42 protein-coding genes, 2 rRNA genes and 1 other RNA gene (2 of these 45 only partly in view) are annotated in these 57,671 nt (G+C 72.2%); 14 read left to right on the top strand and 31 right to left on the bottom strand.

Annotated features, from left to right (window positions below):
* The 5 genes from K4G22_RS19395 to K4G22_RS19375 form a co-directional block, all read right to left on the bottom strand.
* Nucleotides 1–1,704 carry the 5' portion of a HelD family protein gene (locus tag K4G22_RS19395; RefSeq protein ID WP_228081552.1) on the bottom strand. Its footprint begins 633 nt before the window's first position, so only the first 1,704 of its 2,337 coding nucleotides appear in the window; the start codon lies at nt 1,702–1,704; its stop codon lies beyond the left edge, outside the window.
* Nucleotides 1,705–1,798: 94 nt separating this feature from the next.
* Nucleotides 1,799–2,956, bottom strand: a complete 1,158-nt coding sequence (locus tag K4G22_RS19390) for a uroporphyrinogen-III synthase (protein WP_228081551.1) — start codon at nt 2,954–2,956, stop codon at nt 1,799–1,801.
* Nucleotides 2,957–3,093: 137 nt separating this feature from the next.
* The gene (locus K4G22_RS19385; RefSeq protein ID WP_228081550.1) at nt 3,094–4,491 is read right to left on the bottom strand and encodes a nitrate/nitrite transporter; all 1,398 of its coding nucleotides are present in this window, start codon (nt 4,489–4,491) and stop codon (nt 3,094–3,096) included.
* Between the two features lie 150 nt (nt 4,492–4,641).
* Nucleotides 4,642–5,646: a DUF1015 family protein gene (locus tag K4G22_RS19380; protein WP_228081549.1), complete on the bottom strand. Its 1,005-nt coding sequence runs from the start codon at nt 5,644–5,646 to the stop codon at nt 4,642–4,644.
* A 16-nt stretch (nt 5,647–5,662) separates the two neighbouring features.
* On the bottom strand, nt 5,663–6,913 hold the full coding sequence (locus K4G22_RS19375) for an ATP-grasp domain-containing protein (RefSeq protein ID WP_228081548.1): 1,251 nt from the start codon (nt 6,911–6,913) through the stop codon (nt 5,663–5,665).
* 371 nt (nt 6,914–7,284) lie between these two features.
* On the opposite strand from K4G22_RS19375, the gene K4G22_RS19370 reads away from it, so the two are divergent.
* Both K4G22_RS19370 and K4G22_RS19365 read left to right on the top strand, forming a co-directional pair.
* Nucleotides 7,285–8,214 carry a helix-turn-helix domain-containing protein gene (locus K4G22_RS19370; RefSeq protein ID WP_228081547.1) on the top strand — a complete coding sequence of 310 codons (930 nt, stop codon included), beginning with the start codon at nt 7,285–7,287 and terminating at the stop codon, nt 8,212–8,214.
* A 182-nt stretch (nt 8,215–8,396) separates the two neighbouring features.
* Nucleotides 8,397–9,389 carry a helix-turn-helix domain-containing protein gene (locus K4G22_RS19365; protein ID WP_228081546.1) on the top strand — a complete coding sequence of 331 codons (993 nt, stop codon included), beginning with the start codon at nt 8,397–8,399 and terminating at the stop codon, nt 9,387–9,389.
* Nucleotides 9,390–9,414: 25 nt separating this feature from the next.
* On the opposite strand, the gene K4G22_RS19360 is transcribed toward K4G22_RS19365, so the two are convergent.
* The 7 genes from K4G22_RS19360 to ftsE all read right to left on the bottom strand — a co-directional run bounded on the left by K4G22_RS19360 (nt 9,415) and on the right by ftsE (nt 16,646).
* Nucleotides 9,415–10,392, bottom strand: a complete 978-nt coding sequence (locus tag K4G22_RS19360; protein ID WP_228081545.1) for a LysR family transcriptional regulator — start codon at nt 10,390–10,392, stop codon at nt 9,415–9,417.
* A gap of 233 nt (nt 10,393–10,625) precedes the next feature.
* Nucleotides 10,626–12,554: a penicillin-binding transpeptidase domain-containing protein gene (locus K4G22_RS19355; RefSeq protein WP_228081544.1), complete on the bottom strand. Its 1,929-nt coding sequence runs from the start codon at nt 12,552–12,554 to the stop codon at nt 10,626–10,628.
* Between the two features lie 199 nt (nt 12,555–12,753).
* Nucleotides 12,754–13,122: a transfer-messenger RNA gene (gene ssrA / locus K4G22_RS19350) on the bottom strand.
* 119 nt (nt 13,123–13,241) lie between these two features.
* Nucleotides 13,242–13,721 (bottom strand): SsrA-binding protein SmpB, encoded by a 480-nt coding sequence (smpB, locus tag K4G22_RS19345; protein WP_228081543.1) that lies wholly within the window; start codon nt 13,719–13,721, stop codon nt 13,242–13,244.
* Nucleotides 13,722–13,790: 69 nt separating this feature from the next.
* Nucleotides 13,791–14,948, bottom strand: a complete 1,158-nt coding sequence (locus K4G22_RS19340) for a S41 family peptidase (RefSeq protein WP_228081542.1) — start codon at nt 14,946–14,948, stop codon at nt 13,791–13,793.
* Between the two features lie 78 nt (nt 14,949–15,026).
* Complete coding sequence (ftsX, locus tag K4G22_RS19335) at nt 15,027–15,935, bottom strand: permease-like cell division protein FtsX (protein ID WP_228081541.1); 909 nt, start codon at nt 15,933–15,935, stop codon at nt 15,027–15,029.
* Between the two features lie 21 nt (nt 15,936–15,956).
* Complete coding sequence (gene ftsE / locus K4G22_RS19330) at nt 15,957–16,646, bottom strand: cell division ATP-binding protein FtsE (protein WP_228081540.1); 690 nt, start codon at nt 16,644–16,646, stop codon at nt 15,957–15,959.
* A 268-nt stretch (nt 16,647–16,914) separates the two neighbouring features.
* Between ftsE and K4G22_RS19325 the strand changes: the two genes are divergently transcribed.
* Entirely contained in the window at nt 16,915–17,109 is a 195-nt protein-coding gene (locus K4G22_RS19325; RefSeq protein ID WP_228081539.1) for a hypothetical protein, read from the top strand.
* A 103-nt stretch (nt 17,110–17,212) separates the two neighbouring features.
* Here the strand turns inward: K4G22_RS19325 and K4G22_RS19320 are convergent, their stop codons facing one another.
* From K4G22_RS19320 to K4G22_RS19305, 4 genes are all read right to left on the bottom strand, one after another.
* Nucleotides 17,213–17,926, bottom strand: a complete 714-nt coding sequence (locus tag K4G22_RS19320) for an LPXTG cell wall anchor domain-containing protein (RefSeq protein WP_228081538.1) — start codon at nt 17,924–17,926, stop codon at nt 17,213–17,215.
* A 232-nt stretch (nt 17,927–18,158) separates the two neighbouring features.
* Nucleotides 18,159–19,265, bottom strand: coding sequence for a peptide chain release factor 2 (gene prfB, locus K4G22_RS19315; protein ID WP_228081537.1), 1,107 nt, complete (start codon nt 19,263–19,265; stop codon nt 18,159–18,161).
* 101 nt (nt 19,266–19,366) lie between these two features.
* Nucleotides 19,367–20,641, bottom strand: coding sequence for a serine/threonine-protein kinase (locus K4G22_RS19310; RefSeq protein ID WP_228081536.1), 1,275 nt, complete (start codon nt 20,639–20,641; stop codon nt 19,367–19,369).
* A 204-nt stretch (nt 20,642–20,845) separates the two neighbouring features.
* On the bottom strand, nt 20,846–22,576 hold the full coding sequence (locus tag K4G22_RS19305; protein WP_228081535.1) for a serine/threonine-protein kinase: 1,731 nt from the start codon (nt 22,574–22,576) through the stop codon (nt 20,846–20,848).
* A 560-nt stretch (nt 22,577–23,136) separates the two neighbouring features.
* Between K4G22_RS19305 and K4G22_RS19300 the strand changes: the two genes are divergently transcribed.
* The 4 genes from K4G22_RS19300 to K4G22_RS19285 all read left to right on the top strand — a co-directional run bounded on the left by K4G22_RS19300 (nt 23,137) and on the right by K4G22_RS19285 (nt 29,778).
* Nucleotides 23,137–25,800 (top strand): FHA domain-containing protein, encoded by a 2,664-nt coding sequence (locus tag K4G22_RS19300; RefSeq protein WP_425336722.1) that lies wholly within the window; start codon nt 23,137–23,139, stop codon nt 25,798–25,800.
* Between the two features lie 365 nt (nt 25,801–26,165).
* On the top strand, nt 26,166–27,536 hold the full coding sequence (locus tag K4G22_RS19295) for an ABC transporter substrate-binding protein (protein WP_228081534.1): 1,371 nt from the start codon (nt 26,166–26,168) through the stop codon (nt 27,534–27,536).
* Between the two features lie 20 nt (nt 27,537–27,556).
* On the top strand, nt 27,557–28,855 hold the full coding sequence (locus K4G22_RS19290; RefSeq protein WP_228081533.1) for a carbohydrate ABC transporter permease: 1,299 nt from the start codon (nt 27,557–27,559) through the stop codon (nt 28,853–28,855).
* Nucleotides 28,856–28,866: 11 nt separating this feature from the next.
* Complete coding sequence (locus tag K4G22_RS19285) at nt 28,867–29,778, top strand: carbohydrate ABC transporter permease (protein ID WP_228081532.1); 912 nt, start codon at nt 28,867–28,869, stop codon at nt 29,776–29,778.
* Nucleotides 29,779–29,879: 101 nt separating this feature from the next.
* Here the strand turns inward: K4G22_RS19285 and K4G22_RS19280 are convergent, their stop codons facing one another.
* The 5 genes from K4G22_RS19280 to K4G22_RS19260 form a co-directional block, all read right to left on the bottom strand.
* Complete coding sequence (locus K4G22_RS19280) at nt 29,880–30,761, bottom strand: class I SAM-dependent methyltransferase (RefSeq protein ID WP_228081531.1); 882 nt, start codon at nt 30,759–30,761, stop codon at nt 29,880–29,882.
* 1 nt (nt 30,762) lies between these two features.
* The gene (locus K4G22_RS19275) at nt 30,763–31,620 is read right to left on the bottom strand and encodes a glycosyltransferase (protein ID WP_228081530.1); all 858 of its coding nucleotides are present in this window, start codon (nt 31,618–31,620) and stop codon (nt 30,763–30,765) included.
* A 220-nt stretch (nt 31,621–31,840) separates the two neighbouring features.
* Nucleotides 31,841–36,796 (bottom strand): NAD-glutamate dehydrogenase, encoded by a 4,956-nt coding sequence (locus K4G22_RS19270; RefSeq protein ID WP_228081529.1) that lies wholly within the window; start codon nt 36,794–36,796, stop codon nt 31,841–31,843.
* A gap of 259 nt (nt 36,797–37,055) precedes the next feature.
* On the bottom strand, nt 37,056–37,751 hold the full coding sequence (locus tag K4G22_RS19265; protein WP_228081528.1) for an HAD family hydrolase: 696 nt from the start codon (nt 37,749–37,751) through the stop codon (nt 37,056–37,058).
* A 57-nt stretch (nt 37,752–37,808) separates the two neighbouring features.
* On the bottom strand, nt 37,809–38,312 hold the full coding sequence (locus K4G22_RS19260) for a DUF6912 family protein (protein WP_228081527.1): 504 nt from the start codon (nt 38,310–38,312) through the stop codon (nt 37,809–37,811).
* 186 nt (nt 38,313–38,498) lie between these two features.
* On the opposite strand from K4G22_RS19260, the gene K4G22_RS19255 reads away from it, so the two are divergent.
* The gene (locus K4G22_RS19255) at nt 38,499–38,915 is read left to right on the top strand and encodes an Rv3235 family protein (RefSeq protein ID WP_228081526.1); all 417 of its coding nucleotides are present in this window, start codon (nt 38,499–38,501) and stop codon (nt 38,913–38,915) included.
* A gap of 82 nt (nt 38,916–38,997) precedes the next feature.
* Here the strand turns inward: K4G22_RS19255 and secA are convergent, their stop codons facing one another.
* Entirely contained in the window at nt 38,998–41,859 is a 2,862-nt protein-coding gene (gene secA, locus K4G22_RS19250; protein ID WP_228081525.1) for a preprotein translocase subunit SecA, read from the bottom strand.
* Between the two features lie 130 nt (nt 41,860–41,989).
* Here secA and K4G22_RS19245 point away from each other — a divergent pair, with 130 nt between their 5' ends.
* Nucleotides 41,990–43,204, top strand: coding sequence for a winged helix-turn-helix domain-containing protein (locus K4G22_RS19245; protein ID WP_228081524.1), 1,215 nt, complete (start codon nt 41,990–41,992; stop codon nt 43,202–43,204).
* A 40-nt stretch (nt 43,205–43,244) separates the two neighbouring features.
* Here K4G22_RS19245 and K4G22_RS19240 read toward each other — a convergent pair whose 3' ends face one another.
* From K4G22_RS19240 to mtnA, 7 genes are all read right to left on the bottom strand, one after another.
* Complete coding sequence (locus K4G22_RS19240) at nt 43,245–43,988, bottom strand: response regulator (RefSeq protein ID WP_425336721.1); 744 nt, start codon at nt 43,986–43,988, stop codon at nt 43,245–43,247.
* 120 nt (nt 43,989–44,108) lie between these two features.
* Nucleotides 44,109–44,795, bottom strand: coding sequence for a ribosome hibernation-promoting factor, HPF/YfiA family (hpf, locus tag K4G22_RS19235; RefSeq protein ID WP_228081523.1), 687 nt, complete (start codon nt 44,793–44,795; stop codon nt 44,109–44,111).
* A 302-nt stretch (nt 44,796–45,097) separates the two neighbouring features.
* Complete coding sequence (locus K4G22_RS19230; protein WP_228081522.1) at nt 45,098–45,808, bottom strand: phosphoribosyltransferase family protein; 711 nt, start codon at nt 45,806–45,808, stop codon at nt 45,098–45,100.
* Nucleotides 45,809–45,924: 116 nt separating this feature from the next.
* Nucleotides 45,925–47,757, bottom strand: coding sequence for an LpqB family beta-propeller domain-containing protein (locus tag K4G22_RS19225; protein WP_228081521.1), 1,833 nt, complete (start codon nt 47,755–47,757; stop codon nt 45,925–45,927).
* The gene (gene mtrB, locus K4G22_RS19220; protein ID WP_322785157.1) at nt 47,747–49,468 is read right to left on the bottom strand and encodes an MtrAB system histidine kinase MtrB; all 1,722 of its coding nucleotides are present in this window, start codon (nt 49,466–49,468) and stop codon (nt 47,747–47,749) included. Before mtrB ends, K4G22_RS19225 begins: the two co-directional genes overlap by 11 nt.
* Nucleotides 49,469–49,638: 170 nt before the next feature.
* Nucleotides 49,639–50,316: a two-component system response regulator MtrA gene (gene mtrA / locus K4G22_RS19215; protein ID WP_062203694.1), complete on the bottom strand. Its 678-nt coding sequence runs from the start codon at nt 50,314–50,316 to the stop codon at nt 49,639–49,641.
* Complete coding sequence (gene mtnA, locus K4G22_RS19210) at nt 50,313–51,407, bottom strand: S-methyl-5-thioribose-1-phosphate isomerase (protein ID WP_228081520.1); 1,095 nt, start codon at nt 51,405–51,407, stop codon at nt 50,313–50,315. The genes mtrA and mtnA overlap by 4 nt, the downstream gene beginning before the upstream one ends.
* Nucleotides 51,408–51,565: 158 nt before the next feature.
* Here mtnA and K4G22_RS19205 point away from each other — a divergent pair, with 158 nt between their 5' ends.
* The 5 genes from K4G22_RS19205 to K4G22_RS19185 are packed head-to-tail and all read left to right on the top strand — an operon-like array spanning nt 51,566 to nt 56,936.
* Nucleotides 51,566–52,735, top strand: a complete 1,170-nt coding sequence (locus tag K4G22_RS19205) for a hypothetical protein (RefSeq protein ID WP_228081519.1) — start codon at nt 51,566–51,568, stop codon at nt 52,733–52,735.
* 4 nt (nt 52,736–52,739) lie between these two features.
* The gene (locus K4G22_RS19200; RefSeq protein WP_228081518.1) at nt 52,740–53,405 is read left to right on the top strand and encodes a DUF4129 domain-containing protein; all 666 of its coding nucleotides are present in this window, start codon (nt 52,740–52,742) and stop codon (nt 53,403–53,405) included.
* Nucleotides 53,402–54,667 carry a DUF4350 domain-containing protein gene (locus K4G22_RS19195; RefSeq protein WP_228081517.1) on the top strand — a complete coding sequence of 422 codons (1,266 nt, stop codon included), beginning with the start codon at nt 53,402–53,404 and terminating at the stop codon, nt 54,665–54,667. The genes K4G22_RS19200 and K4G22_RS19195 overlap by 4 nt, the downstream gene beginning before the upstream one ends.
* Nucleotides 54,664–55,629, top strand: coding sequence for an AAA family ATPase (locus tag K4G22_RS19190; protein WP_228081516.1), 966 nt, complete (start codon nt 54,664–54,666; stop codon nt 55,627–55,629). Before K4G22_RS19195 ends, K4G22_RS19190 begins: the two co-directional genes overlap by 4 nt.
* Nucleotides 55,629–56,936 (top strand): DUF58 domain-containing protein, encoded by a 1,308-nt coding sequence (locus K4G22_RS19185; RefSeq protein ID WP_228081515.1) that lies wholly within the window; start codon nt 55,629–55,631, stop codon nt 56,934–56,936. Before K4G22_RS19190 ends, K4G22_RS19185 begins: the two co-directional genes overlap by 1 nt.
* A gap of 148 nt (nt 56,937–57,084) precedes the next feature.
* Here K4G22_RS19185 and rrf read toward each other — a convergent pair.
* Both rrf and K4G22_RS19175 read right to left on the bottom strand, forming a co-directional pair.
* Nucleotides 57,085–57,201: ribosomal RNA gene (gene rrf, locus K4G22_RS19180) — 5S ribosomal RNA — on the bottom strand.
* Nucleotides 57,202–57,256: 55 nt separating this feature from the next.
* Nucleotides 57,257–57,671 (bottom strand): 23S ribosomal RNA (locus K4G22_RS19175) (it continues 2,698 nt past the right edge of the window).

The raw sequence follows: 57,671 nt of genomic DNA, 5'->3' as shown, positions 1-57,671 counted from the left end.
CCGCCACTGCATCGGGGTGAGGTCCTGGGCCTCGTCCACGATCACATGGGTGTAGTCCGCGCGTTCCTCGTCGTCGCGGGCCGCCCTGGCGCCCCGTTGCGCACGCCCCCCGGCCCGCTCCGCGCGCTCCGCGTGGGTGGTCAACTCGGCGACGCCGCTGAGCGCCTCAAGCGCGTCCAGCCCCCCGGCGCCCTCGCGCGCCGGCGCCGGCCTGGCGGGGGTGCCCAGCAGGGCGCGCAACTCGTCGAGCAGCGCCACGTCATGCGCCGAGAGCCCCGCGCGCTCCGGGGTGATCCGGCGCAGCGAACGGGCGACGAGGCGCACCTCGCGGGGGCGCAGCAGCCGCCTGGCCCAGCGGGAGAGCCGCTGCTCGTCGGCCATCGACCGCAGCACGTCGAGCGGCGTGACCTCGGGCCACCAGGCGGCGAGGAAGTCGAGGAACACGTCCTCGGTGCCGATGTCGTCGGCGAACGCCTGCCTGGTCTCGGCCGCCAACTCCGGGTCCTGGAAACGGGTCGCCGCCCCCGAGCACTCCCAGAGCGCGTCCAGCAGCAGCCGGCGGGCGCGGGGCCGCAGCAGGTTGACGGGGGCCGTGCCGCCGAGCACCTGCCGGCGGACCTGGTCGAGACGTCCGGCGTCCAGCTCGACCCGGCGGCCGAAGGCGACCACCCGCAGCGTCTCCGGCGCGCCCGGCGCCTCCACGGCGCCGCGCGCCGCGCGGGCCAGCACCCGCGCCATCACGGCGGAGCCCTTGACGGCGGCGACCCGCTGCTCGTCGTAGGAGTCCGCCTCGAAGCCGTCCACCAGCGAGCCCAGCGCGCGGATGGCGACCTGTCCCTCCTCGCCCAGCGCCGGCAGCACGCCCTCGGTGTAGGAGACCAGCAGCGGCGTGGGGCTGACCACCAGGATGCCGCCGGCGTAGCGGCGTCGGTCCTGGTAGAGCAGGTAGGCGGCGCGGTGCAGGGCCACCGCCGTCTTGCCGGTGCCGGGGCCGCCGGTGACCTCGGTGACCTTGCCCGCCGGGGCACGGATCACCTCGTCCTGCTCGGCCTGGATCGAGGCGACGATGTCCGTCATCCGGTGGCCGCGCTCCCGGCCGAGGGCGGCCATCAGCGCGCCGTCGCCGACCACGGGCAGCTCCTCGCCGGCGAGCAGCGCGCGCAGCCCGGGGCGGAGCAGATCGTCCTCCACGCCGAGCACCCGGCGCCCCCGGCTGCGGATCACCCGGCGGCGCACCACCCGCCCCGGGCGCAGCGGGGTGGCGCGGTAGAACGGCGCGGCGGCCGGCGCGCGCCAGTCGATGACGAGGGGGACGTACTCCGCGTCCAGCACGCCGAGCCGGCCGATGTGCAGGGTCTCGGCGATGTCGGCGATCTGCTCGCCCGCCTCCTCGCGTACCGCGTCGTCGGCCGGCTCGACGGAGGTGGAGGCGCCGTCCGGGCCTCGCACCCCGTCCTTGCCGGCGAGCAGGTCGATCCGGCCGAAGAGGAAGTCCTCGAACTCCCGGTTGAGCCGCGAGAGGTGGAGCCCGGCCTGGAAGACCTGGGCGTCGCGTTCGGCGAGCGCTCCCGGGGTGCCGACCTGGACTCGGCTGGCGGCGTCCGCCATCAGGTACTCGGCTTCGTGGATCTTCTCCGTGAGCCGTCCGTACACGGCGTCGAGATGCCGTTGCTCGTCCCGGATCTCCCGGTCCCGCGCGTCCAACGTTCCGGCCCCCTTCTGCTGCTGTGCAGGGCAGCCGTCAACCGTACGCGAAGTTGGCGGCGTCGACAGCCGCCGTGACACGTCCGGGTGCTGGTCAGTCGCCGTACTTGGGTGCTTCGAGCGTCGGGTCGAGGGCCAGCCGGTAGCCGCGTTTGACCACGGTCTGGATCACCGATGGCGCGCCGAGCGCGGTGCGCAGCCGGGCCATCGCCGTCTCCACGGCGTGCTCGTCGCGCCCGGCGCCCGGAAGCGCGCGCAGCAGATCGGGCCGCGCGACAACCCACCCCGGCCTGCGCGCCAGGGCGCGCAGCAGGGCCATGCCCGCCGGCGGCACCGGTCGGAGCGCGCCGTCCAACACCACCGCGCGCCCCCGGATCTCCAGCCGGTGCCCGGCCACCGGCAGCGCCTCGGCCCTGGCCGGCAGCTCCGCGCAGAGCAGCTGCACCAGCGGTCCGAGGCGGAAGCGTTCCGGTGCCCTGGTCGGCACGTCGTGCGTCCGCAGCGGCAGCGCGGTGACCGGGCCCACGCAGGCGGCCAGCACGCCGCGCTTGAAGGCGTCCAACAGCGGTTCCAGCAGGGCTCGTTCCTCGGCGCGGCGGAGCAGCGAAGCGGCGGCGGGGGCCGAGGTGAAGGTGACGGCGTCAAGCCCGCCCGCGATCACGGTTTCGATCATCCGGTCGACGGGTGTGATGTCGGCCGGCGGCATCCAGCGGTAGACCGGCACGTCGACCACCTCGGCGCCCGCCGCGCGCAGCGCCTCCATGAAGCCGGGCAGCGGCTCGCCGTGCAGTTGGAGCGCGATGCGGCGGCCCGACACGTCCTGGTCCAGCAGGCGTTGGAGGACCTCGGCCATCGACTCGGACGCCGGTGACCAGCTCTCCGTCAGCCCAGCGGCCCGGATCGCGCCGCGCACCTTGGGGCCGCGCGCCAGCACCTCGGCGGTGGCGAGGGTGGCCAGCAGCTGCTCGCCCACCCCCCAGCCGTCGGCCGCCTCCACCCAGCCGCGGAAGCCGATGGCGGTGGTCGCCACCACCAGGTCGGGCGCGTGCTCGATCAACCGCTTGGTGGCGTCGAGCAGTTGGTCGTCGTCGGCGAGGGGCACGATGCGCAGCGCCGGAGCGTGCACCACCTCGGCCCCGCGCCGCCGCAACAGCGCGCCCAACTCCTCGGCGCGCCTGGCCGCCGTGACGCCGACGGTGAAGCCATCCAGCGGGCGGACGGGGTTTTCCTGGTGCTGCTGTTCCTGCGGCATCGGCCTGACCGTTCCACCTGTGATCGATAGCGTGCGGCTGACCCTGCCAATCTGCCATGACGGGCCAGGTTCCCCTGGGTTACCCCGGTGTTACGCCCGACCCGCGTGGATCGCGAGGGTCGGGCGGTGCGCCGGGCTCACACCCCCACGTAGGCGGGCTCCTCGCTGGACCGACTCCCGGCGGCGACCCGGCCGCCGGCCGACGCCCCCGACCGGCCGCCGCCGCGCAGGTATACGGCCCAGGTGACGACGGAACACGCGGCGTAGAAGGCGAGAAACGCGGTGAACGCGCTCGCGCCCGAGCCGGTGGCGAGGAAGGACTGCCGGAAGGCGAGGTTGATGCCGAGGCCGCCCAGCGCGCCCACCGCGCCGATCAGGCCGATCGCGGCGCCGGAGAGCCGGCGCCCGTAGGCCGCCGCCGCGTCCCCGGTCAGGCCGAGGGACCTGGCCTTGGCCTGGTAGATCCCCGGAATCATCTTGTACGTCGATCCGTTGCCGACGCCGCTGAGCACGAAGAGCGCGGTGAAGCCGACGAGGAAGACGGGCAGCGACTCGGCCCGCGAGGCCGCGATCACCACGCCGGTGGCCACCGCCATGCCGACGAAGGTGGCCAGGGTGATCCGCGCGCCGCCGAACCGGTCGGCCGCCAGACCGCCGATCGGCCGCACCAACGAGCCGAGCAGCGGCCCGACGAAGGTGATCGAGGCGGCCTGCAACGGGGTCCGGTCGAACTGGTTCTGGAGCACCAGGCCGAACGCGAAGCTGTAGCCGATGAAGGAGCCGAAGGTGCCGATGTACAGGAACGACATGATCCAGGTGTGCGCGTCCCGGACCGATTCGCGGGCGGCCCCGGTGTCGTTGGTGACCGGCGCGAGATTGTCCATGTAGCGCCAGGCCAGCACCGTGGCCAGCACGATCAGCGGCGCGTACACGGCGAGCAGCACCCGGGGGCTGCCGTCCCCGACGACCGCGATCACCAGCAGGCCGACCAGCTGGATCACGGGCACCCCGATGTTGCCGCCGCCCGCGTTCAGGCCCAGCGCCCAGCCCTTCTTACGCAGCGGGAAGAACGCGTTGATGTTGGTCATCGAGGACGCGAAGTTGCCCCCGCCGACGCCGGTGAGGACGGCGACCCACAGGAACGTGCTGTACGAGGTGCCTGGCTCCATCACCACCCACGCCGCGACGGTCGGCAGCAGCAGCAACGAGGCGGAGACCACCGTCCAGTTGCGCCCGCCGAACCGCGCGACGGCGAACGTGTAGGGCACCCGGACCACCGCGCCCACCAGGGTCGCCACCGAGACCAGGAAGAACTTCCCCGCCGCGTCGATGCCGTACTCGTCGCCCATGAAGAGCACCAGCACCGACCACAGCGTCCAGATGGAGAAGCCGATGTGCTCGGAGAGGATGGAGAACGCCAGGTTCCGGCGGGCGATCGGCTCGCCCCTGGTGCGCCAGAAGTGCTCGTCCTCGGGATCCCACTCCTCGATCCAACGCCCACCACGGCGGGCGGACTTCGGTTGGGTGACTGTCATGGCGCCTCCAGCGACATCCGGGTCCGGTGGGTCGTACCGCCGAAGTTAGGAACGCCGCGCTTCCGGGCTGTTGGCGGGAGGTGACGTGGACGAAACCTCGGTCTCACCCGGCGGCCCGACCCCACGTGAGAACACCGGGGGCCGCCCGGCTCAGCCGGGACGGTCCAGCGGGCCGCCGCTGACCGGCGAAGGACCCAGATGGGTGCTCTTCGGCGGCATCCCGGCGCCGCTGGCGGCGCCCGCCCAGATCTGGTCCCAGGTGGGCGGCGGCAGGATCAGCCCCACCTCGTCGGACGCCGGGTACTGGCTGGTGTAGCGGGGTATCGGCATCAGCTGCTGGTCCTCGCAGAGCGCCGGGATCAGCACATGGTCGCTGATCGCCGCCGGCAGCTCGACCCACTCGGCCGGCAGCGCGCGCAGCCGGCCGGCGAGGGCGACCGGTGAGATCTCCGACAGGCCCCAGATCCGCCCGTGCCCGGTCAGCAGGTAGGTGCCCGGGAGGGGCACCGGCCGCTGGGCGGGCGGCAGTTCACGCACCCGGGCGATCCGGGCGGCGGAGCGCACCGCCCGGTCCAGGTCGAGCCCCGGCACCACGCGGTGGGTGGCCGACAGCGTCAACGGGTACTGCCGGTAGTCGACGACCAGGGCCAGCAGCCGGTCCCCCACCGCGCCCGGATGCGCGCGGTACAGCCGGCGCGCGGCCTCAAGCCGGTGGTGGCCGTCGGCCAGCAGCAGCGGGGGCAGCGGGGGCGGATCGAGCGCCCAGGACGCGTCGCACACCCAGAGCCGCTGCACGCCGCCCTCCGGGGTGCCCAACTCCTCGTCGGCCGGCCGGCGCACGGTCTCCTCGACGCAGACGCGGAAGGCGCCCAGGCTGGGCGCGGCCAACAGCAGCGGATCGACGCTGCCGCCGCGCTCCTTGAGCAGCCTGGCCTGGAGCCGGACGGCGGACTCGCCCACCTGCTGATGGCGCAGGACGTGCCCGCTCTCCACCCCCAGTAGGCTCAACGCGCCGATCACACCCCGCTGTTCCACGGCTCCCACCGCGTCCATCCGCTCCAGCACGTAGTAGCTGGCACGGTCGAAGGGACGTGCGAGAACACCGTGGAAGGGGAGCAGCAGATCCGCGCGCGGGGCCGGGCTGCTCGGCGGCACCAGCGGGCGGGACAGCTCAGGCAGCAGAGTGCTCCTCCTCGCTTGCGGACACGGGCACCACGATCGGCCGCAGGGTGTCCTGTGCCTTTCTGAGCACGGCTTCCAGCGCCTGGGGCCCGTCGCTGACCGCGGTGACGCAGCCATGTCCGGCGACCCGGCTGGTGGTCTCCGGAACATGGCCGCCCAGGGGGACGGAGATCTCGACCCCGGTCACCCCGGGCAGCGCCAACGCCTCGCTGACGCCCTCCACTGCCGCCAACACCCCTGGCGGCAGACGCAGTTGACGGATGCCCGCATAGCGGCGCGGCGGTTGGCTGGCCGGCTGGGGCAGATCGAGCGCGGTGGCGATGGCGAGGGCCGCGAGGTCGGGGCCCTCGGCCAGCAACAGCAGGTCGCTGATCCAGTCCTCACCGGGGTGGGCGTGCGACTCGATCAGGCGTGGCCCCGCCTTGGTGAGGATCACCTCGGTCTGGGAGGGGCCGCTGCGGTGCCCCGCGGTGTTGAGGGTGGCCACCACCAACTGGTGGATCTGCTGAGTCGTTTCCTCATCCAGTTCCGCCGGCAGGTCGTAGCCCGTCTCGGTGCCCTCCGGTATGCCGGAGGTGTACTTCCTGGACACCGCCAGGATCGTGTGCGTGCCGGCCCTGGAGTGGGCCTCCACGCTGAACTCGGGGCCTTCCAGGAACTCCTCGACGATCAGGGCGGGCTCGGCCGCCAGTCCGGCGGCCAGGAGCGCCGCGTCCGCCGCGTCACGCAGCAGATGGACGCCCTGGCCGCCGAACCCGGTGCGTGGCTTGGCCACACAGGGAAAGCCCACACGCGCGGCGGCGGCTTCCAGGTGTGCGGCGCGGTCGCACTGCTCGAACCGGACGGGGGCACCGGTGAGCTGGTTGACCTTGCCACGCAGGGCCGCCTTGTCCGTGAGGTACGCGACGGCCGCATGGGGATTGCCAGGAAAACGCAGCACCTCGTTGGCCCTGGCCGCCGCGAGCGCGCTGGCCTCGGCGAACCCGAAGACGGAGATCCTGGCGGGAAGGTTCGCGAGATGGCCGATGGACATCATCAACCGCGAGTGGTCGGACCACTCCACGGTCATGGCCTCGTCGGCCAGTTCCACGGCCTCCCGGACATCGGGGCTCGAAAGGTCCGGCGCGAGGACCAGGCTGCGAGCACCGACAGCGCTGGCGGCCTCGACCACGGATCGCCGCGGGCTGAGCAGCACCGCCATCGGCGCCGGTGGCTTGGTCATGCCGCCCTCGCTGCTCACGCGGACCCTCCGAGAGCCCCGATCAGGCCCAGATGTTGAGAGTGGAGATGGCCTGGGTCGAACTGGATTCCGAGGCGGAGCCCTGAGCGACGGCTACTCCTCCGGACACAGCCACGGCCAAAAGGGCTGCGCTAAGGGCGAGAGCAAACTTCTTCACGGGTTCCCTCTTCCGTGTCCACATAGACGAACATGAGTGGCATGCTGGCGCAATCATGCTCACGAGCATTCACGGAGAAGTCGATAGAGTCACTGTGGCATCATCTCGCCTGTCAAGTTGACGCCAAGGGGCTGGCCGACGTCGTTCGAGGAAGAAGAGCGTGCACGAATCCGGCGAAATAGACGCAGCGGCGACCCGAGTCTACCGGCTGCGCGTGATCCATCCCACAGATTCCGTGGGTCAGATCGCGACCCGCGCCGGATTGACCGAGGACGAGGTCGCCTCGTCCGAGGAACGCCTCTTCACACTTGGCCTGTTGCGCACCTCGCCCAGCGGCGGCCGGGTGGCCATCAGCCCGGAGAGCGCGGCCGACGCCCTGTTGGCGCCGCTCGAACAGGACATCCTCCAGCGGCGGATCGCGATGGCCGCGACCAGGGCCAGGCTGCACGCGCTCTCCGGCGACTACCTGGAGGCGCGCTCGATGCGCTCGGCCAAGAGCAGCATCGAGGTCGTCGAGGGCATCGAGAACATCCGCGCCGTCATCGACGACCTGGCCCGCACCTGCACCGAGACCCTCGACGCCCTCGTCCCGGGCGGCGGCCAGCCGGAGGGCGCCATCCGCGCGGCCACCCCGCTGGACCTGGAGACGCTCGAACGCGGGGTGAAGACCCGCATGCTGTTCCAGCACACCGCGCGCAAGCACCGGGCCACCGTGGTCTACGCGGCGACCCTGGTGGGCGCCGGTGCGCAGGTGCGCAGTGCCAGCGTGCTGCCCTCCCGGATGCTGATCTACGATGCCAGCTGCGCGGTCCTGCCGATCGATCCACTGCACACGGCAGCGGGCGTCGCCCTGGTGCGGGCTCCCGCCGTGCTCAACTTCCTTCAGCAGCTCTTCGAGCACTACTGGGACCGCGCGATCGACTTCGCCGAGGAGGACCAACGCTCGGGCAGCGAGCCCAGCGATGTGGAGCGGGACGTCCTGGTGTTGATGGCCGCCGGCAAGAAGGACGAGGCCATCGCCCACCAACTCGGCATGTCACCACGGTCGGTCAGCAGGATCGTCGCCAGGCTGATGGAACGCCTCGGCGCCGACAGCAGGTTCCAGGCCGGGGCGCGGGCGGCGCTCCAGGGCTGGCTCACCTGACCCCTGCGCGCTCCACGCCCCCGGGCCCGCGCGTCACTCCCCCACCGACCGTCCCCTACCTCCCCATTCCCGCAAGAGTCCCGCCAGAGTCCCGCAAGCGACCGTCCTCGACTGTCCTACCCCAACTGTCTTCGAACCTCTGTTGCCCCAGCACAGGTTGTCCCGACAGGGAAGCGACTGACGTGATCGACCACGAGATCGACGCCACCACGGTACGGATCTACCAACTCCGGGTCACCCACCCCACGGCCGACGCCGCCGAGTTGGCCGGGCTCCTGGAGCTGACGGTGGAGGAGGTGCTGGACGCCGAACGACGGCTCGCCCGGCTCGGCCTCCTCCAGCCCTCGCCCGGCGGCGGCTGGGTGGCCATCAACCCGGAGAACGCCGCCGAGTCCCTGCTGGCGCCGGTCGAGGGCGCCATCCTGGAACGGCGGGTGGCGATGGCCGCCACCAGGGAACGGCTGCACGCCCTCTCCGGGGACTACCTCCAGGCCCGCTCGCTGCGGTCGGCCAGGAGCAGCATCGAGGTGGTCGAGGGCATCGAGAACATCCGCGCCGTCATCGACGACCTGGCCCGCACCTGCACCGAGTCCCTCGACGCCCTCGTCCCGGGCGGCGGCCAACCGGAGGAGGCTCTGCGTGCCTCGCTGCCGTCCAGCCTCGGGCTCCTCCGACGCGGCGTGCGGATCCGTTCCCTCTACCAGCACGCGGCCCGCCGGCACCGCGCCACGGCGCTCCAGGTGGAGCGGTTGGCCGCCGCCGGATGCGAGGCCCGCACCACCGGCGTCCTGGCGTCCCGCCTCCTGATCTACGACGGCGACGTGGCCGTGCTGCCACTGGACATCGACAACACGGCCGCCGGCGTGGCCCTGGTCCGCGACCTGGCGGTGGTCGGCTACGCCCGGCAGTTCTTCCACCTCTGCTGGAGCGAGGCGCAGGAGTTCACGGAGCAGCCCCCCGAGCCGGACCGCGCGGCCAGCGCCCCCGTGGGCCTGGACCGCGATGTGCTGCTGATGATGGCGGCCGGGCTCTCCAACGACGAGATCTCCGAACGCCTCGGCCTCTCACAGCGGTCGGTGAGCCGCGTGGTGGCCCAGCTGATGGAGCGTCTGGACGCCACCAACCGCTTCCAGGCGGGCGTGCGGGCGGCGGCCCAGGGCTGGCTCACCAGCTGACCCCCCGGGCCCGCGGGCGGCCCCCTCAGCCGAGCGCTCCGGCCTCGGCGAGCAGCGCGCGGTCCGCCTCGGGCAGCCAGTGGTCCGACGGCCGGTGCGACCAGCCCTCCGCCGCGCCCAGCAGCCCGGCCTGCTCCAGCAGCACCGTCAGGCCCGGATGCCGCGTCCCCCGTCGCCACACCATGGACACCGGGGAGAGCGGCACGGGATCGACCAGGGGGCGGGCCACCGTGCCGGGAATCTCCATGAAGGCGTCGTTGATCAGCACCGACCAGCCCTGCCTGAGCACCGTCCGGCTGAACTCAGCGTCCCCCTCGACCTTGGGGAAGGGCGCGGCCAGCCGGATGTCCCAGGCGGCGAAGAGCGTCCTCGCGTAGTCCGTCCACTCCGTGGTGTCCTGGTTGCCGGCCGCCGCGTAGATCGTCTCGCCGGCCAGCGCGGCCAGCGGGAGCCGGGGCAGCTCGGCCAGCCGGTGCCCGACGGGCAGCAGCACCGCGAGCCGCTCGAAGCGGATGAGGCGGTGCGCCAACTCGGCGCGCGGCGCCGGCGCGAGGCCGGCGACCCGGCCGAAGGAGACGTCAAGCCGGCCGTCCAGCACTTCGAGCGCCGCGCCGGCCAGGCCGCTGCGGAAGCGGGCGACGAACTCCACCTCGGGCGCCGCCTCGCGCGCGGCGTCCAGCACCCGATGGCCGGTGGCGCCCGGCGCGGCGACGTCGACCACCAGAGGCCGGCGCTCGCCCCGCCCCACCTCGGCCGCCAGCCTGGCGTGGCCCGCCAACACCTCGCGGGCCAACGGCAGCAGCCGCGTCCCCGCGGGGGTGAGCGCGACCCTGCGGGTGCTGCGGACGAAGAGCGTCGTCTCCCACGCGCGCTCCAGCCGGGCGATATCGCGGCTCAACGCCTGCTGCGCGACGAAGAGCCGGGCGGCGGCCCTGGTGAAGTGCAGCTCCTCGGCGACCGCGACGAACGAGCGCAGCAGCCTGGGATCGGTGTCCTGTGCCATCCCTCCAGTCTGACGCCTGCCCGCGATTCACACCACAGCCCGGTGAATGCCCGCTGACCTGGTGTTGGACGCCGGCAGGGGCCCCGAGCCAGGCTGTGGGACATGCCTGGTCCTTCCTACTCCGACGCCCGACGACGCCAGGAGGCCGCGTCCGCCGACGGGCTTCCCCCGCTGCTCGCCACGGCCGGTGGCCTGCTGATCCTGGCCCGGCGGCGCCACGGGGCCGACGCGCCTCAGCGCCGCTCGACGAACCCGTTCAGAAAGTCGGCCGCCAGCGGGCCGGCGTCCCGGCCGCCCGAACCGCCGTCCTCCAACATCACCGCGAACGCCACATCCTCCGCTCCCAGATAGCCGATCATCCAGGCGTGGGTGGCCACCTCGCCCTCCTCGTTCTCGAACTCGGCGGTGCCGGTCTTGCCGTGCGGCTCCCCCGGCACATCGGCGAGCGCCGAGGCGGAGCCCTCCGTCACCGTGTCCCGCATCAGTCCGCGCAGCGCCTCGAAGGTCGCCTCGGACAGCTCGACGGCCGGAGTGTGCGGCGCCTCGACCGCCTCGGGCACCAGCACCGGCTGGTGGAACCCGCCGGCGGCGACCGTCCCGGCGACCGAGGCCATCCCCAACGGGCTGGCCAGCACCTGGTGTTGCCCGATCAACGAGGCGGCCAGCTGGTTGTCCTCCTCGCTGACCGGCACCGCGCCGTCGAACGTGGCTGCGCCCACATCCCACGTGCCGCCGATGCCGAACGCCTGCGCGGTCTCGCCCAACGAGCCGGGCTCGAAGCGGTCCAGCTGGCCGATGAAGGCGGTGTTGCACGACGCGGTGAAGGCGTCGTGCAGGTCGGTGTCGTCGGCCAGCTCGAACTCGCCCTGGTTCTCGAAGCGTTGGCCGTTGACCGTGACATAGCGGGGGCAGCCCAGCGGATCGTCCACCGCCACCCCGCTCTCCAGCAGATGCGCCGCGGTGATCACCTTGAACGTGGAGCCCGGGGGCAACTGCCCCTGGAGGGAACGCTCGAACCCGCCAGTAGGGGCGTCGGCCGCCGCCAGCACCTCACCCGTCGAGGACCGGATCGCCACGATGGAACCCTCCTTGTCCGCGCCGGCGAGGGCCTCCTCCGCCGCCCGCTGGACCTCCGGATCGATGGTGGTGGCGACGGGCAGCCCCGCCTCGCCCTCCCGCTCCTCAAGGGTGCGCACCGCCACGCCCGTGGTGCGGTCGGCGATCACCAACCGGCCGCCCGGCGTGCCGGCGAGCACCTCCTGATACCGCGACTGCAACCCCGAAGTGCCCTCGCCCGTCTCCGGATCGACGCTCCCGACCACCGCGCGCGCGGCCAACGCCAACGTCCGCTCCCGCTCGGCGAACTGGAGCCCGGGCACCGGGAGCAACTCCTCGGCATGCGCCGCGTAGACCTCCTCGCGCACCGTGACGACCGGCACCGCCTGGTCGGGCTCCGCCTCGGCGACCCGCTCGCCCAGCGCCGCCACGTCTATCCCGGCGTCCAGCTCGTCCAGCACGCTCCAGGCCCGCTCCTCGTCGGTGAGTTGGGCGGGCCATATGCTGATCTCCCACACGGGGGCACGATCGGCGAGCGGGCTCTCGTCGGCCGCCAGGATGGGCGCGCGCTCCGGCCACAGCACGGTGTTGACCAGGGTCTGGCCCTCCACCAGATCCGGGTGCAGCAGCGCCGACTCCCAGCGCAGCGACCAGGCCTCGCCCTCCCCCGGCACCGCCAGGGCCTCGCCCTCGTAGGACCACTCCCCGAGACCGGCGAGCGTGAACCGGGCGGTGAACGGCACCGCCCGCGCGCCGTCCGGGGCCCGCGCCGCGTCCGAGGGCGCGCTGTCGTCGCCGACCTCGAACGAGATCTCCTCCGGGGCGGTGTTGGACATCACCGACTCCAACAGGGACTCGGCCTCCGCCGGATCGTCCGTGACCTCGGCGGCCCGCGCCAACTCCCCTTCGGCCCAGGCGTCCAGGAATTCCTGGGCGGCCACCCGAGCCCGCTCGTCGCCGTTGTCCCCGCCGCCGCCGCGCAGTAGCAGCACCGCCCCCACGGCCAGCACCGTCACCAGCGCCGCGCCGCCGATGAGGGTAAGACGGTGACTCCGCCAACTCCCGGACGCGCGCGAGGGAATCCATCCCGATCCGCTGTTCGCCATGGGCGCGACCTTACCCGGCCACACTGTCAAAAGCCGGGCGCGCGCGGAGATAAGGCCCCCGATGCGAGGGCGGGCGGGCCGTCGGACGGCTCAGGACACACTCTCGACACAAATCCGGACACGTTATCGACACAGAAGAGCCCCGACCCGGAGCACCGGGTCGGGGCCACGCCCACCCGGGGCTACCGGGCGGGCACTGAGGTGGAGATGGCGGGAATCGAACCCGCGTCCAACGAAGCAAAAGGAGGGCTTCTCCGAGCGCAGTCCGCTGCGATTTTCTCGGCCCCGGAGATCACGCGGACAAGTCTCCGACGGGCTCAGTCACTGTGTGATGTCCCACTCAACTCCCGTGACCGGAGTGAGTGGTGAGTCCCCTAGCTGATGCCAGGACCCGGGACGGGAACAAGCCCGGACTGACACTTCGCGTTCGCTACTTAGGCAGCGAGGGCGAAGGAATCGCGCTTGGAATCGGCGATTATTTTTTGCGACATATGGTTAACGAGATCATTGCCGCTTCCTCGGCTCGCTTCCCCTGCTTCAACATTCGCTGTCGAAACCGATCATCCCCATGTTGAGTTAACAAACGAACCGGCGAAAGACTTCCCGAGGAGCTTCCCACTCGTCTCGGCTCATCCCGGCGCCCGGCTCGTGCGCTGTGCTCCGTCGTCCAGTATAGCGCTACGGGCGTCAGCCGCGCTCCCGGCGGCGGACCGCCGACATCACGCGCTCCGCCTCCCTGCTGTCCTGCTTCTCGCGCAGCGTCTGCCGCTTGTCGTACTCGCGCTTGCCCCTGGCCAGCGCTATCTCGACCTTGGCCCGACCGTTCGAGAAGTACAGCGCGAGCGGCACCAGGGTCAGACCCGACTCCTGGAGCTTGCCGATCAGCTTGTCGATCTCCGCGCGGTGCAGCAGCAGCTTGCGCTTGCGCCGGGCGGTGTGGTTCGTCCACGTGCCCTGCGCGTACTCCGGGATGTGCACGTTGTGCAGATAGACCTCGTCCCCGTCCAGCTGGCCGAAGCCGTCCACCAGCGAGGCGCGGCCGGCGCGCAGCGACTTGACCTCGGTGCCGGTCAGTACCAGACCGCACTCATAGGTATCCAGAATCTGGTAGTCATGCCGCGCTCGCTTGTTCTGCGCGATGAGTTTGCGACCCTTTTCCTTAGCCATGGCCCGCCAAGTCTACCCATCCGCCGCGGCCGGCCCCGCGGATTTTCCGGCCCGGCACCGGCCCGGGGCCTAGCCCCCGGCGTCCAGCCCGCCGAGCACCGTCCTGGCCTCCTCCTCCGCGTCCTGCCCAGCGCCGACCACCAGATCGGGGACGATCCCGTCCTCGTCGACCGTCCGGCCCGAGGGGGTGACGTAGTGCCCCACGGTCAGCTCGGCCACCGAGCCGTCCGGCTGCTCACTCGGCATCTGCACCGTGCCCTTGCCGAAGGTCCTGGCCCCGACGATCACCGCCCGGTTGCGGTCCTGGAGGGCGCCGGTGAGCATCTCGGCCGAGCTCATCGTGCCGCCGTCCACCAGCACCACCAGCGGGGTCCCGGTGTCCCCGCCCGACTCGGCGTGCAGGGCGCGCTCGTCGCCGTACACCTCGTAGGTGGCCACCAGGCCGCCGTCCAGGAAGACCGAGGCCGCCTCGGCCGCCTCGGTGAGCAGCCCGCCCGCGTTGCCGCGCAGGTCGAGCACGATCCCGTCGCCGTCCGGCACCTCGGCCACCGCCTCCCGCAGCAGCTCGGCCGCCCCCCGGGTGAAGGAGTTCACCTCGATCCGGGTGACACCATCGGCGCTCTCCGCAACGGAGACGCTGCGCACGGTGAGCCTGGCCCGCTCGACCTGGAGATCCCAGCGGCGGTCGTCCCGCTCCAGCGCCAGCAGGACCGTGCTGCCGCGCCCCGCCTGCTCGGCCTGGTCGCTGCCGCGCAGGCGGCCGACCACATCGGTGACGGGGCCGCCGGCCAGCGGCACCCCGTCGATGGCCAGGATCTCGTCGCCCGGGGCGACCCCGGCCCGCTCGGCCGGGCTGCCCTCGTGCACCTCGCCGACCTCGATCCGGCCGTCGGCGGTGCGCAGCACCGCTATCCCGGTGCCGACGTACTCGCCTTCGAGCCCACGGCGCAGCCGCTCGTACTCCTCGGCGGTATAGGCGGCGGACCAGCGGTCCCCGCGGGTGCTCACCAGCCGCCGGGCGTCGTCCTCGGCCGCCGAAGCGGCGCCGCCCGAGTGGCTGAGGCTGGCGCGGGCGCCCGAGGCGAGGACCCGCGACTCGGCGCCGTCGGCCCCCTCGGGCCAGGACCCGGTGGCCGCGCCGGTCACCAACACCCCGGTGAAGACACAGGCCAGGGCCACACCACTCCGGACGCTCCGGGACGAACCACGGTGAGACGGACGTGACATGCTGCGGAGTGTAGGACATCCCCGGCGCGCGCACGGCAGTTGACATCCGGCGCGCACCGGGGATACGTCACACCCGAATCACACCTTCAGGTACTTGTACAACGCGAAGAATGCTGCAAGGGCCGGCATCGCCACGCCGACCGCGAGGACATAGGGCAGCACCGAGAACACCGCGTCCCAGCCGACGAAGTCGATCACCGGGATGCGTTCGGCGAGGAAGTTGTCGATCGCGAAGTAGACCCCGAGGAGCAACAGGCAGGCGAAGAGCGCGCCCAGCAGCCCCGCGATGGTGGCCTCCAGGATGAAGGGCATCTGGATGTAGAAGCTGGACGCTCCCACCAGCCGCATGATGCCGGTCTCCCGCCGTCTGCTGAAGGCGGACACCCGCACCGTGTTCACGATCAGCAGCACGGCCACCACCAGCATCAGCAGCATCAGCCCCAGGGCCGCGACGTTCACACCGTTCAACAGGTTGAACAGGTTCTCCAGCAGGGAGCGTTGGTCCGTGACCGACTGCACGCCCTCCCGGCCCGCGTAGGCGGAGGAGATCACCTCGTACTGGGTCGGGTCCTCCAGCTTGACCCGGAGCGACTGCTGCATCTGCTCGGGCGTGACCACGGCCGCGAACGGCGAGTCGGCCTGCTGCTCCTGGTAGCGGTCGTAGGCCTCCTCAGCGGACTCGTGGTACACCTCCTCGACGAGCGGAAGCTCCTTCAACTCGTCGAACATCGCGTCCCGTTGTTCGTCGGTCGCCGGCCCACGGGAACAGGCCGCGTCGTTCTCCGCGTCGATCTCGTTGCAGAGGAAGATCGACACCTCGACCCGGTCGTACCAGAAGTCCTCCATGCTGTTGACCTGCTTCCTGGCCAACAGCGCACCTCCCAGCAGGGCCAGGGAGAGGGCGACCGAGACGATCACCGCGAAGGTCATCGTGAGATTGCGACGGAGACCGACCCCGATCTCCGAGAGGACGAAGTGGGCGCGCATGGCGTCCTTTCAGTGGTCGAGTCAGTGTTGGTAGCCGTAGACGCCGCGTACCTGGTCACGGACCAACCGACCACGTTCGAGTTCGATCACGCGCTTACGCATCTGGTCCACGATCTGCGAGTCATGGGTCGCCATGATCACCGTGGTCCCGGTGCGGTTGATGCGATCCAGCAGCTTCATGATGCCGACGGACGTCTGCGGGTCCAGGTTGCCGGTGGGTTCGTCCGCGATGAGCAGCATCGGACGGTTGACGAACGCCCTGGCGATCGCGACGCGTTGCTGCTCACCGCCGGAGAGCTCGCCCGGCATCCGGTCGTCCTTGCCCCCCAGACCGACCAGGTCCAGCACCTCGGGCACCGTCTTGCGGATCTGGCCGCGCGGCTTGCCGATGACCTCCAGGGCGAACGCGACGTTCTCCCCCACGGTCTTGTTGGGCAGCAGCCGGAAGTCCTGGAAGACGGTCCCGAGTTGACGGCGCACCTGGGGCACCTTCCAGTTGGACAACCGGCCCAGGTCCTTGCCCAGCACGTGCACGGTGCCCTGGGAGGCACGCTCCTCGCGCAGGAGCAGCCGCAGGAAGGTGGACTTGCCCGAGCCTGACGAACCCACCAGGAAGACGAACTCGCCACGTTCGACCTCCAGCGAGACGCTGCTGAGCGCCGGCGCCTGCTGCCGGGGATATGTCTTGGAGACGTTGTCGAATCGAATCACGGTTACACCATGTCGGGACTGGGTATCTGCGAGGGGCTTCCCCACGCTGGGGCAGACCCTACGCGAAGCGCCGCTCGGCGCGCAGTCGGCGCCCGCCACGGCATCCCCCTTGCCCGTTCTTGTCTGGTTTTCATCGGGGTTCCATCGCGCTTCCGTCGGGGTTTCGTTCGGCCCCTCATAGGCGTCCCGCCCCCCGCACGCGGTCTGCGTTCCCGTCGCGTTGCTGGCACAGTGGAGAGTGACGGGGGGATCGAGAGGAGACGATCGCATGACCGCCGAGTGGCTGGTGTGCGCGAACTGCGCGGGGCGGGTGAGCGAGGGGCGGTGCGCGGTATGCCGCGCCGAGCTGGCGCGGCTCCGGCAGGAACGGAACCCCTGGGCCGTGCTGGGCAGCCCGGCCGGGCTGATCGCCCTGCTGCTGGGGTTGGCCGCCGTGGCACTTCTGGTGGCCCGCCCGGCCTGAGCCAGGGGCCGCCGGAGGGGGCGGCACAGGACACGGAGAACGGGCCCGGAACGCAGAGCGTTCCGGGCCCGTCGCCGTGTGTCAGGGCGCGTCGACGCGGCCGTCAGGCAGCGGCGGCGCCACCCTTGTTGATCAGACGCGGAAGGTAACGGAAGCCGACGCCACCGGCGATCATGGTGGCGGCACCGATGATCAGCAGCGTCTCGTTGGTGGAGGAACCCGTCTCGGCGAGCTCGCCGCGCTCCTCCTCCGCCGGCACCTCGGTCTCGGTCAGGTCCTCGGTGGGAGTGTCCTGCTCGATGGGGCTGCTGCCCCCCTCGGTGTCGGGCTCAAGGCCACCGTTGCCGCCACCCTCGGTGGTGACCCCCTCCGGGCTGCCCGGCTCGTCCGGGTCGTCCGGGTCATCCGGGTCGCCAGGACCCTCGGGACCCTCGGGGTCACCCGGCTCATCCGGGTCGCCCGGGCCCTCAGGACCCTCGGGGTCACCCGGCTCATCCGGGTCGCCCGGGCCCTCAGGCCCCTCCGGGTCACCCGGCTCATCCGGGTCGCCCGGACCCTCGGGGTCACCAGGACCATCGACGACGCCCTCGGGGTCGCCCGGCTCGTCGCCGCCCGGACCCTCGCTCTCACCCTCGACGGCACCTTCGAGAAGACCGTCGATGACGCCCTCGATGGTGACATCCTGGCTACCGGCCGGAGACTTGGCGGAGCCGTTGCTCGCCGAAGCGGTGCCGACCACGGCGAGCGAGGCGCCGGCGGCGAAGACAGCCGCTGCGGCCACCCGCGCCACGTTGGCCCGTGTCTTGGGACTGGCCATCTATTCACTACCCCCTGTAGCTATTTGGTTCGTGACAGTGTCCCGTCAATGGAGCCGTCTCACGCAAGAGCGATGGCCGTGCGGGGCACTCACCCTGGCTCTCGCGCGCCCCGTGCGCAGCTCTCACCCACGGATGACAGGCGTACCAAGCGAACAGCTTTCCCTCTGAAAGCACCCACGTCAAGCAGGATGTCCGGTAAGTGGCTTCCAGAGGTGAAGAGTTGTGTGAAGGTTACTTCTCGTGCTGTTTACGCCAGCGGATTCCCGCATCGAGGAACTCGTCGATATCCCCGTCCAACACGCCCTGCGGGTTTCCGACTTCATGATCCGTGCGCAGGTCCTTGACCATCTGGTACGGCTGGAGAACGTAACTCCGCATCTGGTTGCCCCAGGAGTTTCCGCCGTCGCCCTTGAGAGCGTCCATCTTCGCCTGCTCGGCGGCGCGTTGGTGTGCGAGGAGGCGCGCCTGGAGCACGCGCATCGCGGCGGCGCGGTTCTGGATCTGGGACTTCTCGTTCTGACAGGAGACCACGATGCCGGTCGGCAGGTGCGTGATGCGGACGGCGGAGTCCGTCGTGTTGACGGACTGGCCACCCGGGCCCGAGGAGCGGAAGACATCCACCCTGATCTCGTTCTCCGGGATCTCGATGTGGTCCGTCTGCTCCACCACCGGGAGCACCTCGACGCCGGCGAACGACGTCTGGCGGCGCCCCTGGTTGTCGAACGGGGAGATCCGCACCATCCGGTGGGTGCCCTGCTCGACGGAGAGCGTGCCGTAGGCGTAGGGGGCCTTGACCGTGAAGGTGGTGGACTTGATCCCCGCCTCCTCGGCGTAGGAGGTGTCCAGGACCTCGGTGGGGTAGCCCCTGCGCTCGGCCCAGCGCAGATACATCCGCTGGAGCTGCTCGGCGAAGTCCGCCGCGTCCACCCCGCCGGCCTCGGCGCGGATGCTGATCATGGCCTCGCGCGGGTCGTACTCGCCGGAGAGGAGCGTGCGCACCTCAAGCTCGTCCACCGACTTGCGCACCGACGTCAGCTCCGCCTCGGCCTCCCGCCTGGCGTCCGCGTCGCCCTCGTCCTCGGCCAGCTCGAAGAGCACCTCGACATCGTCGATGCGCGAGTGCAGCTCCTCGACCTTGCGCAGCTGGCCCTGGAGCCACGACAGCCGGCTGGTCACCTGCTGGGCGCTCTCCGGGTCGTCCCAGAGGCTTGGCGCAGCCGCCTGCTCTTCGAGCTGGGCGATGTCGGCCCGCATCCGGTCGAGATCGATCACGGCCTCGATGGACTCCATGGTGGAGGTGAGGGACTTCAGCGCTTCGGAAACATCGACGACTGCCACCCCCCCAGCGTAACCGCTGGCGACCACGGCGATCCGCCGCCCGACCGCACCGGCGAACGGCGCTCTCCCGCCCCGGCTCCGGCGTCGGGGCCGGACGGTGGTCAGTCGAGCTCGTCCACCCCGCTGACCACGGTCGGGACCGCGCCTCGGCCGTCGGAACCGCCGTCGCCGCCGTCGCCGGAGAACAGCAGCCAACCGCCGATCGCGGCCAGGACGGCGGCGCCGGCCAGCGTCACCGTGAGCCGCCGGCGGCGGCGGTTGCTGACGACGTTGCGCGCCGAACCGGCGCGCGGCTGGCCGGGCGCGCGGGGCGCGCGGGCCGTGCCGTTGGCGCCCCCCGCCAGCTCGTCGGCGTCGGGCACCCGCATCCGGGTGTGGGTGGCGCGCTCCGAGTCGGGGGCGGCGCCGCGCACCAGGGGCACGGCGGCCCGGGTGGTGCCCGCGCCCACATCGGCCAGCTCGGCGGCCTCCCCGACCCCGGCCACGCCGTCGACAGCTGCCCGCTCCTCGTCCTCGGTGGGATCGCCCAGATCCAGCGGGGGCAGTCCGGCCAGCGAGGGCTGTAGTTCGCGGAGCCGGGAGGCCAGCTCGGCGGCGCGCAGCCGGGAGGCGGGCGCCTTCGCCAGACACTGCTGGATCAGCTCCCACAGCTCCCTGGGCAGCCCGGGCAGCTCGGCGGCCTTCTCCGTGACCTGCCGGCGGAGCACCGCGCCCGGGTGGCCGCCGCCGAACGGGGTGAACCCGGCGAGCAGTTCGTAGAGCACGGTGACCAGCGCGTAGATGTCCACGGCCGCGCGTGGCGGCAGGCCCTCCACGATCTCGGGCGCCATGTAGTCGGGCGTGCCGACCACCCCGGACCGCCCGCCGTGCCGTGGCTCGTCGATCAGCTTGGCGACACCGAAGTCGGTCAGCAGCGCGGTCGGTTGCTCCTGGGAGTTGTCGAGCAGGATGTTCTCCGGCTTGACGTCCCGGTGGACGATGCCCGCGGCGTGCGCCACGGCGAGGCCGCTGGCCACCCCGGCGGTCAGGGCCACCGCCTCGGCCGGCGCAAGCCGGCGCTCCCGCTCCAGGTGTGCCCGCAGGTCGGGGCCGCGCACCAGATCCATCACCAGGGCGATGTCGCCGCCCCCCGGCTGGCCGGGGGCGTCGCCGATGACCAGCTCACGGACCCCCACGACATGGGGGTGTTCGAGGCCGAGGAGCGCGTGCCGCTCATGGGCGAAGCGCTCGGCCAGATCGGGGTCGGCGGCGAGGTCCTCTCGCAGCACCTTGATCGCGACGGGCCCGTCGGGCCCCTCCCCGAGCCACACCGTTCCGGCGCTGCCGCGGCCGAGCACACGGTGGGCGGTGTAGTGGCTGCCGATGTTCCGTGCCATGGCGTGAGGCTACGACGCGGCTTGGTTCGGCACAGGCCCCGCACGCCAGGCTTGTCCGGGTTTGCTGGCATGTCCGGCCGAAATTATCTGACGGGAAGTCGATAAATCACCGAGGCCGCCGACGTGTTGGGCGCGACTTCGCCCCAAAAGCCTCCCGCGCCATTCCCGGGAAACGCCGCCGCGCGGCTTTCGGCGCATTCGCTATTAGGGGAGGTCCTCCTGGAGCTCCGAGACGTTGTCACTCGCCTCGTCGATGAGCCCGAGCCATTCCCCGGCGTCCTCGAACCAGTCGGTGACGGTGTTCCAGAAACTCCTGCCGTCCGCGATCCAGTCCTGGAGCGGGGTGAAGTTCCAGACCAGAAAACCGATCACGACGAGAATCAGCACCATGAACAGGCAGCCCTTGAGGCAGCCGAGCCCGGGGATCCGCATCGGGTTGGCGCTGCGGGACCGGCCGCGCGGCTCGCGCTCGTCACGCGGAGTAGCCGCGCGCCGGGGCGGGGGCTCCTGATAGGGCGGCGGGGCCGGGCGCTGGTACTGCTGTTGCTGCGGATACTGCTGCGGCTGCTGGTAGTGCTGCGGTGGCGGCTGCTGGGCCGGGTAGCCGTAGCCCTCCTGCCGCTGGGGCTGGGGCCGCTGCGGGGGGCGCCGCTGCGGACGGCGCTGCGGCGGGCGCTGGAGCGGATCCTGCGCCTGCTGGGCCGGCTGCACCCGGGTCGGCTCGTTGCGGTCCCTGGCGGCGCGCATCTGGTCCCCCCAGGGATGCGGGCCGTCGGCCGGCTGCCCGGACGCGGGCCCCTGGGTGGGCATGGCGCGGGTGGTGTCGAGCCCCGGATCCCCGCCCTCGCCGCTCCCGGCGCTGGGCAGCAGGCTGGTCGAGGCGTTGGGGTCGACGCCGAAGCCGCCGGCGTCGTCCCCCGGGCCGGCACCGCCCGAGCCGCCGGGCATGACCTGCGTCGGCTCGGCGGAGCCGGGCGGGCTGATGCCGGTGCCGGGGACCTTGACCGGGGTGGCGTCGGGCAGCAGCAGCGCGGTGACGCCGAGCGCCGCGTTGCGCTGCTCGGGGGTGGCGTTCTCGTTGATCCCGGCGGCGACGGTGCGCAGCGCGCGGGCGAGGTTGGCCGCCGAGGGGCGCTCGTCGGGGGACTTCCGCAGGCAGCAGTCGATGACCGTCCACAGCGGACCCGGCAGGCCGTCGGGCTGCCTGGGCTGCTCGCTGATGTGCCGCTGGAGCACCTGGAGCGTGTTGGAACCGCCGAACGGGGGCTGCCCGCTGACCAGCTCGTAGAGCAGGATGCCGGCGCCGTAGACGTCGACGGCCGACGTCTGCTCGCGGCCCTCGGCCGACTCGGGGGCCACATAGGACGGGGTGCCGACGAACTCGTGCGCCCGGGTGACCCCGGGGGAGTCGGCGAGCCTGGCGATCCCGAAGTCGGTCAGCATCGGGCGCAGCGGACGACCGTCCTGGCCGCCGGCGAGCAGCACGTTGGCCGGCTTGAGATCGCGGTGGACGATGCCCTTGCCGTGCGCCGCGGCCAGCGCGTCGGCGATCTGGGCGGTCAGCAGGGCGGCGCCGATGGGGCTCAGCGGGCCGTTCTCGTAGAGGTAGCGATGGAGGTCGGGGCCGTCGATCAGATCCATCACCAGGGCTATCAGCTCGCCCTCGACCACCAGATCGCGGGTGCGCACGATGTTGCCGTGGTTGGCCGCCGACAGCCGCAGCAGGACGGAGCGCTCCCGCAGGAAGCGCATCACGACGTCCGGGTCGTGCGCCAGCTCCTCCTTGAGCACCTTGACCGCGACCAGCTCGCCCGGCTGGCCGGCCACCGCCGCGTCCTCGCCGGCGGCCTCGCGCTGGCGACCGCGCCAGACGGTGCCGGTGGCACCGCGCCCGAGCGGCTCCTCAAGCAGGTACTTGCTGCCTACCGGCCGCACGTGTGCTCCCTGATGCTTCGATGCTGCGCTGGTGGTGACGAGATCTGAGCCCCCTACTGTAGTGCCGCCCTCCGACAGCGGGGCGGCACGAGCGGGCCGACTCGGTCGGGACGCCGCGTTCCCGTGGCCGGGCCGGGTGGGTCCGGTCGGGGCCGATGTCCGTCTGGACGCGGAATCGGCCGGTTCGGTTCCGCTGGGGCGATCCGGCGGGAACGGATGTGGGAACGGATGAGGCAACGGATGAGGCAACGGCAGACCCGATCGGCCGCCGCACGGGGCCGGTCGGGGGTGCCGTCAAGTGCCGTCGGGGTGCGCCGGGAGAGGGAGTCGGGTGAGCGAGTGGGGCGGATCCGGTGCGGCCTATGGGAGTGAAGGTGAAGAATGCGCTTTCTCTCCCTCTGGCATCCACCGATCAGATCTGGTCAGATATGGCCAATCAAGATCATTAAGCACCAGGGGCGCGGAGCGGTGTCAGTGGCGGGTGCGAGGATGCCCTCAGCATCGGCGTCCGATGCGGATCGGGACATGACAGCCGGGCTGGCGAGCGACCGGGAGGGCCGATGCCGATTCAGATCAGGTTGACCGTTCTCGGACACGGCGCCGCCGGCGGCGTCGACGTCGCCGTCGCGGCCCCGGCCGGCACCCCGCTCTCCGCCGTTCTCGGCTCCCTGGCCAGCGCCGTCGCGCCCGGGGCCGCCTCCCCCGGCGCGGTCTTCTGCGAGGACAGCCGGCTGGATCCCCGGCAGAGCCTGCTCGGCGAACCACCTCTGGTGGACGGCGCCGTGCTCTCCCTGCACCGTCCGCTGGAGGCCCCTGGCGTCGAGCCGGTGCCGGCCAGGCTGCTGGTGGTCTCGGGGCCGGACGCCGGCGGCGTCCATCTGCTGCGCGGCGGCACGGCCACCATCGGCCGCTCCGCGGACGCGGACATCCCGCTGGACGATCCGGATGTCTCCCGGCTGCACTGCTCGCTCACGCTGCGCCCCGACGGCACGGTCACGGTCGCCGATCTCGGCTCGACCAACGGCACCTCGGTCGACGGGCGGCCGGTGCGGGAGCGGCCCGAGCGGGTGCCCCCCGGCGGGATACTGCGGCTCGGCGAGTCCGCGCTGCGCGTGATCGCCGCGGACGGCCAGGAGCCGCCGGCCGTGTCGGCCGCCCCGCCGGCCGAGGCCCCGGCGGAGCCGCCGAGGGGCGGCGCGGCCGGCCGGCCGCAGCGGCGCGGCGGCGGGCTGGCGGGCTGGGCGCGGGGGCGGCTGGCCCCCTCGCCCGAGCAGACCCACATCACGGCGGCCCCGCCGCCCGTCCCGGCGGAGCCGGTCGACGAGTCGCGTTGGCCGGATCTCGCGGCCGTGCTGCTGATGGCGGTCGAGTCGGGGCCCCGCCTCTGGGAGCGCGGTCCCGCCCATCCCGACGCCTACGCCATACGGCTGGGCACGGCGCAGAGCACGGGCGGCGGCCTGCCGCCGGTGACGGTGAGCCTGCCGGCGGTCGGCTCCCTCGGCCTGGCCGGGCCCAGGGAGCGGGTCGCGGGCCTCGCCCGCTCGGTGCTCGCCCAGCTGGCCGCCCTGCACCCGCCCAGCGCCCTGGAGTTGGTGGCGCTGGCCCCCGGCCGCGCCGAGGAGTGGTCCTGGCTCGGCTGGCTGCCCCATGTGAAGCCGCTGCGCGGCCAGGACTGCCGGTTGCTCCTCGGCTTCGACGAGGAGCAGGTGGCCGCCAGGCTGGCCGAGTTGGCCCAGCTGGCGGCCACGCCGGCCGCCGCCCCCAGGCGGCGCACGGTGGTGCTGGTCGACGGCGCGCTCGAAGGTCTCGCGGCCACGGCGCTGGCCCGGCTCACGCTGGACGGCGCTACCGCCGGCATCCATCTGCTCTGCCTGGCCGAGACGCCCCCGGCCACCCCCGAGTCCCCGGTGGCCGAAACGCTGGAGGCCGCCGGCGCCGCCCTCCCCGCCTTCGCGGGGTGCGGGGCGGTCGGGCTGCTCAGCGGCGCGGTGGCCACCGCGGTGCGGGTGGTCGGCCCCGATCGGCGCCCCGGCCCCCCGGCCAGCGCGGACGCGGTCTCCCGGGCCTGGGCCGAGCGCTTCGCCCGCGCCCTCGCCCCGCTCTCCGAGGACACCCCCGGCTCCCCGCCGAGCGCCCCCGGAACCACGCCGCTGCCCGACAGCTGCCGGCTGCTCGACGTGCTGGAGCTGTCCCGGGTCACCCCAGGCGCCCTGCGGGAGCGCTGGGCGCGAGGATCGGAGCTGCCGCTGGCCCTCGGCATGGGCGAGCGGGGTCAGGTTTCGGTCAATCTCACGGAGTTGAGCGCCCCGCTGCTGATCGAGGGCGCCGCCCGCTCGGGGCGCACCGAGCTGCTCAACGCGCTGGCCGCCTCGCTGGCGGCGACGCTGGGCCCGCACGAGCTGTCCCTGCTGCTGGTCGAGGGTGCGGCGGACGGGCTGCGCCCCTCAGTCGAGCTGCCGCAGGTCGCTTCCTATCTGGGCGCCACGGATCCGCTGCGCATCCGCGCCTTCGCGCAGGCGCTGCGCGCCGAGTTGAAGCGGCGGGCGCTGCTGCTGGGCGAGTCCGCGTTCGCCGCCCAGGAGTTGGGCGGCTCGCAGCCGCCGAGGGCCGAGCCGGGGGCGGACGGCGCCCCGCCTGCCGAGGGGCGGGTGATCTCCCCGAGGTCGGGCCACGAGCCGGGCGGCTGGCACGGCCAGGAGGCGTCCGTTCCCGAGCCGCCGATGCGGGTGCCAGGCAGCGCGCCGCTGCCCTGGCTGGTGGTGCTCGTCGACGATCTGCCCGCGCTGTTGTCGCCGCCGCTCGGCGCGCCGGGGCGGCAGGCCGCCGGCTCGATGCTCCGGGTGCTTGAGGCGGCGCGCCGGGAGGGCCCCCGTCTTGGCGTGCGCCTGGTGCTGGCCGGCGGCCCGCCGGCCGCCGGCGATCCGTTGGATCTGTCGGCAGCGCTGCGGCTGACGCTGACGGGAACACCACCGGGACGGGCCGAGCTGCGCACCCCGGACGGCGCCCGCACCCCGTTGCAGACCGGCCGGGTGACGGGGCGCATCCCCCGCACGGCCACGCTGCGCCCCACGGTCACCCGGCTGGACTGGGAGCGGGTCGGGGACCCACCGGCCCGCCGGCCAGTTCGCGAGCTGGGCAACGGCCCCACTGACATCGCCCTCCTGGCCAGCGCCGCCACCCGCGCCGCCCAAACCCCCCAGACCGCCACCGCCACCCCCGTCTGACGGCCCCCGCGGGTCGCTCCGCACCCGGCGAAGGCGGTGCGGGCGGCTCCCGGTGCCTCGGCTGTCTCGGCCGCCTCGGCTGTCGTGGCCGCGCGTCACCGGGGGGTGGCCGGCGACCCGCTGCCCGCGCTCCGGGCAGCCGGGCCGCGCCCCGTTCACGGTCGCCCCCATCCCCCGCGGGTACGCGAACATTGTCCGTGCAGGTCATAACCCGCGGGTAACAGCCCCATCACAAAGGCTTGTTGGGCCATCATCTGTCTTGATCAGGAAGCCGACTGCGCGTAGGAACATGCGGCGTAGGACGTGCGGCGTGGCAGGCCCTGCATCACGTGGGGACACTGCCGCATCCAAGTGAGGCGGTGTTCATGCGCGGTTCGGGCCCGGGCCCTGGCCGGAGAGTGACGCGGGTGGCAGCGGCGGTGGTGGCCACCACCGCGCTGACGCTGACAGCGTGCGGCAGCGACGGTGAGGGCGACCGTAGCGACAGAGAGGCCACCATCGAACTCCCTGACCTCAGTGGTCAGTCCCTGGAAGTGGCCGCGGTCTGGACAGGCGCGGAACGGGACAACTTCGTCGCGGTGATGGACGAGTTCGAAAGTCGAACGGGCGCCTCGGTCACCGTGGTGCCCAGCAGTGACAACGTCTCCCAGTTCGTCGGCACCAAGATCGAGGGCGGTTCGCCGCCCGACGTGGTGATGGTGCCGCAGCCGGGCGTGCTGCGGGAGTTCGCCGAGAAGGGGTGGCTGGCCAGGCTGGGCGATTCGACACAGGCCCAGCTGGACGCCAACTACACCCAGGGCTGGCACGAGCTGGCCTCCTGGGAGGGCGACCCGTACGGCGTCTATGTGAAGGCCGCCAACAAGTCCCTGATCTGGTACAGCTCCACCGCGTTCGACTACGCGGGGGTGCCGACCCCGGAGACCTGGGAGGAGTTCGTCGACACCGCCTGGACGGTGTGGGAGTCGGGCACCACGCCCGTCTCGGTCGCCGGCGCCGACGGTTGGACGTTGACCGACTGGTTCGAGAACGTCTATCTCTCCCAGTCGGGGCCGGAGATGTACGACCGGTTGGCGGCGCACGAGATCCCGTGGACCGACGAGAGCGTCACGGACGCGCTCACCACCCTCGGCGAACTCTTCGGCGAGAACCGGCTGTTGCGGGGCGGCGCGAACGGTTCGCTGGGGACCGACTTCCCCACCTCCGTCACCCAGACGTTCATCAACCTGACCACCCCGGGCGCCGCCATGGTCTTCGAGGCGGACTTCGTCGGCTCGGTGATCACCGACAGCACCGACGCGGTGATCGGTGAGGACGCCCGGGTGTTCCCGTTCCCCGCGGTCGGCGCCGGGGACCCCCCGGTGGTCAGCGCGGGTGACGCGGCCGTCGCGGTCTCGACGGACGGTCAGGCGAGCGAGGCGCAGGAGGCCCTGATGACGTTCCTGGCCTCCACCGACGCCGCCGCCATCTGGGCGGAGCCGGGCGGCTTCGTCTCACCGAACAAGTCGCTTGAGTTCGACGTGTACCCCAACGAGGTGCAGCGCGGCATCGCCGAGGCGCTCATCGCGGCGGGCGACGACTTCAGGTTCGACATGTCGGACCAGACCCCGGCCGCCTTCGGTGGCACCACCGGCCAGGGCATGTGGCAAGGACTACAGAACTTCCTGCGCGACCCCGACGACATCGACGGGGCCCAGGCATACCTGGAGTCCCAGGCAGCCAGCGCTTACGGCGACTGACGGACGGAGACTGACTTCCCATGGCATCCGGCAAGGCGGTGATCAGGGCACGCCCCTGGGCCGTGGTGTGCTTCCTGTTCCCGGCGCTGCTGCTGCTCGGCGCGCTGGTGGTGTACCCCATCGGGTACTCCGTGCAGCGCAGCCTGTTCGACGCGTCCGGCGACAGCTTCGTCGGCCTGGACAACTTCAAGGAGATATTCAGCGACGACGGCATCAGGACCGCGCTGGAGAACACCCTGATCTGGATCGTGGTGGCGCCGACGGTGGCCACCGCGCTGGGGCTGGTCTTCGCGGTGCTGACCGAACGCATCCGCTGGGCGACGGTCTTCAAGCTGATCGTCTTCATGCCGATGGCGGTCTCCATGCTGGCGTCCGGAATCATCTTCCGGATGGTCTACGAGCAGGACCCGGACCGGGGCCTGGCCAACGCGCTGGCGACGACGGTGCACGACACCTTCGCCAGCAGCTCCAGTTGGCCCGACGCCGAGCCGCGCCCCGGCGGATCGTTGACCGTCCAGGACGACGGTTCGTATCTGCTGGAGGAGACGGTGTCGGCCGGCAGCCCGGTGCTGCTGCCGCTGGTGGCGGTGCCCCAGCCGAAGCTGTCGGGCGCCGAGCTGGCCCAGGAGGCGTCGAGCGACCCGGGCCAGGTGACCGGCACCATCTGGATGGACTTCACCCGGGGCGGCGAAGGCGTCGAGGGCGCCATCGACCCGGAGGAGAGGGCCCTCTCCGGGATCAAGGTCGAGGCGCTGCGGGACGGCGAGGTGGTGGCCGACACCAAGACCGGTGACGACGGCACGTTCCAGCTGCCGGCCGAGGCGGATGGCGCGCAACTACGGCTGGCCGCCGACAACTTCACCGCCCCCTACAACGGCGTCGAATGGCTCGGGCCCAAGGTCATCACACCGGCGATCATCGCCAGCTATGTGTGGATGTGGGCCGGCTTCGCCATGGTGCTGATCGCCGCCGGCCTGGCCTCGGTGCCCAGGGAGACCCTGGAGGCGGCCCGGGTGGACGGCGCCAACGAGTGGCAGGTCTTCCGCCGGATCACGGTTCCGCTGCTGGCCCCGGTCCTGGGGGTGGTGGCGGTGACACTGATGATCAACGTGTTGAAGATCTTCGACCTGGTCTATGTGATCGCGCCCGCCTCGTCCCAGGCGGACGCCAACGTGCTGGCCCTTGAGCTGTATCTGTCCTCCTTCGGGGCCGGGGCGAACCAGGGCGTGGGCAGCGCGATCGCGGTGTTCCTGCTGCTGCTCGTGGTACCCGTGATGATCATCAATCTGCGCAGGCTGCGACGGGAGAACCAGCGGTGACCGCTCCCACCATGACCGCACAAGTACCCGACCCGGCGCCCACCCCGGCGTCGGACGCCGTGGGCCCGCCCCGGCGTTCGGTGGGCAACCGTCTCGCCTCCCTCGCCGCCGGATCCGTGGTGCGGGTGATTCTGGTGGTGATCGGGGTGCTGTGGCTGCTGCCCACCGCCGGTCTGCTGGTCTCCTCGTTCCGCGATCCGCGCGATATCGCCTCCACCGGCTGGTGGGAGGCGTTGACCGATCCGGGCCAGTGGACCTGGTCCAACTACGACAGCCTGCTGGGCAACGACACCTTCACCGGCTCGGTGTGGACCACCGTGGCGATCACGGTGCCGGCCACCGCGCTGGTGATCGGGCTCGCCGCGCTGGCGGCCTACGCCTTCGCCTGGCTGGACTTCCCCGGCCGGGACTGGCTCTTCCTGGTGGTCGTGGGGCTGTTGGTCGTCCCCGTCCAGATCGCGTTGATCCCGGTGGCGCGGCTCTTCAACACGTTGGGCATCTTCGAGACCACGCTGGGCGTGGTGCTCTTCCACTCGGCCTTCGGGCTGCCCTTCGGGATCTTCCTGCTCCGCAACTTCTTCTCCGAGATCCCGCGCGAACTGCTGGAGGCGGCCCGGCTGGACGGGGCCGGCGAACTGCGGCTGTTCTTCAAGGTGGTGCTGCCGCTCGGCGGCCCGGCGATCGCCGCGCTGGCGATCTTCCAGTTCATGTGGGTCTGGAACGACATGCTGGTGGCGCTGATCTTCGCCGACTCGGGCTCGCCGCCGATGACGCTGGCGCTCCAGCAGGAGATGCGGCAGTTCGGCAGCAACTTCGACGTGCTGGCCCCCGGCGCCTTCCTGACCATGCTGATTCCGCTGGCGATCTTCTTCGCCTTCCAGAAGCAGTTCGTCTCCGGCGTGATGGCGGGCGCGGTGAAGTAGCCGCGCGGGGCCGTGCCGACAGGCGAACGGACGCACGGCGCGGGGCCGGACGGGGTGTCACCACCCGGTCCGGCCCCTTTCCCGATCCTGTTCCCCTGCTGTCAGCCGGCGCGACCGACGTGCACGGTGCTCGCGGCGAGATAGAACGCGTCGGGGCGACGCAGGATGCCCGAGGCGGCCTCGGGGTCCAGCAGGGCGTCCAACGTGGACCGGTCCTCCCGGGAGAGCCGGTCCCCCACGTGCTCGCGCTGTCTGCTCAGCCGTTCCCGCAGGTACGCCCGGGCGTCGGCGGGGAGCGGTGCGGGCAGCTCGGTGAGGAAGGTGCGGCGGGCGACGGGGGCAAGACCCGCGCCGGTCAGCATCGAGGGCCAGTCCTCGGGCACGGCGACGGCATCGGGCAGCGCCGCCCGCATCTCCTGGAACCACTCGGCGTGCGCCGCGTCCAGCCGCTCCTGGAGGCCGGGCCGGCCCAGGCCGAAGTCCCTGGGCAGGAAGCGCGCGGGCAGCCCGCCCTCGGCCAGCGCCAGCGAGCCACCGGGCCGCAGGGCGGCGGCCAGCTGCCCCAACGCGTGCTGCTGGTCCCCCAGATGGTGGACGAAGAGGCTCGCCCAGACCAGGTCGAAGCCGCCCCCGATCCCGGCCAGCCCGGCCGGCAGCTCGGCCTGCCGGGTGCGCACCCGCTCGGCGAGACCCGCCGCCAGCGCGCGTCGCTCGGCGAGCCGCAGCAGCTCCGGGGCGCCGTCCACGGCCACCACCTCGGCGCCCGGGAACTCGTCGGCCAGCAGCGCGGTGACCACGCCGGGGCCGCTGCCCACATCCAGGATCCGCCGCGCGGCCGGCTGCTCGCCGCGCAGCCAGCGCGCGGTCGCGCGCAGCGCGACGGCGTGCAGTTCGGCACCGCGTGTGAGCTGGGCGCCGGCCGCGTCCCAGTCGAAGTCCACGGCCTCGTGCGGGGGATGGTGGTGGTGCGCGTGTGCGGACACGTCAGCTGCCTTCCGTGAGCCTACGACTGACGCCGGCACCGCCCGACGGACCACGGCGCGCCCGCGTCAGGGCGCGGCGGCCGGGGTGGCGGCCCGGGACGGAGGCCGACCCGCGCGGGCGGCCGAGCAGCAGGCGCCAGGGCAGCAGGGCCGCCTCCAGTTGGCTGGCCGCCGACAGCTTGGAGGCGCCGTCGAGCCGCCCCGCGAAGCCGATGGGGATCTCCACCACCGGGCAACCCGCGCGCACCGCCGCGTACTTCAGCTCCACCTGGAAGCCGTAGCCGACGCTGCGCGCCGGCGCCGGACCCAGCGCCCTGAGGGTGTCGGCGCGCCAGAGCACGAAGCCGGCGGTGATATCGCGCGGCCCGCCGCGCAGCACGGCGGTCAGATAGCGGTTGGCCCAGCGGGAGAGCAGCCTGCGGTGCGCCGACCAGTCCGCGGCCAGCCGGCCGCCGGGCACATAGCGGCTGCCGACCACGAGGCCGGCGCCGCTGGACAGCGCGGCGCCCAGCAGCCGGGGGACATCGGCCACGGCATGGCTGCCGTCGGCGTCCATCTGGAGCAGATAGCGGGCGTCGCCGTCGCGGAGGGCGTGCCCGAGGCCGGCGGCGTAGGCGCGGCCGAGCCCGCTCTTGGCCGGCCGGTGCAGCACCTCGACGCGCTCGGGGTGACGCTTGGCCAGGCCGTCGGCGATCTCGCCGGTGCCGTCGGGGCTGTTGTCGTCCACGACCAGCAGCCGCAGCCCCGGCAGCGGCAGGGCCAGCAGCGCGGCGGCGGTCCTGGGCAGCGTGGTGGCCTCGTTGTAGGTGGGCATCACCACCGTCACCGGAGTCCCGGCCCCACTCACGGGCACCACCATGCGCAAGGCCCCTTCGTCCTGGTTCGTCCTGGTTCGTCACGGTTTCGGCGCGGGTCGGTCGCGGGTTTCGTCCCGCGTTCGTCGGGCACTGCGGACGGCGGCCCGGAAGGCCCGGTTCAGCCCCGCCGGCCACCTATCGCTACGAATATCATCTTTGTCCGTGGGCGGCAGGTCGCCGGGCGGCCGACGCCTCCGCGCCGACCGCCCGCCCGTTCCCGCGTCAGCGGTTGCTGCGCAGCAGGGTGCGCATGGTGCGCATGGCCACCGAGAGGTTGGCCAGGTCGAAGCTCTCCGACGACTGGATCTCGTGCAACGTGGCGCGGGCACGGCCCAGGATCGCCGCGCTGCGCTCCGCCCAGGCGGCGAACCGCTCCTCCGGCTCGGACTCGGCGCCGCCCTCGGCCAGCACATCGGCGGCGATCAGCTGATGCGCCGCGTAGAGGTCCTCCCGGATCGCGGTACGGGCCATGGACTGCCAACGGTCGGCCCTGGGCAGCTCGCTGATCCGATCCTGGAGCCGGGAGATGCTCAGCTCGTCACTGAGGTGGTAGTACACCTCGGCGACGTCCAACAACTCGCGGCCCGTGCGATCGGCGACCGCCACGATGTCCAGCGCGGAGAACACGGCGGAGAACCCGGCCACCCGACCGGCCAGCTCGGGCGGCACCCCGGTCGACTCCAGCTCCTCCCGCTGCGCCGCCAGCCAGTCCAGCTCCTGGCCTCGGAGCAGCGTGGGCAGCTCCTGCCAGACCTGACCCACCCGCTCGGCGAACAGCTCGATCGTCTCCGCCAGCCGCAGCGGCTGCGGGCGGTTGTTGAGCAGCCAGCGCGCGGCCCGCTCCACCAGCCGCCTGGCGTGCAGCCTGATCCGGGTGAGCGTGGCCTCGGCGACCTCGTTGTCGAGCCGCTCCACCGTGTCCCAGATGTCGGCCAGATCGAAGATGGCCCGCGCGGCGGTGTGCGCCCGGACGATCTCCTCCGTGGAGGCTCCCGACTCCTCCTGCATCCGGTGGATGAAGGAGCAGCCGGCCACGTTCAGCGTGTCGTTGACCAGCAGGGTGGTGATGATCTCCCGCCGCAGCGCGTGCCGCTCGATCAGCTCGGGGAATCGTTCCCGCAGGGCGCGCGGGAAGTAGGCGGAGAGCAGCCGGCCCACATAGGGGTCGTCCGGCAGGCTCGTCGTCAGCAGCTCGGTCGTGGCGGTGAGCTTGCCGTAGGCCAGCAGCACCGACAGCTCGGGCTGCGAGAGCCCACGCCCCGCGGCGCGCCGCTCGCGGAACTCGTCGTCCGAGGGCAGGAACTCCAGCTCCCGATCGAGCCGGCCCTGCTCGCCCAGCCGGGCGATGACCCGCTGGTGCGCCAGGACGAGGCCGGCGGCGGTGGCCTCGCCGTTGGCCAGCGCGACGTTCTGCGCGTAGTTGTTGCGCAGCACCAGCGTGCCCACCTCGTCCGTCATCTCGGCGAGCAGCACGTTGCGCTGCTTCACCGTGAGATCGCCGCCGGCGACCACCGCGTTCAGCAGGATCTTGATGTTGACCTCGTGGTCCGAGGTGTCCACGCCCGCGCTGTTGTCGATGGCGTCCGTGTTGCACCGGCCCCCGGCCAGCGCGAACTCGATCCGGCCCAACTGGGTGAGGCCCAGGTTGCCGCCCTCGCCCACCACCTTGGCGCGCAGCTCCCGGCCGTTCACCCGGATCGCGTCGTTGGCCTTGTCCCCGGCGTCGGCGTGGCTCTCGGCCGCGGCCTTCACATAGGTGCCGATGCCGCCGTTCCACAGCAGGTCGACGGGGGCCCGCAGGATCGCCCGCATCAGCTCGGCCGGCGTCAGCGACAGCGTGTCGTCGGGGATCTCCAACGCCTCCCGGACCTGCGGGGTGAGCGCGATGGACTTGGCCGTGCGCGGATGCACCCCACCGCCCTTGGAGAGCAGGCCGGTGTCGTAGTCCGCCCAGGACGAGCGGGGCAGCTCGAAGAGCCGGCGGCGCTCGGCGAAGCCCACCGCCGGATCCGGATCGGGATCCAGGAAGATGTGCCGGTGGTCGAAGGCCGCGACCAGCCGGATGCGCTCCGAGAGGAGCATCCCGTTGCCGAAGACGTCGCCCGACATGTCGCCGATGCCGGCCACCGTGAAGTCCTCGGACTGGGTGTCGTGGCCCAGCTCGCGGAAGTGCCGCTTGACGGACTCCCAGGCGCCGCGCGCCGTGATGCCCATGCCCTTGTGGTCGTAGCCGGCGGAGCCGCCGGAGGCGAAGGCGTCCCCCAGCCAGAAGCCGTAGGACTCGGCGACCTCGTTGGCGATGTCGGAGAAGGTGGCGGTGCCCTTGTCGGCCGCGACCACCAGATAGGTGTCGTCCTCGTCGTGCCTGACCACGTCGGCCGGGGGCCGCACCGCGCCGTCCACCAGGTTGTCCGTGATGTCGAGCAGGCCGGAGATGAACGTGCGGTAGCAGTCGATGCCCTCGGCCAGCCAGGCGTCCCGGTCGGCCGCCGGATCGGGCAGCCGCTTGCCGACGAAGCCGCCCTTGGCGCCCACCGGCACGATCACCGTGTTCTTGACCTCCTGTGCCTTCACCAGGCCCAGGATCTCCGTGCGGAAGTCCTCGCGCCGGTCCGACCAGCGCAGACCGCCCCTGGCGACCTTGCCGAACCGCAGATGCACGCCCTCGACCCGGGGCGAGTACACCCAGATCTCGAACGCCGGGCGCGGCTCGGGCAGTTCGGGGATGGCCTGCGGATCGAGCTTCATCGACAGGTAGTCGTGCGGGCGGCCCTGGGAGTCGTGCTGGAAGTAGTTGACCCGCAGCGTCGCCTTGATGACCGTCAGAAAGGCGCGGAGGATGCGGTCCTCGTCGAGGTTCTGCACCTCTTCCAGGGCGCCGTCCAGCTCCTCCAGCAGGCCGTCCGTCAGCTCCCGGCCCGCGCTCTGCCGCGTCGGGGCGTGCCGGGCCTCGAAGAGGTTCACCAGCAGGCGGGTGGTGTGCACGTTGCGGCGGAGCGTGGCCTCCATGTTCTCCCGGGCGAAGCGGGAGCCCGCCTGCCAGAGGTACTTGGCGTAGGCGCGCAGCACCATGGCCTCACGCCAGGTCAACCCGGCGGAGAGCACCAGCGCGTTGAAGCCGTCGTCCTCGGCGACGCCCGTCCACGCCGCGGCGAACGCGTCCTGGAAGCGCTGCCGCGCCCCGCCGCCCAGCCCGTCGGCCAGCGCCGGGGGCAGCCGCAGCCCGAAGTCGTAGATCCAGGCGGGCGCGCCGTCGTCTGGCCGCAGATGGTAGGGGCGCTCGTCGACCACCTCGACGCCGAGGTTCTGTAGGACGGGGAGCACGGCCGACAGCGTGACCGGCTCGCCGATCCGGTAGATCTTGAACCGGCGTTCGCCCGGCGCCGCGTTGACCGGCTCATAGAGGCTGAGCGCGAAGTCCCGCCCCGGCTCGGGGCGCAGCCCGATCACGTACTGGAGATCCGCCACCGCGGCGCGGGGCGGGAAGTCGGCCTTGTAGCCCTCGGGGAAGGCGTTGTGGAAGCGGCGCCCCAGATCCGCGGCCTGCTCCTCGCCGCACTCGGCCAGCAGCGCGTCCGCGAAGCCGTCCGTCCAGGAGCGGGAGGCGTCGGCCAGCCTGGCCTCGATCCGATCCAGGTCGGACTCCGTCAGCTCGGGGAGCTCGCTGCCGGGCTCCACCCGGATCACGAAGTGCAGCCGGGAGAGCACGGACTCGGTGTTCCAGGCGGTGAAGTCGACGCTGTTGCCGTCGAGTTCCTCCAGGAGGATCTGGGTGAGCCGCAGCCGCACCGAGGTGGTGAAGCGGTCGCGCGGCAGATAGACCAGGGCCGAGTAGTAGCGGCCGTACTCCTCCTGCCGCAGGAAGAGCCGCAGCCGGCGCCGCTCCTGGAGGTGCAGCACGGCGGTGGTGATGCTGCGCAGCGTGTCCACCGGCGTCTGGAACAGCTCGTCGCGCGGGTAGGTCTCCAGGACCTGCAACAGATCGCGTCCGCTGTGGCTCTGGGTGCTGAAGCCCGCCGCCTGCATCACCTCGGCGACCTTGCGGCGGATCACCGGGACCCGACGCACCGACTCCGTGTAGGCGGCGGCGGAGAACAGGCCGAGGAAGCGGCGCTCCCCGATCACCCGCCCCTGGTTGTCGAACTTCTTGACGCCCAGGTAGTCCAGATAGGAGCGACGGTGCACGGTGGCGCGGCTGTTGGCCTTGGTGAGCACCAGCAGCCGGGGATCCCTGGCCTTGGCCCTGGCCGTCGGCGACAACCGGCTGAACGCCGCGGACGCCGCCGGATGCTCGGGGTCGGCGGCGTAGGGCGGATCGGAGCGCAGGATGCCAAGACCCGTGCCCGGCACCGGACGCAGCACGTCGCCCGAGCCGCCGTTGTCCTCCCTGGCCAGCTCGTACTCGCGGTAGCCGAGGAAGGTGAAGTGGTCGGCGGCCAGCCAGCTCAGCAGCTCGCCGGCCTCCTCGATGTCCTGCTGGCGCAGCTCGTCGGAGAGCGGCTCGTCCGGCAGGCCCTCGGCGATCCGCAGCGCGATGGCGCGCATCTTCTGGTAGTCCTCGACGGCCTCGCGCACATCGCCGAGCACCCGCCGCAGATCGGCCTCGACCTGGCGGACGTTCTCCGGATCGGTCTCCCGGTCGATCTCGACATGGGTCCAGGACTCCACCACGGCGTCCGCCGGCAGGCCATCGGCCGGGAGCCCGCCCTCCATGTCCCGACCGGCGTCCAGCACCTCCAGCAGCCGGCCGGTGACATCGCGGCGGACCACGATCTGCGGATGGACCACCAGATGGATACCGCGCCCCTGCCGGGACAGCTCGTTGGTGACGGAGTCCACCAGGAACGGCATGTCGTCCGTGACGACCTCGACCACGGTGTGACTGCACGTCCAGCCGATCTCCTCGACGGACGGGGTGTAGACGCGGACGTTGGCGGTGCCCTGGGGGCGTTCGCCGGCCAGCCGGTGGTGCGCCATGGCCGCGCCGTAGAGATCCACCGGATCCCGTTCGGTCACGTCCTCGGCGGCGATGAAGAGGTAGTAGCGGCGTAGATAGGAGCGGAGCGCTTCGGCGTCCATCCCGTGTGCGGGTGGCTGCCCCCGGGATGAGCCGTGTTCGGCTACCCGGGCCGCCTGGGCCAGCAGTTCGTCCTTGGCTTCGTCCAGCTTGCTGTGCATGTCCTCTTACTCCTGTCGCGCACCGTCGCGTGACGTCGAGAAACGGTCACAGGGCAGCGCTCGCTCGCGAAGGTGGGGCGCTCCCGGTGATCCCGATGGGGGGAATCAGCGGATGAGCCGGCCCGGCGCGGGCTGGATACCGAGGGGAGGCCACACTGCCCCCCGGCCGAGGTGACGGCCGATATCGCACTGATCACATGGCAAGGCTATCGCCCCGACCTGAAGAGCGAACGGGCGCCAGGGCGCCAGGGAGGGCGCGTCAGGCGCGCCCCACCACCTCCTGGGCCACGGCCACGGCCTCCGCCAGGGTGTCGACCACCGGCACCCCGGCCCGCTCAAGACTGCGCCGACTGTGCGAACCGCCCGTGTACAGCACGGCCTTGGCACCCGCGTGCGCGGCGGCCACGGCATCGTCCGTGGCATCGCCGATCACCACGACCCGCTCGGGCGAGACGCCCTCCAACGTGGCCAGATGGCGCGCCATCTGCGCCGCCTTGCCGCTCTTCCCGCCCTCGCCCAGATGGCCGTCCACCCGTATGAAGTGCTCGGCGATGCCCAGCCTGGTCAGCCAGGGGCCCAGCCGGTCGTGCGGCGCCAGCGAGCAGACGGACTGCGTGCGGCCGGCGAGCACCCACTCGGCCAGCAGCCGCTCCGCGCCCTCGGTGAGCCCCGCGCTGTCGGCTCTCGCGAAGTAGTGCCGATGGAATGTGGCGTCCATCACGGCCCACTCCTCGTCGCTCGGCGCCCGCCCGAGCAGGCGCTCGTAGAAGAGGGGCACCGGCACGCAGTACAGGTCGCGGTAGCGGGCCAGCGTGATGCCGGCCATCCCGATCTCGGCGAAGGAGGCGTTGGTCGCCTCGATGACGGCGTCGATGTCGTGGAGCAGCGTGCCGTTCCAGTCCCACACGATGTGCGGGGCGGCTGTCTGAGGGCTCGAAGTGTGCGGAAAAGCCATGCCCCGCACATTACGGGCCGGCACTGACAACGGGACAGAGCGCCGGCGAGCGGCCGGTTACAGCAGCCGGTCGATCTCCTGCACCCCGTACCAGAGCAGTTCGTGGTCGGCCGCCCCGTCAACGGTGAACTGGGCGTCGTCGTCGCCCTGGTCGGCCGCGCCCACCGCGTCGGCGGCCAGCGCGATGTCGTCCGCGGCGTCCTCGGCGTCGACATGGACGGCCGCCAGCCAGCGCAGCGGAACGGCCTCGACGACCCTGACCTCGCCCAGCGCCTCGACGGCCAGCGCCAGATCCGGATCGGCCACCGCCACCCGATCGGGCACCTCGGCGGCGAGCACCACCCGCCGCCTGGCGACCTCGGGATCGGTGGCGATCAGCCGCAGCGAGCCGGCGGCGGCCCTGCTCAGCGCGGCGTACTCCAACTCCTCCTCGCCGCCCGAGAGGTACCACTCGCGGAGCGCGGGAGTGACGGCATAGGCGGTCAGGGGAGCCGGGCCGACCTCGCCGGCCTCGTGCAGCCGGGCCAACCCGGAGAGCGTGAGGGGAACATAGACGCGCACGGAACCGCCGTCTCCTTCCGGCCGTAAGCCGGCTCACCCTACCAGGGGGCGCGCGGGGCACAGAGACACAGCGCCCGCGCCTCCTGCGCACGCCGGGCAACTCTTGCCGCCCGGTGCGGAGTTGATTACACTCCGCATTGCCTACCGGCCGGTAACAAGCAGACTCACGGGGGCGGTCCAGCAACAATGCTCAGCAATCGGGGCCCGAGGCCGACGAGGCCGGCCAGCAGGCGTGTCGACTCGCGAGGCCCACGCCACCGGTCGCGTCCCAGCCCGCCGCCGCGCCCACAGGAGTGGTTCGCGGGCCAACTCCTGCTCGTGCTCAGCGGTCAGCGCCCGGTCACGATCCTGCTCGGGCACGTCAGGGACACGGCGTACGAACAGCTCAGCCAGCTCGCCCCGCGCACCCCGCTGCGGCCCCAGGCCGGCGGTCCCGCGCCCAGGCTGATCCTGGTGCGCGGCTCCTGCCCGGCCAGCTCCGCCATCGAGGCGTGCGCCCTGGTGCGGGTCGGCGAGCGCACCAGGGCGCTCGCCTTCCGGCTGGAGCAGCGTCCTGGCAGCGGCTGGCGCTGCACCGCCGTCGAGGTGGACACCGTGGCCTGACGCGCCTCGGGGGCGCGTTCCGCTGCGGAACGCGCCCCCGAGGGCGAAGACAGCGAACGGCGCCCGGCACGGCGCCGCCCCGTCACTTCTTGCGACGCCGGCCGCCGCCCTTCTGGGCCTTGCGCCGCTCGGCGCGGGTCTGGCCGGAGCCGGAGCTGGTGGCCTCGGCGGCTGGGGCGCCCTCGCCCGCGGCGAAGTCGCCCTCCACCACACCGCCGGCGCCATCCACCGTCGGCGCGGAGTACCGCAGCCCCTCGGCGCGCTTGGGCGCCTCCAGGCCCTTCGCCAGGATCGCGGGACGAGCCCCGCCCTGCGTGCCGCCGCCCTGCACGGCGCCGGCCGGAGCCCGCCGCTCCTCGCCGTCGGCCTCCTCCTCCTTGGCGCCGCCCTGCACCGGCACCTGCTCGACCTGCCGCTCCACCTGGACCTCCAGGTTGAACAGATAGCCGACGGACTCCTCCTTGATGCCGTCCATCATGGCGGTGAACATGTCGAAGCCCTCGCGCTGGAACTCCACCACCGGGTCGCGCTGCGCCATCGCCCGCAGCCCGATGCCCTCCTGGAGGTAGTCCATCTCGTAGAGGTGCTCACGCCACTTGCGGTCCAGCACGGAGAGCACCACCCGGCGCTCCAGCTCGCGCATCACCTCGGAGCCCAGCTCCTCCTCGCGCTTGTCGTACTGCGCGTGGATGTCCTCCTTGATGGAGTCGGAGATGAACTCCGGCGTCAGCCCCTCCCTGCCGCCGCTCTCCTCCTCCAGGTCATCGACCGTCGCGGCCACCGGGTAGAGCTGCTTGAACGCGCCCCAGAGCCGCTCCATGTCCCACTCCTCGGCGAAGCCCTCCACGGTCTCCGCCTGGACATACGCCTCGATGGTGTCGTCCATGAAGAACCGCACCTGCTCGTGCAGATCCTCACCGGAGAGCACCCGGTGCCGCTCGCTGTAGATGACCTCGCGCTGCCGGTTGAGCACCTCGTCGTACTTGAGGACGTTCTTCCGGATCTCGAAGTTCTGCTGCTCCACCTGCCCCTGCGCGGACGCGATCGCGCGGGTGACCATCTTGTTCTCGATCGGCACATCGTCGGGAACGTTGGCCATGGCCATCACCCGCTCGACCATCTGCGCCTTGAACAGCCGCATCAGATCGTCGCCCAGCGAGAGGTAGAAGCGGGACTCGCCCGGGTCGCCCTGCCGGCCGGAACGGCCGCGCAGCTGGTTGTCGATCCGCCGCGACTCGTGCCGCTCGGTGCCCAGCACATAGAGCCCGCCGAGGCCCTTGACCTCCTCGAACTCGGCCTCCACCCCCTGCTTCGCGCGCTCCAGCGCGCCGGGCAGCTCCGCCGCCCACTCCTCGGCGTTCTCCACCGGGTCGAGGCCCTTGGTACGCAGCTCGTCCTCGGCGATGTCGTCCGGGTTGCCGCCGAGCTTGATGTCGGTGCCACGGCCCGCCATGTTGGTGGCCACCGTGACCGCGCCCTTGCGGCCGGCCTTGGCGACGATCGCCGCCTCCCGCTCGTGGTTCTTCGCGTTCAGCACCTCGTGCCGGGCGCCGCGCTTGTTGAGCTGCTGCGACAGGTACTCGGACTTCTCCACCGAGGTCGTGCCGACCAGCACCGGCTGGCCCTTCTCGTGCTTCTCCACGATGTCGTCCACCACGGCGGCGAACTTGGCCACCTCGGTGCGGTAGATCAGGTCCGCCTGGTCCTTGCGGGCCATCGCGCGGTGGGTGGGGATCGGCACCACGCCCAGCTTGTAGATCTGGTGGAACTCGGCCGCCTCGGTCATCGCCGTACCGGTCATGCCGGAGAGCCGGTCGTAGAGCCGGAAGTAGTTCTGGAGGGTGATCTTGGCGAGCGTCTGGTTCTCGTCCTTGATCTTCACCCCCTCCTTGGCCTCGATCGCCTGGTGCATGCCCTCGTTGTAGCGCCGGCCGGCCAGAATGCGCCCGGTGTGCTCATCGACGATCACGACCTCGCCGTCGATGACGACGTAGTCCTTGTCCTTCTTGAACAGTTCCTTCGCCTTGATGGCGTTGTTCAGATAACCGACCAGCGGCGTGTTGACCGACTCGTAGAGGTTGTCGATGCCCAGCCAGTCCTCGACCTTGCTGACGCCGGCGTCGTGGATCGCGACCGTGCGCTTCTTCTCGTCGACGTCGTAGTCGCCCGTCTCGGCCTGCTGCCGCGTCGGCACGGCCGCCTCGCCCTTCTCCAGGCGCTTGGCCAGCTTGGAGAAGTCGGCGTACCACTTGGTGGCCTGGTCGGCCGGGCCCGAGATGATCAACGGGGTCCTGGCCTCGTCGATCAGGATGGAGTCCACCTCGTCGACGGTGGCGAAGTTGTGGCCGCGCTGCACCAGCTCTTCCTTCGACCACGCCATGTTGTCGCGCAGGTAGTCGAAGCCGAACTCGTTGTTGGTGCCGTAGGTGATGTCGCAGCCGTACTGCTCACGCCGCTGCGCCGGGCGCATCCCCGAGGTGATGCAGCCCACGCTCAGGCCGAGGAAGCGGTGCACCCGGCCCATCCACTCCGAGTCACGCTGGGCCAGGTAGTCGTTGACCGTGATGATGTGCACGCCCTTGTCGGAGAGCGCGTTGAGATAGGCGGGGAGCGTGCCGGCGAGGGTCTTGCCCTCACCGGTCTTCATCTCGGCCACATAGCCGAGGTGCATCGCGGCGCCACCCATCAGCTGCACGTCGTAGTGCCGCTGGCCCAGCACCCGCTTGGCCGCCTCGCGGACCGTCGCGAACGCCTCGGGGAGCAGATCGTCCAGGCTCTCGCCGCCCGCGTACCGCTCCTTGTACTCGTCGGTGAGGCCACGCAGCTCGGCGTCCGTCAGGTTGACGAAGTCCTCTTCGATCGAGTTGACCTCTTTGGCGAGGCGCTGCAGCCTGCGCAGGATCTTGCCTTCGCCTGCACGCATGATCTTGTTGAAGACGGACACGAGGGCTGGTCTCCTTGCCGGTCGGGCCTGGCGCGACTGAAGGCGCGGGCACAGCGAGATGGCCCCGCCGCACCGGCCATGGTATGCGAGCGTCACGACGGGTGTCAGTGGTCGGTCCTACCATCCCGCTATGACTGCTGCTGGATTCTCCCTCTCCGCCGACGAGGCTCGCCGCATCGCCCTCCGGGCCCAGGGGCTGCTCGGCGCCCCCGATCGTCGCGGCGGAGTGCCCGGGGTGCTACGCCGTCTCGGCGCCGTCCAGCTGGACACGATCTCCGTGCTGGCCCGCTCGCACGAGCTGCTCCCCTACGCCCGGCTGGGCGCGGTCGGCCGCGAGGCCGTCGAGTCGGCGTACTGGACGGGCGAGCGCGCCTTCGAGTACTGGTCGCACGCGGCCTGTGTGCTGCCCATCGAGGAGTGGCCGCTGTTCGCCTTCCGCCGCCGCGCCTACCAGGAGCGCCATCGGGACAGCCAGCGGTCGCGGGACTCCGACCACCGCAGGGTGCTCGACCAGCTGCGGGCCGAGGGCCCCCGCACCGCCACGGAGTTGGGCGGCGCGAAGAACGGCGGCCTGTGGTGGGACTGGAGCGAGAGCAAGGTCGCGGTCGAGCGGGCCCTGGCGACGGGCGATGTGGTGGTCACCAGGCGCCAGGGCTGGAAGCGCGTCTACGACCTGCCCCAGCGGGCGGTGCCCGAGGAGCTTTACCACGATCGGTTGACGGACGAGGAGTGCCTGCGACGTCTGGTGGCCCAGGCGGGCGCCGCGATGGGGGTGGCCACCCAGGCCGATCTCGCCGACTACCACCGGCTGCGCGCCGACGCCGTGGAGGCGGTGGTCAGGGACAGCGGCCTGATCCCGGTCGAGGTCGCCGGCTGGCCGGCGGCCGAGAGCCGCAGCGGCCGGCACCGGGCCTGGGCCGATCCGGCCGCCCTGGCCACGCCGCCGCGCGGCCGGCACCGCACGGCGCTGCTCTCGCCCTTCGACTCCCTGGTCTGGGACCGGCCGCGCACGGAGCGGATCTTCGGCTTCACCCACCGGCTGGAGGCATATGTGCCCAGGCCCAAGCGGATATACGGCTACTTCGCGATGCCGCTGCTCGCCGGCGGCCGGCTGCTGGGGCGGGTGGATCCGGCCCGCGAGGGGAGCACGCTGGTGGCCAGGCACGCCGCCTTCGAGGGCGCTCTCCCGCAGGCCGCCAAGGCGGTCCCGGCGATGGCCGACGCGCTGGTCGAGGCGGCGAGCTGGGTCGGCTGCGACCAGGTCAGGGTGGAGCGCTGCACGCCGCCGGAGCTGGCCGGCCCGCTGTCCGCCGCCGTCGCCGGCGCCCAACCCGCCACGGGCTGACGCCCGGTCCGGCCCGCCCCCGGAGACGGGGCGGGCCGGCTCAGCCCGTCTCCAGATCCAGGATCTTCTCCCGCATGGCGTAGACCACGGCTTCCATCCGGGAGTGCAGCTGGAGCTTCTCCAGGATGTTGCGCACATGGTTCTTGACGGTGTTCTCGCTGATGAACAGCTCTTTGGCGATGTCCCGGTTGTTCTTCCCCGTGGCCACCAGCTTGAGCACCTCCAGCTCCCGGTCGGTGAGCCTCGGCGCGGGCACCAGCCGGCGCTCGTCGGTGCGTTGGATCATGGACTTGAACTCGGTCAGCAGCTTGGCCGCCATCGAGGGGCTGATCTGCGACTGCCCGTCGGCCACCGCCCGGATCGCGGCCGTCACCTCGTCGGTGGAGATCTCCTTGAGGAGGTAGCCGGTGGCGCCGGCCTTGATGGCGTCATAGAGGTCGGCCTCTTCGTCGCTGATGGTGAGCATGATGATCCGGGCCGAGGGGGCCACCTCCTTGATCGAGGTGCACGCCTCGATCCCGCCCCGCCTGGGCATCCGCACATCCATCAGCACGATGTCGGGCAGCAGGTCCGCCGCCTTCTCCACCGCCTCGGCGCCGTCCCCCGCCTCCCCGACCACCTCGATGTCGGGCTCCTGGGCGAGCACGATCTCCAACCCTCTGCGGAACAGCTCGTGATCGTCCACCACCAGCACCCGGATCGGTTCGCGCTCCGCCGCCGGCGCCCGTTCCTCGCGGGTCGTCGGCCGCCCCCTGGGCATCCTGGGCCCGAACGTGTCCACCATCGAATCCTCCCCCTGGCCGGGCTGGTACGCGTCGCCACACTCGGCAACCCCATGATTCCACGGCGACACCCTTGGCCGGATCCACGATCCGGCCAAGGGTGCCCAGGTGAACGCCGCGGGTCAGCCGCCGAGCGCTCCCCCGGCGCCTTCGGGGGCGACCTCGCTCAACGGGTCCGTCTCCAGCCGGATCACACCGTAGTCATAGGCGTGCCTGCGGTACACCACGCTGGGCTGCTTGGTCTCGATGTCGACGAACAGGTAGAAGTCGTGACCGACGAGCTCCATCTCGTAGAGCGCCTGGTCCAGGCCCATGGGAGCCGCCGTGTGCGTCTTCTCCCTGACCACCAGCGGACCGTCGCCCTCCACCACCACGGGCCCCACCCGGCGCACCGGCACCTCGGGCTCGCCCGAGGGGGCCGGCACCGCGCCGACGTCCACCGTCACCGCGTCGGGGACCACGTCGGCCACCTCGCTGGCGGGAATGCGACCACGGCCACGGCGCGAGGTGCGCTTGTCGTTCTCCCGGCGGAGGCGGGACTCCAGCTTCTCGACGGCCAGGTCGAGCGCGGCATACGGGTCGCCCGCCGCGGCCTCGGCCCTTACCACCGGGCCGCGATGGCGCAGCGTGATCTCCACCCGGTCGGAACGGTCCGCCTGACGCGGGTTGTGCTCCTTGGACACTTCCACATCGAGGCGCGTCACCTTGCCGTCGATCCTCTGGATCTTGTCCAGCTTCAGCTTCTCGGCCACATGCCGCCGGAATCGCTCCGGCACCTCGGTCTTGCGGCCCTTGACGACGATGTCCACGCGAACTCCGTTCCCGGAGGCGCCCGCGTCTCGGCGGGGCTCCTCCTTGGTGCGATGGCGCGGGGCGGGGCCGGTGTCCACGGCCCTCCCCCGGCGTTACGTCGGGGTTACGACTTGCATCTCCCCTTCCCCGGTAAGGAAGATCAACACCTTCCGTTGTCCTGGGCAGATGCTCAGAAGTAGACCGATCGCGATCACAAACTCGTATGCACTTTTAACGGAATGGCCGAGCAGTCGTTCCCTTCCGTCTCTTCTCTTCCGTCTCTTTCGAACGTACCGCTGACCGCCCCTGTGTGGCACCCCTACCCACACATGCGGGCGTTCCAGTCCCCCGCCGGGCCGGCGACCACCGCGCCGCCCCGCACCAGCGCCCCGGCCAGGCGCAGCGCCCTGGCGGCCTCGGCCAGCGAGGCGCCCGTGGTCACCACGTCGTCCACCACCAGCACGGGCACCCCGGCCAGGCTCGGCCCCGGCCGGGTGCCGAGCGCCCCGGCCAGGTTCGCCGCCCGCTCCGGCGCCGCGAGACCCACCTGGTCCAGCACCGGCCGGACGAACCGCAGCGCCGGCAGCACCCGGACCGCCAGCCCGTCCCGGCGCAGCCGCGCCGCCGCCCGCAACGCGATCCGACGCGTCGGATCGTGCCCGCGCCGCGCCACGGCCAGCCGAGCCGACGGCACCGGAACCAACACCGGGGGCACCGAGCCCGGCTCACCCCCCGAGGCCAGCGCGGCGGCCATGGCGCTGCGCGCCAGCGCCGCGCCCAGCGGCGTGGCCAGGCCCAACATCCCGCGCTCCTTGTGGGCCAGCAGCATCCCGCGCGCCCGGTCCGCGTACGCGGTGGCCGCCCAGACCGGCGGCAGCCCCGCCGGCCTCGGCACCGGCCGCACCTGAAGCGTCTCGCCGGCGCTCACCTCGGCCACGCACCCCGCACACACCGCCGAGCGCCCCCGGCCGCAGCCGGCGCACTCGGTGGGCAACACCAGGGAGGAGATCTCCTGCCACCATCCGCGCATCGCCCCACCGTCCCCGACCCGGAGCGGCGCGGCACCGCGGAACCGGACGGGTTCCCCCTGACGAGCGAGGCGACGTCAACGCCCAGCGGTGGCGTCCACTCCTCCGGGGGGCGGACTCACCCCGGGTAGAACGGCGCCGAGCCCGACTCGGCGACGAGCTTCCACTGCCCGTCGTCACCCAGCCTGGCGATCCGGCCACCGCTCTCGGCCAGCGTCGGGCGGCTCTCGTCCTCGCTCGCGGCCACCGCGCGGACATCGTTGAGCCCGGGCACGCTGGGCGCGCCCCCCGTGGAGCCGTCGGTCTCCACGTAGCTGATCTGCTCCACACCGTCCACCGGCCGGCCGACCACGACCAGGCCCCGATCGCCGGCCCAGGAGACCGCCACCGTGTCCGCCAGCTGCGGGGCGACCGGCCTGGGCTCGTTCACCGTCACGGTGACGCCCTGCTCCGAGCCGACCCGCTCCACCCGGCCGAGCATCAGGGAGCTGCGCTCGCCGTCGCCGACCAGCATCGCGATCCGCACACCGTCGGGCGCCACCCGCAGCGCCTCGATCCGCCCCCCGGCGAGCAGCCCCTCGACCGGCACCTCGCGGGGCTCGCCCCTGCCGCCGCTGAGCCGCAGCAACCTGGGCTCGTCGGCGTCCCGGTCGGCCAGCCACAGATCGCCGAGGCCGTCCCAACTCGGCCCGGTGAGACCGCCGTTCTCGTCCGTGGGGTTGGACAGCGGCAGCGCTTCGAGATCACCGTCCCGATCGTCGAGCGGGGCGACATAGAGCGTGCTGCCGTCCTCGCTCACCCCGGCCGACGAGCCGCCGTCCCTGCTGACGGCGGCGCTGCGCAGCACCACGTCGCCCCGCCCGAGCGGCCCGCTGACCGGATACGGCTTGTCGCCGTGGTCGGCGGGGAGCGACACCAGACGCTGCGACTCGTCGAGGAAGTAGCCCCGGCTGCCGTCGCCGTCCAGCAGGCCGGGCGCCAGGTCGCGGACCTCGGCCGCCGTCTGGGTGCAGAGCTGGCTGCCCGAGGCGGAGCGCAGCCGCACCTCGGTGATCTCCACGGAGGCCACGTTCCGCGCGGTGTGCAGCACCTGCGCCGCCATCGGTTCGCAGCGGGCGGGCGGCCACTCGTCGGGGACGCCCTCGATGCGGAGGCTGAGGCGGCCACTGCCGTCGATGTTCACCCCGTCGTCGGTCAGCGCGACATCGCTGGGGAAGGCGGAGGTGACCACCGGGCTCAGCCACTCGCTGGGGCCGGCCAGCAGGGTCCGCACCGCCTCGGAGACCGGCTCCACCCGGCGCCGCACATAGATCGGATCGGGCACCAGCACGCCTTCGCCCCGCTGGGCGCGGTCCGTCTCGGCGGCGAGATCCGCGTAGTAGTAGGTGTTGACGGCGTGGTAGATCCGGCGGAAGTCCGCCTCCCCCATCACCAGCCCGTCCGGGAGGCTGTCGATCCGCCACTGCTGATCGACCATCCGCAGCTGGAACATCGTCCGGAAATCGCCTTCGCGCGGCGTGTAGACATGCCCCTCGTTGACGTCGGCCAGCCGGGAGCCGCTGACCTCGACCTGATCGGTCTCCGCGCCGTCGTCCGGCGCCGCGTCCCGACCGGTCAGCTCGAAGATCGGCCCGCCGGTCAGCACCGTGACGCTGTGGAACGGGTCCCACTCCTCGCGCCGCTCGGGCGTCAGATACTCCTTCGCCGTCTGGTACTCGGCGTCGTCGCTGGTGACCGCCTCAAGGAAGCCGCGCACGATCTCCTGCGGCGAGGCGTTCTCCTGCGGGCTGACGCCGTCGACCCGCACCTGGGAGTCGCCCTCGGCACGCTGCGACGAGTCCACCCGCTGCACCGAGCCGCTGCCCGGCATCGAGGCGCAGCCGGCCAGCGTCAGGACGGCGGTCAGCGCGCCGACCCACCGCCACGCGCCCCGCGTCCGCTCACCGCTCACGGCCGGCCTCCCCCGGGTCGGGCGCGTCCGCCGCGCCCCTCGGCGTGGTGGAACCCGTCGCCTCGCCCGGCGAACCCGCCGAGACCGCGCGGGCCCCGGCGACCGCGCCGGCCCGCAGCGCCCGGCGGGCCTGCGAGTCGTCCGGCTCCAGCGGCAGCGGGGAGCTGCGCGGCGTGGCGCCCACCGTGGTCGGCAGCGTCAGCCGGAACTGCGCCCCGCCGCCCGGCTCGCCCCACGCCTCGACGAGGCCGCCGTGCAGCCGGGCGTCCTCCATCGCGATGGACAGCCCGAGCCCGGTGCCGCCCGTGGTGCGCGCCCGCGCCGGATCCGCGCGCCAGAAGCGGTTGAAGACGCGCTCCGCCTCGCCCGGGCGCAGCCCGATGCCGTAATCCCGCACCGCGACCGCCACCGCCTGGCCGTCCCGGCCCGTCGCCAGCCGCACCACCACGTCACGGCCCTCGCCGTGCTCGATCGCGTTGACCACCAGGTTCCGCAGCACCCGCTCGATCCGGCGGGGATCGACCTCGGCCACGACCGGCGAGGCATCGCCCCTGATCAGCAGCCGGCCGCCCTTCCGTTCGGCCAGCGGCTCGGCGCCCTCGACGACCCGGTGCACGACATCCCGCAAGTCGGCCGGCTCCGCCTCCAGATGGGCGGCGCCCGCGTCGAACCTGCTGATCTCCAGCAGATCGCCGAGGAGCGACTCGAACCGGTCGAGCTGGCTGAGCAGCAGCTCGGCGGAGCGGGCGGTCGCCGGCTCGAAGTCGCCGCGCGACTCGTGGATCAGATCGGCCGCCATCCGGACCGTGGTCAGCGGGGTGCGCAGCTCGTGCGAGACGTCCGAGACGAAGCGGCGCTGCATCCGGGACAGCTCCTCAAGCTGGGTGATCTGGAGCTGGAGGTTGCGCGCCATCTTGTTGAACGACTCGCCGAGCCGCGCGATATCGTCCTCGCCGCTGACCTTCATCCGTTCCTGAAGCCGGCCGGCCGCCAGCCGCTCCGCGATCCTGGCCGCCATCCGCACCGGCGTCACCACCTGCCGGACCACCAGCCAGGCGATCGCGCCCAGCAGCGCCACCAGGAAGAGGCCCGCCGTGGCCAGCGTGCCGGTGACCAGGCTGAGCGACTTTTCCTCCTGGGTGAACGGGAAGAGGTAGTAGAGCTGGTACTGGTTGCCCTCGTTGTCGGGCAGCCGCTTTCCTATGATCAGCGCGGCCTCGGTCTCGCCGTTCTGCCGCACCACGGTGCCGTACTGCCGATGCGCCGCCGAGTACCGGTCGACGGCCTCCCGCAGCTCGGCCGAGATGCTCTCCCCGGCCTGGATGTCCCCCATGGAACGGGTGCCCCTGGGCGGCGCCGGGCTGGAGTCCGAGCCGAACGGCGGCCTGGACAGCTCGGAGCTGAGCGCCACCACGTAGTAGACGCCCTGCCCACCGCTGGCGAGCTGCTCGACGATGCTGTTGAGCCAGCTGCTGGTGTCGACGCGCTGCGCCGTGCTGGCGTCGCCGTTGTCCCCCGCGTCGGCCGCGAGGTCCTCGGCCACGGCGAACCCGCCGTCGGCCTGGCTCTGCGCCGTCTGCCGCTTGGCCTCCAGCAGGCCGTTGCGCACCTGGCCCACCACCACGACGCCCAGCACCAGGACCACGGCCAGGGACAGCAGCAGAGTGCTGGCGACCACCCGCAGCTGGATGTTGCGCCGCCAGAGGCGCATCACGGACAGCAGGGGGCCGCGCGCCACCCGGCCGAAAATCCGGATGGCCGGCTGGGCCCGGCCGCTGGTCGCTCCTTCCGACAGCAGCCGGGAGCTGTGCCACCACACCCGGTCGGACACTTCCAGTCGCTCGTTTCCTTAGCTCGGTCCAGTCCCGCCTGGACCGGGTCTCAGCTCGATCCGGCCTTGTAGCCGACGCCCCGAACGGTCACCACGATCTCCGGACGCTCCGGATCACGCTCGACCTTGGAACGCAGCCGCTGCACATGCACATTGACCAGCCGGGTGTCCGCCGCGTGCCGATAGCCCCACACCTGTTCGAGGAGCACCTCACGGGTGAACACCTGCCACGGCTTGCGCGCCAACGCCACCAGCAGGTCGAACTCCAACGGAGTCAACGAGATGGCCTGGCTGCCGCGCTTCACCGAGTGTCCGGCGACATCGATCACCAGATCCCCGATCGCCAACTGTTCGGGAGCCGGCTCCTCGGAGCGGCGCAGCCGCGCCCTGATGCGGGCGATCAGCTCCTTCGGCTTGAACGGTTTGACGATGTAGTCATCGGCCCCCGACTCAAGCCCCACCACCACGTCGACCGTGTCGCTCTTGGCGGTCAACATGACGATGGGCACCCCCGACTCGCCACGGATCAGCCGGCAGACCTCGATGCCGTCCCGTCCGGGCAGCATCAGGTCCAGCAGCACCAGATCCGGCTTGATCTCCCGGAAGGCCGCGAGCGCCTTGTCGCCATCCGCCACAAACGACGGCTCGAACCCCTCCCCACGCAGCACGATGCCCAGCATCTCCGCCAGCGCGGTGTCGTCATCGACGACGAGTACGCGTCCCTTCATGAACCCATCATCCCATTGCCCGATGGCGACTGATATGAACGTGATCTGGAACACACTTCCGCGAGGGTGCCATGGTCCACCGGTGACACCACCCCACGGTCCGTGACGATCGCCGTCACCAACTCCGGCGGCGTCACGTCGAACGCCGGGTTGTACGCCTGCGCGCCCACCGGGGCCACCGCCACCCCCGGCGCCAACTCCGTCACCTCGTGCCCCGGCCGCTGCTCGATCCGGATACCGGCACCGTCCGCCGTCGCCAGATCCACCGTGCTCACCGGGGCCACCACGACGAACGGCACCCCGTGATGGCTGGCCAGCACCGAGAGACCGTAGGTGCCGACCTTGTTCGCCACCGAACCGTCCGCCGCGATCCGATCGGCGCCCACCAGCACCGCGTCCACCTCACCCGCGGCGAACAACGAACCCGCCGCGCCGTCCACCTGCACCGAGTACGGCATCCCCTCGCGCGCCGCCTCCCAGGCCGTCAACCGGGCGCCCTGCAACAGCGGCCTGGTCTCGTCCACCCACAGCCGCCGCAGCTCACCCGCCCCGTGCGCGGCCCGCGCCACCGCGAACGCCGTACCGTGCCCCATCGACACCAGCGCACCCGTGTTGCAGTGCGTCAACAGCCGATAGCGCCCACCCGGCAGCAACTCCCCCAGCAGCTCACGCCCGAACGCCGCCATCCGCTCGCTGTCCTCGACGTCCTCCGCGTGCAGCGCCCTGGCCTCGGCCAACGCCGCGACCGCCGCCCGCTCGCCCGCACCACCGGCCGCGTCATAGGCGGCCCGCGCCCGACGCACCCCGTAGGCGAGATTCACCGCCGTCGGCCGCGCCTCGGCCAGGGACCGCGCCGCCTCGGCCACGTCATAGCCCCGCGCGGCGGCCAGCGCCACGCCATAGGCACCGGTCACACCGAGCAACGGGGCGCCGCGCACCACCAGCGACCGGATCGCCTCGACCAGACCCGGCACATCGGTGACGGACAGCTCCACCTCCTCGGCGGGCAACCTCGTCTGGTCGAGCAGGACCAGCACCGGGCCCTCGGGGGGTTCGGCCCAGCGCAGGGCAGGGAGTCTGAGATCAACCATTGACCCAGTCTGCCGCCCAGGCGCCATGGAGAGAAGGTACGCCGGCGCGGCGAACGCGGCCGACCCGGTGTCACTACCGCCATGGCACGATGGGCGCCAAGAACCGCCGCGGGAGATGTCAATCGGCCGCAGGGGAACCACACGCAAAGGGAGTAGCCGTGAGCGACAAGCCGGGCTGGGCCTCGCCCGGATCCTCGTCCCCCGACCCCGAACACGGCCCCGGTGGCCAGGACGGCCAGGGCGGCGCACAGCCGCCCGGCGGCCAACCGCCGCAGGGCTGGGGTCAGGCGCCACAACCGCCCCAGCCACAGGGCTGGGGCCAGGGCGGAGGCGGCTGGCGGCCACCACCCCGCGCCCCCAAGCCAGGCGTGATCCCGCTCCACCCCCTGGGCGTGGGGGAGATGCTCGACGGAGCCGTCTCGACGGCCCGCGCCCACTGGCGCACCGTGCTGATCATCGGCCTGGGCGTCGCCATCGTCACCCAGGTCGTCGCGACCATCGCCATGCGCCTCTGGCTCAGCGACAGCGAGGGCCTCGCCGCCCTGGAGAACAACCCCGACCCGACCAACGAGGAGCTGCGCCAGGCCCTCGGCGACCTGTTCGCCTTCAGCTCGGTCACCGGCGTGGTCACCCTGCTCGGCAGCGTCCTCGCCACCGCCATGCTGACCATCGTGGTCAGCCGCGCCGTCCTCGGCCGCGAGGTCACCCTGGCCGAGACCTGGGCCGACTCAAGGGACCGGCTGCTCCGCCTGCTCGGCGTCGTCCTCCTGGTGCCCCTGCTCGCCGTGCTCGCCGTCGCCGTCCCCGGCCTCCTCGCCGCCGCGGCGGGCAACTTCGGCCTCACCGTCCTCGCCACCCTCGGCGGCGCCGTGCTCGCCGTCTGGCTCTACATCCGCCTCTCCCTCGCCGCGCCAGCGCTGATGCTGGAACGACAACGCGTCATCCCCGCCCTGCGCCGCTCGGCCAAGCTGGTCCAGGGCGCCTGGTGGCGGGTCTTCGGCATCCAACTCCTCGTGCTGATCCTGGTGTTGGTGGTCAGCGGCATCATCGAACTGCCGGCCGCGACCATCGCCGGGCTCATCGACGGCAGCGGCACCGACGCCCTCACCGGCGGGCTCAGCGACACCAGCTGGACCTATCTGATCCTCTCCGGCATCGGCGCCGTGGTCGCCGCCACCATCACACTCCCCATCAGCGCCGGCGTGACCGCCCTCCTCTACATCGACCAGCGCATCCGCCGCGAGGCCCTCGACCTCGAACTCGCCCGCGCCGCCGGCCTCGACCAGCCCTCGGGCCCCGAAGGACCCACCCCGCGGCCGGGGCTCTGACCCGATGCGGCACGCGACGGACGAGCCCGGCGCTCCCCTCAGCGTGCCCAGGGACCCGGCCAGGGAGGCCGCCGAACGCGAGCTGTCCCAGCACACCTACACCCAGCACGAGCCGGGTCCTGTCCGTCGCGCCTGGAGCTGGCTCTGGGAACGGCTCTTCGGCACGCTGGAGTCCGCCGCCTTCCACGCCCCGGGCGGCTGGCTCGGGCTGCTGATCATCGTCCTGCTGGTCGCCGCGCTGCTGCTCGCCATCCGGCTGCGGCTGGGAGCGCTGCGCGGCGCGACCGGCCGCGGGGGCGCCGGCGCCCTCTTCGCCGAACAGCCGCGCACCGCCGCCGAACACCGCGCCAGCGCGGCCGAACACGCCGCCGCCGAACGCTGGAGCCCGGCCGTCCGCGAACGGATGCGCGCCATCGTCCGCGCCCTGGAGGAACGCGCCCTCCTCGAACCACGCCCGGGCCGCACCGCGACTGAGGCCGCGACGGAGGCGGCCGGCGCGCTCCCCGAACTGGGCCCCCGACTGCTCGCCGCCGCCACCCTCTTCGACGCCGTCAGCTACGGCGAACAGCCCGCGACCGCCGACGACTACGCGCGTCTCACCGCGCTGGACGACGCCCAGCGCGGCGCCAAACCCGAGCTCGCGGCGGCCCCCGGGTGGGCGGCGCCATGAGCACCACCACGCGTCCCGACCGGCCGACCGCGCTCTCCCCCACCGCCCGCCACCTCTGGCGTCGCGGACGGGGCCCGCTGCTCGCCGTCGTCGCCCTGGTCCTCGCCGGGCTGGTGCTCGCCGTCTTCAACTCGGGCGACAGCGGCACCCTGCACCCCCGCTCGTCCGTCCCCACCGGCAGCCGCGCCATCGCCGAACTGCTCGCCGAGCGCGACGTCCCCACCACCCTGGCCGGCACCGCCGCCGAGGCCGCCGAGGCCGTGGGGCCCGACAGCACCCTGCTGATCGCCCACCCCGAGGCCCTCACCGACCACGCCCGACGCACCCTGCGCCAGGCCGCGCGGGAGAGCGGACGCGTCGTGCTGGTCGCCCCCGGCCCCACCGCCACCGAGGCGTTCGCCCCCGGCGTCGTGGTCGGCCCGCCCGTCGAGGCCACCGAACGGGAGCCCGGCTGCGCCGCCCCGTTCGCCGAAGCCGCCGGCAGCGCCAGGATCGGCGGCTACCGCTACGTCCTGCCGGCCGACGCCCCCGGGGCGATCGCCTGCTACCCGGCCGACGGCGCCGCGACATTGGCCCTCGTCCCCACCGCCCCCAGCACCGACACCGTGCTGCTCGGCACCCCCGAACTGCTCCACAACGACCACCTCGACGAGTTGGGCAACGCCTCACTCGCCCTGCAACTCCTCGGCGCCCACCCCCGGTTGGTGTGGTACCTGCCCAGCGGCGAGGAGGCCCCGAACAGCGCCGACGAACGCTCACTGACCGCGCTGCTGCCGGCCGGCTGGCGCTGGGCCGCGCTCCAGCTGGCCATCGCCGGCGCGCTGGCCGCGCTCTGGCGCGCCCGCCGCCTCGGCCCGGTAATCGCGGAACGCCTGCCCATCAGCGTCCGCGCCAGCGAGACCACCGAGGGCCGCGCCCGCCTCTACCACCAGACCAACGCCCGCGACCGCGCGGCCGACGCGCTCCGCGCCGCCACCCGCGACCGCCTCGCCCCGCTGGTCGGCGTCCCACCGGCGGCGGCCCACGAATCCGACGCCCTGCCGGCCGCCATCGCCGCCCGAACGGGCGACACGCCGACGGCCGTGCACGGCCTGCTCCTCGGCCCGCCCCCCGCCGACGACCGCGCGCTGATCCGCCTCGCCGACCAACTCGACGCGCTGGCACGCCGCGTCACCCACCGGACGACGGACGAACCCGCCGCCCCTACCCGATCCGAACCCGATCCCCCCGATCCCACGGAAGGCGAGGACCGCAGCTCGTGACCGCACCATCAGCCGAAACCCCGCACGCGGTACTGGAGTCCCTGCGCGCCGAGATCGGCAAGGCCGTCGTCGGCCAGGACGCCGCCGTCACCGGACTGGTCGTCGCGCTCCTCTGCCGAGGCCATGTACTCCTCGAAGGCGTCCCCGGCGTCGCCAAGACCCTGCTGGTCCGCACCCTCGCCACCGCGCTCGAACTGGACACCAAACGCGTGCAGTTCACCCCCGACCTGATGCCGAGCGACATCACCGGCTCCCTGGTCTACGACACCCGCAGCGCGGAGTTCTCCTTCCAGCCGGGCCCCGTCTTCACCCACCTGCTGATCGCCGACGAGATCAACCGCACCCCGCCCAAGACCCAGTCGTCGCTGCTGGAGGCCATGGAGGAACGCCAGGTCACGGTGGACGGAACGCCCCGCCCACTGCCCGACCCTTTCATGGTCGCCGCCACCCAGAACCCGGTGGAGTACGAGGGCACCTACCCGCTGCCCGAGGCACAACTCGACCGCTTTCTACTGAAGTTGACGCTTCCCCTGCCAACCCGCGAGCAGGAGATCGACGTTCTCGCCCGCCACGCCTCGGGATTTGATCCTCGCGATCTCAACAGCGCCGGCGTGAAGCCCGTCGCGACCGCCGCCGACCTGGCCACCGCCCGCGAAGCGGTCACCAGGGTCACGGTGGCGCCGGAGATCACCGGCTATGTGGTGGACCTCTGCCGCGCCACCAGGGACTCGCCCTCGTTCTCCCTCGGCACCTCGCCCAGGGGCGCGACCGCGTTGCTGGCCACCGCCCGCGCCTGGGCCTGGCTCTCCGGACGCGACTACGTCACCCCTGACGACGTCAAGGCGCTCGCCCTGCCGACCCTCCGCCACCGCGTCAAGCTCCGCCCCGAGGCCGAGATGGAGGGCATCACAGCGGACAGCGTGCTGACCGGCCTGCTGGCCCGCGTCCCGGTTCCGCGCTGATGGCGATCTCGGGACGCACCGTGCTGCTCGCCGCGCTGGGCAGCCTGATCGTCGGCCTGCTGCCCGGCTGGCACGGCGTCCTCGCCGTGCTGCTGCCGCTCCTCGCCGGCGTGGGATGGGATCTGGCCAGGGCCGCACCCGTCCGTCACCTGCGGCTGAGCCGCGCTGGCAGCACCTCGGCGCGCCTCGGCGAGACCGCCGAGGTCCAGCTGCTGGTCACCAACCCGAGCCGCCGCCCGCTCCGCGCGGACCTGCGCGACGCCTGGCCGCCCAGCGCCTGGCAGCCGGGCGCCGCCTACGCCGCCGCCCGCCACACGCTGGCCGTCCCCGGCGGGGAACGCCGCCGGCTCACGACCGTGCTCCACCCCACCCGCCGCGGGGACCACCGGGCGGTCCGGGTCACCATCCGCTCCCATGGCCCGCTGGGTCTTGCCGCGCGCCAGGGCAGCCACGCGGTGCCCTGGCGGGTCCGGGTGCTGCCTCCGTTCACCAGCCGCCGCCATCTGCCGGCGAAGCTCGCGAGGCTGCGCGAACTGGACGGCCGCACCACCCTGTTGACCAGGGGCGAGGGCACGGAGTTCGACAGCCTCAGGGACTATGTGCCGGGGGACGACGTGCGCTCGATCGACTGGCGGGCCACCGCGCGCCAGTCCGAGGTGGCCGTCCGCACCTGGCGCCCGGAACGGGACCGCCATCTGCTGCTGGTCCTGGACACCGGCCGCACCTCCGCCGGCCGGGTGGGCGACATCCCCCGGCTGGACGCCGCCATGGACGCGGCGCTGCTCCTCACCGCGCTCGCCACCCGCGCGGGTGACCGGGTCGACCTTCTCGCCTTCGACCGCACCACCCGCGCCACGGTGCGCGGCCGGACGGGAACGGACGCCCTGCCCGCCGTGGTCCACGCGATCACCGCGCTGGAACCGGAGTTGGTGGAGACCGACACCCGGGCGATGGCGGCGACCACACTGGCCCAGGCGCCGCGCCGCGCCCTGCTGCTGCTCTTCACAGGTCTGGACGCGGCCCCGGTGGAGGCCGGCCTGCTGCCGATCCTGCCGAGACTGACCGAACGCCACACGGTGCTGGTCGCCGCTGTCGGAGACCCTCACGTCGGGGAGCTGGCCGAACAGCGCGGCACCGTCGCCGCCGTCTACCGGGCCGCTGCCGCCGCCCAGCACCAGGCGGAACGCCGGCGCACCGCGCACCAGCTGCGCGCGATGGGCGTCACGGTTGTCGAGGCCCCGCCCGCCGAACTCCCGCCCGCTCTCGCCGATGCCTATCTGTCCCTCAAGGCGGCCGGCAAGCTGTAGCGAGTTACACGCGGGAAACCACCGGGAAAATACCGTGGAACCCAGCACGGAAAAACACTGGGCTGGGGGAAAACGCAAAAAAGAGGTGGGGTGCACCGGCCGAAACCGGTGCACCCCACCTCTACTACTCATACTTCACTCAAAAATTGTCCGGCGGCGACCTACTCTCCCACACGGTCCCCCATGCAGTACCATCGGCGCTGAAGAGCTTAGCTTCCGGGTTCGGAATGTAACCGGGCGTTTCCTCTCCGCCATGACCACCGGAACCCTATAAAAAGGCGTGGCCAAACAACGAAAATTCACAGTGGACGCGAGCATCTATGGACAAGCCCTCGGCCTATTAGTACCGGTCAACTCCACCTATCACTAGGCTTCCATCTCCGGCCTATCAACCCTGTGGTCTACAGGGAGCCTTACCCCATCAAGTGGGTGGGAGTCCTCATCTCGAAGCAGGCTTCCCGCTTAGATGCTTTCAGCGGTTATCCCTCCCGAACGTAGCCAACCAGCCATGCCCTTGGCAGAACAACTGGCACACCAGAGGTTCGTCCGTCCCGGTCCTCTCGTACTAGGGACAGCCCTTCTCAAGACTCCAACGCGCGCAGCGGATAGGGACCGAACTGTCTCACGACGTTCTAAACCCAGCTCGCGTACCGCTTTAATGGGCGAACAGCCCAACCCTTGGGACCAACTCCAGCCCCAGGATGCGACGAGCCGACATCGAGGTGCCAAACCATC

Origin of the sequence: Streptomyces profundus, from assembly GCF_020740535.1 — a bacterium.
In the GTDB taxonomy this organism is placed as follows: domain Bacteria; phylum Actinomycetota; class Actinomycetes; order Streptomycetales; family Streptomycetaceae; genus Streptomyces; species Streptomyces profundus.
This window is presented reverse-complemented; position numbering and strand designations above follow the sequence as displayed.

Coding starts and splice junctions, on each gene's coding strand:
- K4G22_RS19390 (WP_228081551.1), bottom strand. CDS start 2,956: ATGCCGCAGGAACAGCAGCACCAGGAAAACCCCGTCCGCCCGCTGGAT.
- K4G22_RS19385 (WP_228081550.1), bottom strand. CDS start 4,491: ATGACAGTCACCCAACCGAAGTCCGCCCGCCGTGGTGGGCGTTGGATC.
- K4G22_RS19360 (WP_228081545.1), bottom strand. CDS start 10,392: ATGGCACAGGACACCGATCCCAGGCTGCTGCGCTCGTTCGTCGCGGTC.
- K4G22_RS19355 (WP_228081544.1), bottom strand. CDS start 12,554: ATGGCGAACAGCGGATCGGGATGGATTCCCTCGCGCGCGTCCGGGAGT.
- smpB (WP_228081543.1), bottom strand. CDS start 13,721: ATGGCTAAGGAAAAGGGTCGCAAACTCATCGCGCAGAACAAGCGAGCG.
- K4G22_RS19340 (WP_228081542.1), bottom strand. CDS start 14,948: ATGTCACGTCCGTCTCACCGTGGTTCGTCCCGGAGCGTCCGGAGTGGT.
- ftsX (WP_228081541.1), bottom strand. CDS start 15,935: ATGCGCGCCCACTTCGTCCTCTCGGAGATCGGGGTCGGTCTCCGTCGC.
- K4G22_RS19325 (WP_228081539.1), top strand. CDS start 16,915: ATGACCGCCGAGTGGCTGGTGTGCGCGAACTGCGCGGGGCGGGTGAGC.
- K4G22_RS19320 (WP_228081538.1), bottom strand. CDS start 17,926: ATGGCCAGTCCCAAGACACGGGCCAACGTGGCGCGGGTGGCCGCAGCG.
- K4G22_RS19310 (WP_228081536.1), bottom strand. CDS start 20,641: ATGGCACGGAACATCGGCAGCCACTACACCGCCCACCGTGTGCTCGGC.
- K4G22_RS19300 (WP_425336722.1), top strand. CDS start 23,137: ATGCCGATTCAGATCAGGTTGACCGTTCTCGGACACGGCGCCGCCGGC.
- K4G22_RS19295 (WP_228081534.1), top strand. CDS start 26,166: ATGCGCGGTTCGGGCCCGGGCCCTGGCCGGAGAGTGACGCGGGTGGCA.
- K4G22_RS19290 (WP_228081533.1), top strand. CDS start 27,557: ATGGCATCCGGCAAGGCGGTGATCAGGGCACGCCCCTGGGCCGTGGTG.
- K4G22_RS19285 (WP_228081532.1), top strand. CDS start 28,867: ATGACCGCACAAGTACCCGACCCGGCGCCCACCCCGGCGTCGGACGCC.
- K4G22_RS19275 (WP_228081530.1), bottom strand. CDS start 31,620: ATGGTGGTGCCCGTGAGTGGGGCCGGGACTCCGGTGACGGTGGTGATG.
- K4G22_RS19270 (WP_228081529.1), bottom strand. CDS start 36,796: ATGCACAGCAAGCTGGACGAAGCCAAGGACGAACTGCTGGCCCAGGCG.
- K4G22_RS19265 (WP_228081528.1), bottom strand. CDS start 37,751: ATGGCTTTTCCGCACACTTCGAGCCCTCAGACAGCCGCCCCGCACATC.
- K4G22_RS19255 (WP_228081526.1), top strand. CDS start 38,499: ATGCTCAGCAATCGGGGCCCGAGGCCGACGAGGCCGGCCAGCAGGCGT.
- K4G22_RS19245 (WP_228081524.1), top strand. CDS start 41,990: ATGACTGCTGCTGGATTCTCCCTCTCCGCCGACGAGGCTCGCCGCATC.
- K4G22_RS19240 (WP_425336721.1), bottom strand. CDS start 43,988: ATGGTGGACACGTTCGGGCCCAGGATGCCCAGGGGGCGGCCGACGACC.
- K4G22_RS19230 (WP_228081522.1), bottom strand. CDS start 45,808: ATGCGCGGATGGTGGCAGGAGATCTCCTCCCTGGTGTTGCCCACCGAG.
- mtrB (WP_322785157.1), bottom strand. CDS start 49,468: ATGCGCCTCTGGCGGCGCAACATCCAGCTGCGGGTGGTCGCCAGCACT.
- mtrA (WP_062203694.1), bottom strand. CDS start 50,316: ATGAAGGGACGCGTACTCGTCGTCGATGACGACACCGCGCTGGCGGAG.
- mtnA (WP_228081520.1), bottom strand. CDS start 51,407: ATGGTTGATCTCAGACTCCCTGCCCTGCGCTGGGCCGAACCCCCCGAG.
- K4G22_RS19200 (WP_228081518.1), top strand. CDS start 52,740: ATGCGGCACGCGACGGACGAGCCCGGCGCTCCCCTCAGCGTGCCCAGG.
- K4G22_RS19195 (WP_228081517.1), top strand. CDS start 53,402: ATGAGCACCACCACGCGTCCCGACCGGCCGACCGCGCTCTCCCCCACC.
- K4G22_RS19185 (WP_228081515.1), top strand. CDS start 55,629: ATGGCGATCTCGGGACGCACCGTGCTGCTCGCCGCGCTGGGCAGCCTG.